Raw genomic sequence first — 56973 nt, forward strand, 5'->3', positions numbered from 1 at the left:
AGACCGCGGATCTCGTTGAGGTTTCGCTGGTGGCCGAGCAGCGCAGCGTGTGTGTGCACAACCCCCTTGGGAGCGCCAGTGGTGCCAGACGTATAAACGATGGCCAGCACATCCGAGCCATCGACATCGTCTTCCACGGCGCTCAGCAGCGCTTCGTCGACCCGATCAGCGAGGCGGTAAACCCGGCCGATGTCGCGCACGCCGCACCCGGTCCCAGAGCCGTGGTCCACCGCGACGTGGCGCAAGTGCGGCGCAGCAGCGCTGAACAACCGATGCTCTGAGGCCAGGTCGCAGTCCACCAAAATTTCGCCAAGCTGCCGCAGGTAGTCGTGTGAGCGATATGCCGCAGCGGCCAACAGCATCTCGACGTCGCTGTCGATCAACATCTCGTGCATTTCACGCGCAGTGGCAAGCGTCGTGAACGGGACGACGACCGCGCCGATGCGCGCCGCCGCGAGCATGCCGACGACGAACGCCGCACCGTTGGGATAGAGCAGCCCCACATGGGTGCCTTTGCCGGCACCCAACGCGATCAGCCCCCGGGCCAGTTGGGCCGACCGGACATCGGCCTCGTGGTAACTGATGCGTTCGCTATCGCAGACCAATAGCGGGTGACCGGCGCGCGAGCGGGCTTGCTCTCGCAGGACTTGCGGAACCGTCAGCGACTCAGTGGACATGTTCACGGTGCACGGCCGGAACGGCCTCACTGAAGAACCGCCGGATCTCGGTCAAGTCGGGCTTGCCCGATGGTGTTCTTGGGATCGCGTCGACGATCGCGATCTCAGTGGGAACTTCATAGCGCGCCAGCCTGTCTCGCAGGAAGTCCATTAATTGCCCGACACCCGCCGACCCGGGTTCGCGCAGTTCGACCATGGCGACCGGTGTCTCGCCAAGGCGCTCGTCGCGCCTGCCGACGACGGCAGCGCCCGCCACCGCCGGATGGCTCTCCAGCGCTGTGCGCACATCGTCGGGCATCACCTTGAAGCCGCCACGGATGATCGCCTGATCGGCGCGTCCCAGGATCCACAGGAAGCCGTCTTCGTCAATGCGCGCCATGTCGGCGGTGCGCATCCACTCCGAAGACGGGCCGAGTTGTCCGGGTTTGACCTCCAGCAATCCGACTTCGTTAGGTCCGAGCACCGTGCCGTCGCCGTCGACCACGCGCAGCTGAGTTCCCAGACTGGCACGCCCTACACTGCCTCGTTTGGTATGCCAGTACCTGTGGTAATCGGCCAGCGTCCAGCCGGCCACGCCGCCACCGAATTCGGTTGCGGCATAGGAGGTCAGCACGGGGATACCGAATTTCTCGGTGAAGGCATCAGCATCTTCGGCCGACAGCGGCGCGGTGCCGGAGGTCACGGCGCGGATACTTGCCAGGTCCTCACGATGTAGATCCGAGTGCAACACCATCCGTAACGCCGTCGGCACCAGCGACACGGTTCGGGGCCGGTGCTTGCGTACTGCCTCGGCCCATGGTGCGAGTTCGAATTTCTCCAGCAGCACAAAAGGTCTCGCCTCGGCGATGCACTGCAACACCCGGAACACGCCGCCAATATGCACCAATGGGGAATTGACGATCGCCACGCCGCGCCGGATTTCGGTGGGCGCTGAGCACCGCTCGGGTTCACGGCCCATCACGCTGCGCGCCAGCATGTCGTAAGTGACGTCGACCCGTTTGGGTGGTCCGGTTGTTCCACTGGTCAACATCCAGACAGCGACACCGGGCCGGCTGACAACACCCTGGGATTTACCCACCCTCACCACTGGCTCCGCCTCCAGGGCCGCGACCGAGACCGCAGTGATATCTGTGGGCGCGAGGGCGGCTACGTCGTCGGACTGGCCGATGATCATCGGCAGCTCGAGCCTGCCGATCTCGGCTGCAGTGCGTTCGGTGCAACGGGAAGGGTTGAGCACGACGACGCAGCCGCCTACCTGTAACACCCCCAGAAACGCGGCGACTTGCGCTGGCCGGTTGCGCAGCAGCATTCCGACTCCCGGGTGCGCGCTGCCGGTGTGCATCGTCACCAGCTCACCGATCTTGGTCGCCATGCTGCTGATCTGGCCCCAGGACAGCCAGTGGCCGCGGTATTCGATGGCTTGCGCGTCGGGCTGCAGGTTCAGCACATCAGTGATGCGTCGACTCAGCATGTGCGCCATCAGCGGACCCTCGGTTCGGCCACCGGAGCTTGGCCGCGGGCAGCCAATTCGGCCGTGCCAATCGGATTACCCAACCGTGTGTAGATCAAGCCCTGCTCCAATGCCGCCCGGTACGGCTTGTCCAGCGACTCCCAAATCGCCTTGACCGTGCCTTGGGTCGCCGACGGCGGTTTCGCGGCGATCGTGGCTGCGATCTCATGGGCGCGATGCCATAACCGTTCGGCCGGCACCACTTCCGACACCAGGCCGATCCGCAATGCGGTCTCGGCGCTGACGCGTTCATCGTTTCCCATTAGCGCTATTCGCAGCGTCTCTCCCAACCCGACGCGGCGCATCAACCCAATCGGCTCCAACGCACACACGAGACCGGCCGAGACATGTGAGTCGAAAAACCTCGCATCCGCAGAGCAGATGACCACATCAGACTCGTTGAGGAAGTAGAACGCGCCAGCGGTGCACATCCCCTGCACCGCGCACACTACCGGTTTCCACATCTTCTGCCACTTAGGGCTCAGCGCTTCACCGGGATCCTCATGGTTCCAGATATTTTCTGGTTGACCATACGGTGTTTTGATGTCGAGCCCGGCGCTGAATGCCCGAGTACCGGCGGCACGCAGCACGACCGCGTTTACCGAGTCGTCGTGCTTGACGAGGCGCCAAGCCTCGCGCATCTCGTCACACATCGTGCGATTGAAAGCGTTGAGCTGGTCCGGACGGCTCAACGTGATCGTCGCGACGCGGTCGGTCGCGTCGACGTCGAGCAAGATGGTCTTAAAGCTCATCGGCATTGCCAATTCGGTGGTCGTTTTTCGACAAAAGCCTTGGGGCCCTCCTGCGCATCGTCGGTGCGCAGCACGCGTTCCCGGAACGTTTCGGCGAGATTTTCGGCCTCGTGCAGCGGCAGATCCAGGCCCTTGAGGATCGCCAGCCGGGTGCCCCGCACCGCCAGCGGCGCATTGGAGTTGACGGTGTCGGCGATTTCATGGGCCCGTTCCAAAAGCCGGTCATGCTCGACGATCTCGCTTACTAGTCCTAGCTCGTAGGCGCGCTGCGCGCCCATTCGTTCATGCTTGCCCATCAAAGCCATCCGCAATGCGACCGAACGAGGCAGCACCCGTGCCAGGCGCACCACCTCGCGCCCGGCCACCAGACCGATGCTGACGTGTGGATCGAAGAACGTCGCCTTCTCGGACGCGATGACGATGTCACCGGTGGTGACCCAATCCAGCCCGGCGCCGCAACACAGGCCATTGATGGCGGCCAAGACCGGCTTGGCCATCCGCCGAAACGGCGGGGTGCCCTCCTGCGGTGCCTCCCACTGCTCATAGGTGGACAAGTAGGGGCGCTCGTAGATCACCCTGCCGTCACCCGGGATCTCCTTGACGTCAGCGCCGGTGCAAAACGCTCGGCCGGTGCCGGTGACGATAAGCAGCCATACCCGGTCGTCGTTTTCTGCCGTGTCATAGGCTGCCCGCAGCTCGCGGATCATGTGCGGACTGAGCGCGTTGAGCGCGTCGGGGCGGTTCAGTGTGATCGTCGCAGTGTGTCCGTCGACGTCATATTTGATGGTGTCGAACGACATGCGGTTTCCTTCGTCAGCTGGCACAGGTCACCGGCCACGAAACCGAGGCGGGCGATTTTCCCTGAAAGCGGCCAAGCCTTCCTTGAAGTCGGCGGTGCGGCAGGACAATTCCAGATTGAACAACTCTTGTGTCATGGATTGGCTCAACGTCGCATGCTGGCCGTAGTAGATGGCCTGCTTGGTCAGACCGATCGCGACTGTGGGCCCGGACGCCAGTCGTGACAACACATCTTCGGTTAAGGAGTCGAGCTCCGAAGGATTGACCGTCCGGTAGATCAATCCCCAGTCCGCGGCATGGGTTGCGCTGACTTTTTCGCCCAGCAACAGCATTTCCTTGGCCCGGGTCAGGCCCACTAGCCGAGGCAGCAGCCAGCTGGCGCCCGAATCCGGGCTAAAACCGCGCGCCACGAACGGCTCCCAGAACGTGGTGTCGGTAGTAGCCAGGGTGAAGTCGGCGGCCAGGGCCAGATTGCACCCGAGACCGGCGGCCCAGCCCCGCACGCTGCACACCACCGGCAACTGGATGGTGTAGACCAATTCGATCAGCCGATGTGCCAGGTGCGGGATTCGGCGCACCAGGGCCCCGGCGCGGGGACGCTGCTGAGCGTCGCTGTTGGCAGCTACCCAGTCGGCGCCCGCGCAAAAGTCGCTTCCGGCGCCGGTGATGTGAACCGCGCGAAGCGAATCGTCGGTCGCCGCCTCGGTCAATAGGCCGATGAACGACTCAACCATGTTATGGCTCAACGAATTACGCTGGCCAGGGCGGTCGAGTGTGAGCCGCAAGATGTCACCATCCCGGTGCGCTGTCACCGAGCCGTCGGCTGCCGCGGAGTGGGCGTTTTCGCTCACCGTTGATCCCGCCCTCCTCCCAGCCTCTACCGTTAGCCATACAGTAGCAGCTACGATTGCTACGCTGTATAAGTTAGCAAGGAAAGGCTGGCGGCGGAACAGCTAGCCGTTGGGAAAGAGGATCCATGGCCTTCGGCGAGCGACCGTTGTCGCAGACCGTTGCCGCCGCCGCGGCGATTCGGCGCCTGGCCTCGCTGCTGCTTGCGCTCGAACATCCCCATCCCACCGTTGAGGCCATGCTCACGAAGTTCGCCGAATGGGAGCGTGAGCTGGCCGCAGCGGCCCCTCCGGATAGCTCGCCGCGAATCGGTCCGGACGACGACGGCGTGCGCCGGGTGTATCTCGATCACTCGGCTGACATCGGATCCTTCAACCCGTGCTTTCCGGAGTACCTTTTCGACCACCTCGGCGCCGAAACGGCTCGCGGCCGGGTCACCTTCCCGTTGGTGTACGAGGGTCCGCCGGGGTTAGTCCACGGCGGGTTTCTGGGTGTCTTTTTCGACTGCGTGATCCAACATCACAACTGCGCCGCCAATCTCTCGGGCAAGACCCGTTCGCTGCAGCTGACGTTTCGCCGGCCGACGCCGATCCTCACCGAGTTGCATTTCGACATCGTGCGCAACGAAATCGACCGGGGCATCCAATCGACGGCCCGGCTGCTGCACGAGGGCGAGGTGCTGGCCATCGGGGAGAGCAACACGTTGGCATTGCCGCCTGACAAGCTGACCGGACACCGATTCGGCCGGCGACGACCCGAGACGACTTGACATGGTGGGGCATCGCATTCGTCAACCACGGGTGGCAGAAATCGTCGCGGCGCGGCTGCGGGACGACATCTTGTCGGGACGCCTCAGGGAAGGCGACGTCTTGCCGTCGCAGGAAAGCCTGTTCGCAGAGTTCGGTGTGAGTCCCCCGGCCGTGCGGGAGGCGATCCACATTCTGGAGACCGACGGACTGATCTCGGTGCGCCGGGGCAACGTCGGCGGAGCGGTAGTCCATCTGCCATCCGCCGAGCGCACCGCCCACATGATCAGCATGGTGCTGCAGACGCGGTCGGCGACGCCCGCCGACGTCAGTGAGGCGCTGATGCACCTCGAGCCGATTTGCGCGGGAATGTGCGCTGCCCGCGCAGACCGGATGACCGAAGTGGTGCCCTATCTCCAGGCTGAAATCGACGCTCAGGTAGAGCAATTCGACGACGTGGCACGGTATGTACCCAATGCGCGGCGGTTCCATGAAACGCTGGTATCGCGCTGTGGCAACGAGGCAATGATCTTGCTGATCGGCTCGCTGGAGCTGATCTGGTCTGCCCATGAGTCTTCGGTCTGGAACGGCGAGGGCCACCCCGCGCCGATGGGGCGCAACACCCGCCGGGCGGCGCTGCGCGACCATCAGCGGTTGCTCGACGCTATTTGTGACGGCAATGCCGCGCGAGCGGTGCGGGTAGCGCAGGATCACCTCGCCGCCGCACGCCGCAACACGCTTGCCTTCGGCACCGACAAGACCATCGAGGCCAAGCTGATCGGCAACACCGGCTTGGACTTCGGCCTCCAGTACAACGGGCGACCCGGGAGCAGGAAGGAGTCCGGTAGATGACCGCATCGGGCACCTCGGACGATCGTGTCCTTTTCGACATCGATGCCGACAAGCGGATCGCGACCATCACATTGAACAACCCCAAGCAACGCAACTCCTACGACGCTGCCATGCGTGACGGGATCGCGCGGTACCTCGATCGCATCGCCCAAGACGACGACATCACGGTGGTGCTGTTACGCGGAGCGGGCGGCGTGTTCAGCGCCGGCGCCGACATGAACAACGCTTACGGCTGGTATGGCGCCGGCAGCGCCAAGTCAGCAAAAAGCCGTCCCAGTCAACGACGTCGGCTTTCGGTGGACCGCAGGTCATTTGGCTTCTACCACAATTTCATGGGCTTCCCGAAAATCACGGTCGGGGAGATCAGCGGCTATGCCCTGGGGGGCGGTTTCGAGATGGCGCTGATGACCGACATTTCCGTGATCGCACGCGATACCAAGATCGGAATGCCTGCGACACGCTTCCTCGGCCCGGCGCTCGGCAGCTTGCATATGTTTTTCCATCGGTTGGGACCGGTTTTGGCTCGGCGTCTGCTGCTGACCGGTGACATCATCGAGGCCGGCACCATCGAGCATTTGGGAATCTTCACCGACACATGCGATCCCGGCGTCGTCACCGCGCGTGCCCGCTACTGGGCGGAGAAGGCCGCGAAAATGCCGGCCGACGGCATCGTCATCGCCAAGGAGGCCTTCCGGCTGGTCGAACAAACACAGGCTTACCAGGGCGAGGAAGTCGCCAGCTATTTGTTCCACGCCTTCGGGACCAACTTGCAGTTTGCGCCGGGCGAATTCAATTTCGTCAAGGCGCGAGCCCAATACGGCACCAAGGAGGCGTTCCGGCTGCGCGACGAACACTTCCACGTGCCGGAACCATAGGTGCGTGTTACCGAGACGCCTTGGTCCGCCCTCGCGGCGCCGCCGGTTTGCGCGCCCGCGCGGGGGATGACTTTGCTGTCTTCCGTTGGCGCGGCCGCTGTTTCGAACGGTTCTCCATTAGCCGGGCCGCGTGGTCGAGGATGCATTCCAGACCGTATTCGAAATTGGTCTCGTCGGCGGCGCCGAGGTGGTGGCCCTTGGCGGTCATTTGAGCAAGCAGCGGCGTTGTTTCCGGGTCGATGACCATGGCGTCCTCGATGGTGCGTGCCGAACCGTTCTCAGCCTCCTGATTCTTTTGGTGCAGCCGATGCAACACCACCGATCCCCGCACATGCACCGACACCGCGGAGTAGGTGTCGAACGCTTCGTCGGGCGACAAGCCCGCCTCGACCAGGCCAGCGATTGCCTTTTCGATCTCCTGAACCCCCAGCCGCGCCGCTTTAGGACTCAGCGCGGAGCGGATCAGAATCAGATCGCACAATATCGGGTTACCGATGAACGTTTTGCGCATCGAGCGGGCATGGTTTCGCAAAGTCTCCCGCCAGTCGCTGGCCTCGACATACGGGGTGGCGAACACGTATCTGCGCAGCGCGCGGTCGGTCATCGCGTTGAGCAGGTCGTCCTTCTTGCGAAAGTACCAGTAGATGCTTGTGACGCCGACGCCCAGATGCTTTCCGAGCAGCGGCATGCTCAGGTTGTCTATCGACACCTGCTCGGCGAGCTCGAACGCGCCTGTGATGATGTCGTCGGGATTGATGGATCCGCGTTCGCGTCGCTGACGCTTGTCGGCGGTCGCTTGCTTAGCCACTGCGGGCACCTCCATCAAGATCAATGCTGCTGACGCAGTCCCGAGCTGTGGGCCGGTGGAATCGAATCTACCGGCAGTTGCCGTCTGAACTGCCGCGACGCGGGCGTGTCGCCATTTCCCTCTGCTACTGTAATGCCTATCGTAGGGTTTTTGGTAGGTGCCCTGGCGGACGAGCAGCGACTGGGTAGCGGTGATGGATCTAGGGCTGAAAGACGCGGCCGCGGCGGTGGTCGGCGGCGCGCGCGGCATGGGGCTGGCCACCGCGCGATGTCTGGCGGCCGACGGGGCCCGAGTGGCCGTCATCGCCCGATCCCGGGCCGACCTTGATCACGCGGCCGAGGAACTGCGTGGGCTTGGCAGCGCGGATGCTGTGGGATTGGTCGCCGATGTCCGTGACGCCGGGCAGGTCGACAAGGTGTTCGCCGAACTCGGCGACCGGTGGGGCGGCGAACTCAACGTGCTCGTCAACGCGGTCGGGCCGAGCACGGTGGGCAGCTTCGAGGATCTCACCGACGACCAGTGGCGGCAGGCTTTCGACGACGGCGTGATGGGGATGGTGCATTGCGTTCGTTCCGCGCTGCCGCTGTTGCGCACGGCCGCCTGGGCGCGGATCGTCAACTTCTCGGCGCATTCGACCCAGCGGCAAAGCGTCGTGTTGCCCGCCTACACCGCCGCCAAAGCAGCCCTGACGAGCATTTCGAAAAACTTGTCGTTGCTGCTGGCCAAGGACGAGATTCTGGTCAACGTCGTCTCCCCGGGCAGCATTGCCTCGGAGTCCCTGGTCGGTTGGGCCAAGTCGGTTGGCGTCGACGGGGACGACCCTTACCAGTTGATGGACGCCATTGCCAAGCATTTCGGGCATCCGGCCCACTTGCCGCGCGCCGGACTTCCGGACGAAATCGGGCCGGTGGTCGCGTTTTTGGCGTCGCGGCGTAACTCCTACATGACCGGAGCCAATGTCAATGTCGACGGCGGCTCCGATTTCACCTGACGACGGGGGGGCGTGATGGCAACGGCTAGCCAAGCACGGACGTGGGCCCGCAACGCGCTGCGGGGGATCGGCGACTCGCTTTACACGCCCTTCTGTGGTCCCGACGGTGACGACATCGACTGGGCCGCCTACCGCACGCTGGTGCGGTACTGCGTCGGCGATCTTGGGCACCCGATGTTGTGGTGCACGAGCGGCATCGCTGAGTTCTGGTCTTTGACGCTCGCCGAGCGAAAGCGGCTGCTGGAGGTGGCGATCGAGGAAGCGCGGAGCCTCAATCACGATGTGGTCGTGCAAGCCTGCACCGCAGCCATGTCGGCGAAGGACTGTTTAGACCTTACGCTGCACGCCCAGCAGGTCGGCGCCGACATCGCCTACATCCAGACGCCGATGATGGAAGTCCACGGCGGTGACGGCGTGCTGCGGTTCTTCCGCTACATCGCCGAGCGCACCGATATCGCGTTGGGCATGTTTAATTCGCCGTCGTCCGGCTACGTGTTGACGCCGGCCGAAGGCGCACGGATCTACCACGAGGTGCCCGCCGTCTGCGCGACCAAGGAAGGCGCGTTCCGGCCTGCGGCGAGCTGGCAGTTGCACGAGATGGCGCCGGGGCTGGTGATCTGGGAGTGCGACAAGACGGTGTATCGCGCGGGCTGGCTGCGGGCGGGAATCGTCTGCCCCGCACAATTGGGCACCGCGGGGTATCTGTATGAAACGCCGCAGCGCCGGTTGCTCACCGACTACTGGGAGCTGATCGTCAACGACAAGCTCGTCGAGGCGATGGATTACGGGCGCGACTCAGGTTTGGACCAATTCGACGTCGACCTCGGTTCGTGGTTCACCTGCTATCCGGGGCGGCCCGATTACTTCACCCACTGGGGCGGTGCCTTCAAGTACGCGGCGTCGCTGCTGGGTCTACCGGTGGGAGCCTATCCCCACTCGCGGCCTCCTCAAGCCGAATTGCCTGTGGCGGCTAAGGAACAGATCAAGAATGCCTACTGTCGCCTGGGGCTTATCGCGCAGTAGGCGACGCGGTTGCGGAATGCTGTACCGATAGATATACAGTATGGGTACAAAGACGCTGGTGTCAGCGGCCGGGGATTGAGGAGACGCTGCGATGAGCACCGCCGACGACGTCGCTGCTGCGGCCGGCGCCCCCGCCGACCAAGACGACGCGGTGCGCTACGAGCTGACCGACAGCGGTGTCGCGGTGCTGACCCTGAATCGGCCGCAGCGGCTCAACACGTGGGGAGCCGATATCGCCGGGCCCTTCTATTCGAGCCTTGAACGTGCCGACGACGATCCGGCTGTCCGGGTGCTCGTGGTGACCGGCAGCGGCAAGGCGTTTTGCGCGGGTGCCCAGCTGGGCTCGATGGAAACGGTTGGCAAGTCGCTGGAGAACACCGACGAGCGGACCCTCAGCGAGTTGGTCGGTGAACGGCAACCCCATTTCCTGACCACTCTGCGCAAGCCTGTGATCGCGGCCGTCAACGGTTCATGTGTGGGCATCGGGTTGACGCTGGCCTTGATGTGTGATGTGCGGTTCGCCGCCGCCGGGGCGAAGTTCGCCGCATCGTTCGCGCGCCGGGGCCTCATTGCGGAGTACGGTGTCTCGTGGATCCTTCCGCGGTTGACCGGCTGGGGCGTCGCACTCGACCTGTTGTTGAGCGGGCGCGCGTTTCTCGCCGAGGAAGCGGCCGAGTTGGGCTTGGTCAAGGAGGTGGTCCAGCCCGAAGCGTTGATGACGCGCACTCTGGAATACGCCGAGGACATCGCGCGACACTGCTCGCCGGCTTCGATGGCCGTCATCAAGCGGCAGGCCTATGGCGACGCCACGCGAGACGTCGACGACGCGACCGCGCGCGCCGAGGCTTTGCTCCACGCGTCACTGTTGCGGCCCGACGTCATCGAGGGCATCACAAGCTTCTTCGAAAAACGAGCGCCTAACTTCCCGGGGCTGGGCTCATCGGAGCGATCAGCGGGGCAACAGCGTGCGGTACCGAAAGGATGACCATGACGAGCTTGGGCTACAAGCCGATTGACGTCGACAACCATTACTACGAGCCACTGGATGCGTTCACTCGCCATCTGGACAAGAAGTTCAAGCACCGCGGTGTTCAGATGCTCACCGACGGCAGGCACACGTATGCCGTCATCGGCGAGCGGGTCAACCACTTCATCCCCAATCCCACCTTCGACCCGATCATCGTGCCAGGCTGCCTGGACCTGCTGTTCCGCGGCGAGGTTCCCGAGGGCGTCGACCCAGCCTCGCTGATGAAGGTCGAACGGCTCGCGGATCATCCGGAGTACCAAAACCGCGACGCCCGCATCGCGGTCATGGATAGCCAGGGCATCGAAACCGTGTTCATGTTGCCGACGTTCGCGTGCGGTGTCGAAGAAGCGCTCAAACATGACATCGAGGCGACGATGGCGTCGGTGCACGCATTCAACCTGTGGCTCGACGAGGACTGGGGCTTCGACCGGCCCGACCACCGGATCATCGCCGCGCCGATTATCTCGTTGGCCGACCCCGAAAAAGCTGTCGACGAAGTGGAATTCGTGTTGGCGCGCGGTGCCAAGCTGGTGCTGGTGCGGCCGGCCCCGGTGCCGGGTGTGGTCAAACCGCGGTCGTTGGGCGATCCGGTCCACGATCCGGTGTGGGCCCGGCTGGCCGAGGCGGGCGTGCCAGTGGGCTTTCATCTCAGCGACAGCGGCTATCTGCAGATCGCCGCGATGTGGGGCGGCAAGTCGACCTTCGAGGGGTTCGGTGCCAAGGACCCGTTGGACGTGGTGCTGCTCGATGATCGCGCGATTCATGACACGATGGCCTCGATGATCGTGCACGGCGTGTTCACCCGCCACCCCAAACTGCGGGTGGCCAGCATCGAGAACGGGTCATACTTCGTATACCGGCTGATTAAGCGGCTCAAGAAGGCGGCCAACAATTATCCGCACCATTTCCGTGAGGATCCCTTGGAACAGTTGCGCAACAACGTGTGGATCGCCCCCTACTACGAGGACGACCTTGCGGCACTGGCCGAGGTCATCGGCGTCGAGCGAATACTGTTCGGGTCGGACTGGCCGCACGGCGAGGGACTGGCGAATCCGGTGGCGTTTACCGGAGAGCTGACCGGGTTCAGCGAGACAGAGGTGCGGAAGATCATGCGGGACAACGCATTAGATCTCCTCGGTGTCAAGGTGGCCTCGGCGGCATAGCGACATGCCCGAATGGACAATCGGCGCGGTGCTCGATGTTATCGCGGATGTCGTTCCGGATCGGCCGATGACAACGTGCGGTGAGCGCCGCAGCACCTTCGCCGAAACGGCATTACGCACCAGTCGATTTGCAAGTTTTCTGCAGCACAGCGGGTTCGGTGTTCATCGGCCGCGGGAGAGACTCAACCGTTGGGAATGCGGCCAAGATCGGGTCGCGCTGATCATGTACAACGATCTCTACCCCGACATGGTGATAGGGTGCTTGAAGGCCCGTGCTGTCCCGGTCAACGTCAACTATCACTACTCGCCTCGCGAGGTACGCGAGCTACTGGAATATGTGCGTCCGCGGGGCATCGTGTATCACCGGTCGCTGGGCGAGCGGCTCGCTGAAGCGCTGCTTTCCGTCGGCGCTGAAGTGCTGGTGTCGATCGACGACGGCAGCAGCGTCGCCCAACTGCCGGGAGCGGTTGCGTTGGACGAGGCGCTGTCTTCTGCAGCTGCCGTCCAAGTTGCGGGTTCACCCGACGACTTGATCATGATGTGCACCGGAGGCACGACGGGACGCCCCAAGGGTGTGCTGTGGCGTCAAAGCGACATGTACGTGGCCGCGATGGCGGGTGCCGATCACGCCAGTGTCGACGAGATTCGTCAGAAGGTGCGCGGCGGCGGCCAGCCCTGGTTTGCCGTTTCGCCCCTGATGCATGCGGCCGGGATGTGGACCGCGTTCGCGGCAATCCTCAATGGGCTCAGCGTCATTCTCTACGACAACCGAACCAAGCTCGATCCGCGATCGGTGTGGGAAACCGCGGCGCGGGAAAAAGTTGGCATGCTGACGATGGTTGGCGATGCATATGCCGGTCCCTTGGTGGCCGAACTGCGACGGGGGTGCTACGACCTGTCGGCGCTATATGCCATCGGCACCGGCGGCGCGGCCACCAACCACAAGTACAAGCAGGCGCTGATGGAGTGCCTGCCGCACGTCACGGTCATCGACGGGTATGGCTCATCCGAATCCGGTAACGCGGCATTCGGGCACAGCCGACACGGAACCATCAGCGAAACTTTCGAACTCAGGGACGGGGTAGCTGTAGTGTCCGCTGACCGTAGCCGGTTTCTGCGTCCCGGCGAGCAAGAAATCGGCTGGGTGGCTCGAACCGGCCGGATTCCACTCGGGTACTACAACGATCCGGAAACCACCGAGCGGACGTTCCCGGAAATCGACGGCCAGCGTGTAGTGATACCCGGAGACCGGGGAACCATCTTGGACGACGGCACACTCCGATTATTCGGTCGCGATTCCCAGGTCGTGAATACCGGCGGAGAAAAGGTTTTCGTCGAAGAGGTCGAGGAGGTGCTGCGGGCACACCCCGGTGTGGCCGACGCGCTCGTGGTCGGGCGGCCAAGCCAGCGCTGGGGCGAAGAAGTCGTGGCCCTCGTCGCGGTGCAGCCCGGTCATGACCACCTCGGCCGCGACGGGCTGCACGACTACTGCGGCTCACAGCTGGCGCATTTCAAAGTGCCCAAGGAGTTCATCTTCGTCGCACAAATCGAGCGCCTGGGCAACGGCAAGCCCAACTATCGATGGGCTAAACAGGCAGCGGCACAACATGTTTTGCAGGGATCGTGATGGCGTATAAAGCGATCGATTGCCTGGTCAACGTTCACTTCGGCGAAGCCGAGAAGCAGCCGAGCTGGATGCTCAAGGTCAGAGACGACTACTTCAAGGGCCCCGAATCGATGTTCGCGCCGGTCGATCTGACCGAGTTGCTCGACGAAATGGACGAGCAGAACGTGCAGCAAGCGATCCTGATGGACTCGCTGACAAACCCGTCGGCTACTGCACGCAAATTCGTTGAGGCCAAGCCGGATCGGTTTGCCCTGGCGATGGGTGGTGTGAACCTGCTGCGCCCCGTGCCGTCGCTGCGGGCGTTGAGTGCGGTCGTTGAAGACTTGCCGGTCGCCTATGCCGTTGTAGGGCCGAGCTTCTGGGGTGACGGACAGTATCCGCCCAGCGACGCCGTCTACTACCCGCTCTACGCAAAGTGCGCCGAATTAGAACTGCCGCTGTGTATCAACACCGGAATCCCGGGCCCGCCGATTCCCGGTGAGGTGCAACACCCGATGCATCTTGACCGGGTGTGCGTCCGGTTTCCGGAACTTCGGCTGTGCATGATTCACGGCGCGGACCCGTGGTGGGAGGTCGCGATCCGCCTGCTTCTCAAATACGACAACTTGCGTTTGATGACATCGGCATGGTCGCCCAAGCGGTTGCCGCAAAGCCTGTTGCACTACATGCGAACTCGCGGAGCCGATAAGATCATCTTCGCGTCGGATTGGCCGGTGCTGAGGATGCGCCGGGTAGTTCCCGAGGCGTGCGCCCTGGAGCTGCCGGTCGAGGTGCTTAAAAACTATCTATACAACAACGCGCGGCGATTCTTTTTCGACCGGGAACGGGAGCAGTGACCATGGACCGCTTCGAGCTACGCAGGTTGGACTACAGCCTGACCGAGGATCATACCGCGCTGCAGAACGCGTACAGGCAGTTCTTCAAGGCTCACTGCCCGATTGAAACCGTCCGCGCCGCTGAGCCTTCCGGATTCGACAAAAACCTGTGGGAGCGGTTGTGCGCGATGGGTGCAACGACGATGGCGGTGCCGGAGTCCTGGGGCGGCGACGGAGCGACGCTGGTCGACCTGACGCTGGTGGCCGAGGAGATCGGCCGTTCGCTCGCCCCGGTCCCGTGGATCGACCATGTCTGCGCTGCTCGCCTGCTCGCCCGCCTGGGCGCAGTAGAGGCCGACGTTGTCAGCGGAAAGCAGCTTGCCGCGCTGGATGTTCAGGTCGAAAGTGGCACGGGTGCACGGCTGATCCCGAGCGGTTCGATCGCCGACCAGATCGTCGTCCGCGACCGCGAGTCGGTGGTCCAGCTGACGTTCGCCACCCGACCGGCCAAGGTCGACAACATCGGCCGCTTGCCCATGGCCTGGGTCGACCCGGCCGCCGCCGACACCCGCACCGTTCTGGCCGACGGGCCGGATGGGGCGAGGCATTACCGACGCGCGCTTGACGAGTGGCGGCTGCTGACCGCAGCGGCTTTGGTCGGTTTGGTCGAAGAGACCATGACCATCGCCGCGGAGTTCGCCAAGACCCGCTACACACTGGGAGTGCCGATCTCGACGCTGCAGGCGATCTCGCATCCGCTGGCCAACATGGCGATTACCGTGCAGAGTGGTCGCAATCTCAGCCATCGCGCCGCCTGGTTTCTCGACAACGAGCCCGACGAGCGCGGCGAGCTGGCGGCGTCGGCGTTGGTGTTCATGTCCGAAGAGGCCGCCAAGGCCGCCACCATGGCCGTGCACATCCAAGGAGGTCTCGGGGTTTCTGCGGAAGCGGCCGCGACGGCGTATCTGGTGCGCGCTCGGGGCTGGCCATTAGCCGGCGGTGACCCGGCAGCGAGTGCGAAGCAGATTGCGCACATCGTTGCAGCGCGTGAAGCACAAGACTAGGAGCAAGCGATGGACTTCTCGAAAGTCGAACTGTCTGAAGAGGACAAGGCTTTCCTCGACGAGGTGCGCAAGTTCCTAGCCACGCATGTCACCGAGGAGGTCTGGCGCCGCGACCGCGAAACCGGCGACAACTTCGATGAAGGCGTTCACTTGGCGATGGGTGCCGCGGGATATCTGGAAGCCGAGTGGAAGCCGGAACACGAAGGCGGGTTCAGCCGCGTGCGCCGGCGCATCTGGGAACTGGAAAAGCGCCGCTTTCATGTGCCATGGGTAACGTGGGGCACGACCGCGATGGTGGCCCGCTCAGTGGCGAAATTCGGCTCGCAGGAACTCCAGGACGAGGTGCTGCCAGGCGTGTTCAGTGGCCACATCCGAATGTGCCTGGGCTACACCGAACCCGAAGGCGGCTCCGACGTCGCCACCTGTAAAACCCGTGCCGTGCGCGATGGCGATGATTGGATTATCAACGGCTCCAAAATGTTCACCACCGGCGCGCACAACTGCCAATACGCCTTCTTGATCACTAATACCGATCCCGACGCACCGAAACACAAAAGCCTGACCATGTTTCTGGTGCCGCTGAACTCGCCTGGTATCGAGGTTCAGGGCATCCGAACCATTGATGGCGACCGCACCAACATCGTCTACTACACCGACGTCCGCGTCGCCGACAAGTACCGATTGGGCGACGTCAATGGTGGCTGGACTGTGCTACGTGAGCCACTCAACGTCGAACACGGCGCGGTCCCGCCCGCGCGGGACGGCCTACAAGACACGTCGATCATGATGCACCAGGCCGGGTTTCTCGCCGAGGCGGTCGACAAAGCCGCGGCGCGGGCGGCGCAGCCAGGTCCGGATGGCCGTCGGCCTGTCGACGACAACTCGGTGGCGTACCGGTTGGGCCGCAGTGTGGCCCGGCTGGAGGCGGCGCTGTCCACGCCCAGCATCTTCGGCCGCGTCGCGATCGCTCAAACCATGCGTGACATCTCGCCGGACTTAATGGACGTACTCGGGTCGGCTGCGGCGTTGCCGTACGGGACCGACGGGGCGGCCGACGACGGGGCTGCCGAGTACTGCTACCGCTTCGCGCCGCTGGTCGGGATCTACGGCGGCACACTGGAAGTGTTCCGCAACATGATTGCCCAGCACGTCCTGGGGTTGGGCAAGCCCGCGTATGCGCCGCGAACGTGAAACTGTTGCGAGCGTCGACGGCTCAGACTCAAGGGGTCGTTGCAACAGTTTCACGTTCGGCGAGATCACGTGCTCAGGATCGTCGCGGCGGCGGTGCCGGGCGCGCCGTACACCTGAGCAAACCCAACCCGCGGCGTCCCGGGCACTTGACGGTCGCCCGCTTCGCCGCGCAATTGACGTACCAGCTCATGTACCTGCCGCAGCCCGGAGGCCCCGATCGGCTCACCGTTGGCGATGAGCCCGCCGTCGGTGTTGACCGGCATCGGCCCGCTGATCTCGGTGGCGCCGTCGGCGACCAGCTTCTGCTGCTCGCAGCGCCTTTCCGCCGTCCGGCACGGCTGTACGCCGACGCAATGCTATGGAGGGCGCGCCGTCGAACACGCCGCCGACTCAACCGGCGCAGCGGTTAGCCCCCGCTGACCGCCTGCTCGCGGGCCCAGCGATAGTCAGCCTTGCCGGATGGGCTGCGCTCAATCACCGGGCGGAACACAATCGCCTTGGGCAGCTTGTAGCGGGCGATGGAACCGGCCGCATGCTCGATCAATTCGCGCTCGTCGGCTTGAGCACCTTCGGCTAGCGCGACGATGGCGACCACTTCCTGGCCCCACCGCTCGCTGGGCCGCCCCGCCACCACCACGTCGGCCACGGCGGGATGAGACGCGATCGCGGTTTCGACCTCCTCCGCGAAAACCTTTTCGCCGCCGGAGTTGATGCACACCGAGTCGCGGCCCAGCAACTCGATGGAGCCGTCCGCCAGATGGCGTGCCCGGTCACCGGGTATTGCGTAGCGCACGCCGTCGATGACGGGAAACGTCGTACCGGTCTTGGTGGCGTCGCCGTTGTAGCCCAGCGGCACGTAACCGCGCTGCGCGAGCCAGCCGATGCCGTCGTGGCCCGGTTCGAATACGCGGCTGAGGTCGTCGGCGATCACGCAGGTGTCCGGGCCGGGGCTGAATGTGCCGGTCGACACGGTCCCGGTCATCGACAGGTGACTCATCTGTGCGCCGGACTCCGAGGAGCCGACACCGTCGACCACGACGAGGCCCGGACGGGCTTGTATCAGCCGCTCTTTGACATACGGGGTCAGCAGGGCTCCGCCATTCGCCACCACCGCCAGCGACGACACGTCCGCGTTGCCCTTCTCGATGGCCGCTGCGAGCGGTCGAGCCATCGCGTCGCCGACCACGGTTACAGCCGCCACCCGCTCACGCTCGATAGTCCGCACGACGTCGTCGGCATCCAAGTGATCCACAACCGTGGGGAAGACAATCGACTGCCCTGTTGTCATCGCGGTCATCACGCTCCACTGGGCCGCGCCGTGGATGAGCGGCGGCAGGATCATCAATTTGGTTCCAGGTCCGGCGGTCGCGCGGGCGACGAGTTCGTCGTACGAGCCCACCGGTTGGCCGCTGATCAGGTCCCGTCCGCCGAATGAGGTCATGAAGATGTCGTGCTGGCGCCACAGCACACCTTTGGGCATTCCAGTGGTGCCGCCGGTGTAGAGCACGTACAGGTCATCCGGGGAAGGTTGCACCGGCGGCGGTCCCGGTGGGCCGGATCTGACGATGGTCTCGTAGTCGACCGCTCCGTAGATGAGGTCATTGCCCGAGTCGTCGGCGATTTGAATCAAGACACGCAGGTGGGGGAGATCCGGCAGCACTTCGGCCACCCGCGGGGCGAACGCGGCGTGGTAGAGCAGCGCGCTGGCGCCCGCGTCGGCCAGCAGATACTGCAGTTCACTTTTGACGTAACGGAAGTTGACGTTGAACGGCGCGACCCGTGCCCGGAAGGCGCCGAGCAGCCCCTCTACAAATTCGGTTCCGTTGTAGGCGTAGATGCCAATCAGGTCCTGGCCCACCTGGTGGCCAGCCAGCGTCGATCGTTCGGTGTGACAGCCCAGTCCACGGGAATGCAGGTAGGACGCGAGCCGGTTGGAGCGATCGACGACTTGGGCATACGTGTAGCGGCGCTGGCCGTGGATGACCAGTTCCCGATCGGGAAACGCGGCGCTGACGGCGTCGGCCACGGCGGGAACTGTGAATTGTGTTGTGGGCTCGGGCATCGGGCCTCTCATGGCTGGTGCGGCAGCAATCGGATCATCAGGCCATCGGCCTTGCTCAGCAGGGTACCGTCAAGGATCCTCCCGAACGCTGCTACCGATACTAAGGACGTTACGGTATAGATTTCAGCTCGAAGAGAGGTTACCGGGTGGCTGACGACCTTGACGCGATCCACCAGTTAAAGGCGCGCTACTGCCGCTTCCTCGACACTAAGAACGTTGAGGCTTGGCGGGGCGTGTTCACCACCGATGTCGTGGTGACGCTGGATATGGCCGTCTCTACCGGCGGAGCGGATCCGATGACGGCCCCGCCGGTGGAAGGCGTCGAAAACTTCGTTCCCACCGTGATGGCCGGGCTCGAGGGCGTGGCCACGATGCACCACTGCCATACCCCTGAGATCGTTTTCATCTCGCCCACGACCGCGTCGGGCACCTGGGCGATGGAAGACGTGCTGATCTTCGGTGACGGTCGTGAGATGCATGGCGCCGGTCACTACCACGAGACGTACGAAAAGCAGGAGGGCGTGTGGCTGATCAAAACCCTGCACCTGACTCGCACCGTGCTGCGGATGCTGCGCAGTCAGCCAGCGTGAATACCATTCGCGTGCGGCGTCCGGGGCAACTGGCCGCCGCTCGGATTTGAGCTCTCCTAGAAGATGACGAAAATGGCAGTAGCTGCACGTGCTCTCGACATCACCCGCGAATTGGCGCTGGTGCTGCCCCGCGCGGTATCCGGAATCAGCGAGTCAACCGACTGGCTCCCTATTTCTCCCCGCGGCGTACGCCAGTTCGGCGAAGTTTTACTTGACGAGCTCGTGCTGACCGGCTTTTCGGTGCTGGCGGGTGACGTGGCAGCGACAGCACCACCGCTGAGCGCATGCACGGCCGCGGCCGAGGAACTGTCGACGCTGGGCATCGAGGATGCGCATGCTGACCCACAACCGTTGCGAGTGCGTAACATCCGCCGGCGACGCATCGGCACCCTGACCTACGAGCGCCTGACGTTCGAACACGAACCCGCGCTGCCCGGCACACTCCGAGCTGCGGGTCTGGGCGGTCCAGCGAGGGCGGTAGTACACCTGTGCCGGCACCGTGACGGACCACGGCCGTGGCTGGTGTGGATTCATGGCGCGGGGCAGGGTCGCCCGGACGACCTATTGATGTCCCGGGCCGGTCGCATACAACACAAGCTGGGCGTCAACGTCGCGGTACCAGTGCAGCCCGGCCACGGCAGCCGTCGTCGGCAATGGCCGCCCTATCCCAGCATCGATCCGCTGATCAACGTGGCAGGCATGATGCGTTCGGTGTCGGAGGTCCGCGCCGTCGTGCGATGGCTGCAGCCGCACTCGACTACTGTTGTGGTATCGGGTGTTTCGATGGGCTCCCCGGTCGCAGCCTTGGTTGCGCATTTGGAGAAGCGGATTGGCGGCGTCGCGCTCTACACGCCGATCCTGGGTCTCAATGCGATGATCGCGCGCCACCTGGAACGCCGGGGTCCGTCACGGCATGGTCTGCGCGAGTTGTTGAGCTCACCGGTGGTGGCGGCGCTGACCTCGGTGATCGACCCGCTGAGAGTCGAGCCGGTGCCGCCGCCACAGCGACGGCTCATCGTGGGCGCCTGGCACGACCGGATGGCGATGCGCGAACCCGCGCTTGCGCTGCAGCAGCGGTGGGGCGGCCAATTTCACTGGTACGACGGCAGTCATGTCGGCCACGTGTTCTCCCGGCGGGTGCAGGCCGTGTCGGAGCGGTTCCTGCGCAAGGTCATCGACGAAGTGGGGGCGGGCGGTTGAACGCTAGCGTTCTTGACGAACTGGGCTACTACCTGCTGGCCGGAGCGGGCGGCGACGGCCCCGCAACGTTGATGGACGAGGCCCGCCGTGGTGAGGAGCTGGGCTTCGGCACCGCGTTCATCTCCGAACGGTGGAACGTCAAAGAAGCGTCGTCGCTCGTCGGCGCGGCGTGCGCGGTGACCAACCGGATGCAGATCGCCACCGCAGCAACCAATCACAACACGCGCCATCCGCTTATCACCGCGTCCTGGGCCACCACCATGCACCGGCTTTCCGGCGGACGCTTCACGCTGGGCATCGGTCGCGGTGTCGCGGCGATGTACGCGGCTTTCGGCATTCCGGCGGTGACGACCGCGCAGATGGAGGAATTTGCGGCAGTTATGCGCCGGTTGTGGCGCGGCGAGGTGATCCTCAACCACGACGGCCCGATCGGCACGTACCCGGTACTGGCGCTCGACCCCGACTTCAACGAAGACATCCGGCTGGCGCTCGTCGCATTCGGGCCTAAGTCTCTTGCATTGGGCGGCAAGGTTTTTGACGACGTTATTCTGCATACCTTTTTCACGCCGGAAACTGTCGAGCGATGCGTCAGGATCGTCAAAGAGGCGGCCGAGCGAGCTGGCCGCGACCCGGCCAGTGTGCGGGTGTGGTCGTGTTTTGCCACGGTCGGCGATCACCTTCCCGAGGAGTTGCGACTGAAGAAGACGGTGGCTCGCCTGGCCACCTACCTCCAGGGCTACGGCGATCTTCTGGTCCGCACCAATGGCTGGGATCACGCTGTGCTGCAGCGGTTTCGGGAAGATCCGGTCGTGACCTCGATTGGCGGCGCGATCGACCAGAAGGCCACCGCTCAGCAGATCGAGCACATTGCGACGTTGATCCCCGAAAAGTGGCTGGAGCCGTCGGCCACCGGGTCGGCCGAACAATGCGTGCAGCGCATCCGCAACGAGTTCGACTACGGCGCGGACGCGGTGATCATGCACGGCGCAACACCTGACGAGCTTGAGCCGATCGTCGCCGCGTACCGGGCGAGCAGGCGCAAAAGCACCCATTTCGGCACGAAATAGGGCGATTTTGGGCCTGCTCGCCACCCCTACGGCATGATCGCGGTCCGGGCGACGGGCTCGGCGACGGCCTGGCGGGCGTGCAGGCCGCGCTGCAACGAAGCCAGCAGCGCGTCACGGGTCTCACGCGGATCGATGAGCTCGTCGAAACCCATGTGCTCGGCCGACCGATACGATGCCTGCAACTCGGCTTTCCGCAGCTTCGCCGAGAGATCTTCACCGGCGTGCGAGGCGCGGCTCAACGCCGCAGCACTCATCGCGCCCATCGTCGCGCCTGGATAGGCGAACGTGGCAACTTGGTTGTCGAACCCGATCAACGACATGACCATGGAGCCGAACCCGTAGGCCTTGCGTAGCGTGACATGCAGTTTCAGCGTGGTCGCCGCGGTCTGTGCGGCGAACATCCGTGCGCCGCTGCGCAGTACCCCGGCACGCTCCGACCGACTGCCCGGCAGCATCCCAGGGTTGTCGGCCAGAAAAAACGATCGGCAGGTGGAATGAGTCGGCCACCATGATGAAATGCGCTGCTTTGTCGGCGGCGTCGGCATCGATCGAGCCGGGCCAGCACCTTGGGCTGGTTGGCGACTACCGCCACCGGGTGTCCGCCCAGATGGGCCAAAGCACAGATGATCGCCGGGCCAAATGCGGGCTGAACCTCAAACCAGTCAGGCCGGTCGAATACAACGTCGAGCACGGCGCGCATGTCGTAGACGCGGCGGTTGTCGCGCGACACAATGTCGAGCAGCTCAGGTGTCGGCCGGGGTTCTGCGGCCTGGTCGCTGGGCAACGACGGCGGATACGACCATGCGCTGGATGGGAAATACGACAGGTACCGCCGGATCGCGTCCAGCACCGCTTCGTCGTCGGCGGCGACGTTGTGCACCACTCCGCTGGCCAGCGCAACGTCCGGCCCGCCGAGATCCTCTTTGGAAATGTCTTCTCCCGTCGACTCTTTGACGACCGGCGGTCCGGCGGTGAAGATCGCGCCCTGTCGGCTCATGATCCGAAAGTCGCACACCGGCGCGACGAGCGCCCCGTGGCCCGCCGAAGGCCCGAGCACCGCAGCGACGGTCGGCACCCGTCCCGAACAGCGGGCCTGGGCTAGCAGGTCGGTCGGCGTGCGCCCGTAGTGTGCACCGGTTGGTCGGAAGCCGGCGCCTTCCAGCAACATGACGAGGGGGATTTTGTCGCGCAGCGCCAACTCGGCGATGCGGTAGCGCTTGGAGTTGCTGCCGGGCGCGATGGTGCCGGCCACGGTGGTGAAGTCCTCCGCGCCCACCATCACCGGGGAACCGTTGATGCACCCGGAGCCGACCACGATCGCGTCGGCTGCGACGTCGCCGCCCACGAGCGTGCCGAGCTCGCGAAATGTGCCCGGGTCCAGGAGCCGTTCGACGCGCGCGCGGGCGTCGAGCTTGCCCTGACTGCGGTGCTTGGCCAGCCGCTCAAGCCCGCCCATCCCGCGCGCTTGCTGACGGCGGCGGCCGAGGTCGTCGAGCGTCTCCTGCCAGTCGCGGGATTTGGTCATGCTCTTGTCCTATCTCGTCGCAGGGCGATCGTCCGAATCGAGCCTACGTACTGAACTGCTTACTGTAGTGTCGGCGACAGGATGGGTGGCCTTCGGTGGACGGAGTGGCCTCGTGATCCGATTGACGACTGAAGAGGCGTGGGACGTCGTCGCGGGCTCGCATACCGGGATTCTGACTACGCTGCGCCGTGACGGTATGCCGATCACGCTGCCGGTGTGGTTTGTGATCGACGACCGCACGATCGCGATGATGACGCCGGCCCGCACCAAGAAGATCGCGCGGGTTCGACATGACCCGCGGGCGTCGTTTCTGGTCGAGTCGGGGGAACGCTGGACCGACCTGCGCGGCGTCCATTTCACCGGTCGTGTGGAGATTGTCGACGATGGCGAGGTGACGGGCAGGATCAACGACGCGCTCACCGCCAAGTACGCGGCATTTCGCCCACACCTCGACACCCTTCCGGCGGCCACCCGGTCCTATTACGCGAAGCAGGTTTTTCTTCGTTTCGTCCCTGATCCGCGCATCTTGACGTGGGATAACTCGCGCATCGCCACGGGGCGGAAACGTTGACCCTACCGAACGGCTTACTGTAGCTTACTTAACATGAGTCGTGGATGCTGTGCGCGACCGGGAAACGTCCGCGGATGAGCGCCACGGCTAGGTCAGGCCTCAAGGTCGATGGCGGCGTTTCCAGTCAGCTCGCTCGCGTGCCCCAGGCAGCCGCGGCGCTGGAGCGGCAGGGCTATGACGGTTGCTGGACAGCCGAAGTCGACCACGACCCGTTCCTGCCACTGGTCTTGGCCGCCGAGCACACCTCGAACATCGAGCTCGGAACGAGCATTGCGGTGGCCTTCGCCCGAAACCCGATGACCGTTGCCAACATTGGCTGGGACCTCCAGGCGTACTCGCGGGGGCGATTCATTCTCGGCCTGGGTTCGCAGATTCAGGCGCACATCGAGAAGCGGTTCAGCATGCCGTGGAGTCATCCGGTGCGCCGCATGCGTGAATTCATCGTCGCGCTGCGGGCAATCTGGTCCGCGTGGCGCGACGGCACGCCGCTGCGCTTCGAGGGTGAGTTCTACACCCACAAACTGATGACCCCCATGTTCACCCCCGAGCCGCAACCCCACGGATTTCCCAAGGTGTTCGTTGCCGCGGTTGGCGAAGCGATGACCGAGATGTGCGGCGAAGTCGCTGACGGCATGCTGGCCCATGCGTTCACCACAAGGCGGTATCTCGACGAGGTGACGATGCCGGCTTTGCAACGCGGAATGCAGCGTTGTGGTCGCGACCGCTCCGACTTTCAGCTCGCCTGCCCAGTGTTCGTGGTGACCGGGGCGAGCGACGCTGAGCTGGAGGCCGCCGCTGCCGGCACTCGCAAACAAATCGCCTTCTACGGATCGACACCCGCGTACCGCAAGGTTCTCGAACTGCACGGCTGGGGCCATCTGCAAACCGGGCTGCATGAGCTGTCGCTGCGCGGCCAGTGGGACGCCATGGGCTCGCTGATCGACGACGAGATGCTGAACGCTTTCGCGGTGGTAGCCGAGCTTGACCAGCTCGCCGCCAAGATCAGAGACCGATGCGACGGCGTCGTCGACCGGGTCATGCCGAGCTTGCCGGCCCGCTTGTCCGAGACTGCTGTTTGCGGCGTTCTGGAGGAGCTGCGGGGCCAAACCCAGGCAGTGAGGAGTAGCCCATGAGTACACGGACGATGGACGAGGCCGCAAAGCTGCTGGCCGACCCGCTGGCGTATACCGACGAGCCGAAATTGCATGCGGCGCTGGCTCATCTGCGTGCCAACGCCCCGGTGTCGTGGGTGGATGTGCCGGGCTACCGGCCGTTTTGGGCGGTTACCAGACACGCCGACATCATGGATATCGAGCGCGACAACGTGCTGTTCACCAACTGGCCGCGACCGGTGCTGACCACCGCGGAAGGCGATGAGATGCAGGCCAACGTCGGGGTGCGCACGTTGATCCACATGGACGACCCGCAGCATCGTGTGGTGCGCGCGATCGGCGCCGATTGGTTTCGCCCGAAGGCCATGCGAGCGCTGAAGGTCCGCGTCGACGAGCTGGCCAAGATCTATGTCGACAAAATGATTGAGGTCGGCCCCGAGTGTGACTTCGTCCAGGAGGTCGCGGTCAACTATCCGCTGTACGTGATCATGTCGCTGCTGGGCATCCCAGAGGCCGACTTCCCGCGGATGCTCAAACTGACACAGGAGTTATTCGGCAGCGACGACACCGAGTTCAAGCGCGGCACCACCAACGAGGATCAGCTGCCCGCTCTGCTCGACATGTTCCAGTATTTCAACGGCGTCACCGCGTCGCGACGCGAACACCCGACCGAGGACCTCGCATCGGCAATCGCCAACGCCCGCGTCGACGGTGAGCCGTTGTCGGACATCGACACCGTGTCGTACTACCTGATCGTCGCCACCGCGGGCCACGACACCACCAGTGCCACCATTTCGGGCGGTCTGCAGGCTCTGATCGAGAACCCTGACCAGCTCGACCGGCTGCGCGACGACCTGTCACTTATGCCGCTGGCCACCGAGGAGATGATCCGCTGGGTCACCCCCGTCAAGGAGTTCATGCGCACTGCCGCCGAGGACACCATGGTGCGCGGCGTGCCGATCGCTGCCGGGGAGTCGGTGCTGCTGTCCTACGTGTCGGCCAACCGCGACGAGGACGTGTTCGACGACCCGTTCCGGTTTGACGTGGGACGTGATCCCAACAAGCACTTGGCCTTCGGCTACGGCGTGCACTTCTGCCTAGGTGCCGCGCTGGCCCGCATGGAGGTCAGCAGCTTTTTCACCGAACTGCTGCCCCGCCTGAAATCCGTAGAGCTAGCCGGAGATCCGCAATTAATTGCCACGACGTTCGTCGGCGGGCTCAAACACTTGCCAGTCCGCTACTCGTTCAAGTGAGCTCCCAGCTTAGCTACGTGTCTGCCCCGGCCTCGCGACGCTTCAGTGTGTCCTCAACCCGGTCGAGAAAGGCGTCGACCTGGTCTTCGTTGTAGCCGCGTTTTCCGATGGGAGGCTTGGACAAAGCCACGTTGCGAACGTCGTCGGGAGTAAGAGGGCCAAGCCCCGTCACTTCGGGGTGCCACCTGCTGCCATCCTGTTCGATGGGTGGTGCTTCATGAGCCCAACCGCGCGTCGATTGACGCATCTTCTTGCCGAACAACGACATGGCACTCTCCCGGCAGACGCGAACTAAGGAACAACCAGAGCGTACGCACGCCACCGCAACGACGGCCGCACGATTATCGTGGATTGTCATGCCCAGGAAGACGCGTGTGCACCAGGTCGGCATCGGTGCCCTGGAAGCCGACGCACCGCTCGCATCGATCGGACCGTCCGTATGAGCGCCATCGTGACCGGCGGTGCCTCGGGGATCGGGCGTGAAGTCGCCGCGCTGCTGCGCCGTGCCGGCCACGACGTCGTCGTGTGGGATCGGAGCGGGGGTGACATCAACTGCGATATCAGCGATCCCGAGGCGGTGTCAGCGGCGATGGCGGCGACCGTGCGCGAGCACGGTGTGCCCGCACGTATGGTGGCGTGCGCTGGGATCGGCGCGTCGGGCCTGCTCTTGGAACTCTCGCCGGACGAGTGGCATCGGGTGTTGGCGGTCAACCTCACCGGCACGTGGCTGACGATGCGGGCCGCCGCGCAGGCCATGGTCGAGGCCGGATCCGGCGGGTCGATCGTCGCAGTCTCCAGCATCAGCGGCACGGTGGCCGACCGGGACATGGGTGCCTACTGTGTGTCCAAGGCCGGGATAGACATGCTGGTCAAGGTCGCGGCGGTGGAGTGGGGTCGCTACGGCATTCGGGTCAATGCGGTCGGCCCGGGGGTCACCCGGACTCCAATGTTGGGTGAGCCGGAACGACTGCCCGGCTGGGTGGAGGATCTGCAGCAACGGACCGCGCTGGGCCGCCTTGGTGAACCCGCCGACGTCGCTGGGGCGATCCTCGGTGTGCTCGAATTACCTTGGGTGACCGGCCAAGTCGTCCACGCTGACGGCGGCCTGGCGTTGCACAGCCCGATCGACCCATATGGCCAGACGCAGCGACTGGTCGCTATGAAGGATCAGGTCAACCGATCCCGAAATCGATGACGCCGCGGATGATCTCACCATTCAGCAGGTCGGCGTAGGCGTCGTTGATGTCGTCGAGCCGATAGCGCTTGGTGATCATCTCGTCGAGTTGCAACTGGCCTGTCTGGTAGAGCTTCGCCAGACGGGCGATGTCGGCCTTTGGGTTACACGATCCAAACACCGTGCCCGCCAGCGTCTTGTTCATCAGAATGAAGTCCTGCAGGTTGAGGTTGACCGAGCGTGTCAGCTGGGATGTCATGCCAGTCAGCACGCAGGTGCCGCCTTTGCGGGTGAGCTCGAGTGCGTCGCGGACGTCGTTCGGGGTGATCAGTGACGGCGAGACCACCACAGCGTCAGCCATTACCCCATAGGTCAGCCCACGCACCAGATCGAGTGCGTCGGCGGTTGTGGCCACGGCGTGAGTGGCGCCGAATTGACACGCCGACTTCTGTTTGAACTCCACCGGGTCGACCGCAACGATCTGCGCGGCACCGTTGATCCGCGCGCCCTGGATTGCGCCGGTGCCGATGCCCCCGGCGCCGACCACGACGACCGTGTCGCCGCCGCGCACACCGGCGCGATTAGCCGCGGACCCGTAGCCGGTGGGGATCGCACATGACAGCAGCGCGCTGGGCAACAGCGGCAAATCCGGTTCGATCTTTACCAGTGAATTCGCGGACACCACGGTGTGTTCAGCGAATGCGCCGATCTTGGAGAGGTGCCCCAACGGTTTTCCGTCGGTGGTGTGATGGCGAAACGTCCCGTCGGTCGGCATTCCGGGAGTCAAGGTGCCGATCCCCGCGTCACAGATGTATTCCATGCCGGACGCGCACCAGCGGCATTGCCCGCATACGGCGACGAATGACATCACCACGTGATCACCCGGCATGAAATCGGTGACACCGTCGCCGACTTCACGCACGATTCCCGAGCCTTCGTGGCCGCCGATGGTCGGGAACATCGTCGGCAGGCCGAGCGATCGCAGCACCTCGTTGGGGGCCGACAGGTCGCCCTTGAGGATGTGGTCGTCGGAATGGCACAACCCAGCGGCAGCCATCTCGACTAATACTTCTCCGGCACGCGGTGGATCGAGCTGAAATTCCTCGACCGACCAGGGCCCGCCGACATCGTGCAGGATTGCAGCCCGGCTTTTCATGCTGCAGGCGTGAAGGTCACCGGAAGCTTGTTCGGCGACCGGAAGGTGAGCCCGACGATCCTGGCGTCCTCGTCCGGAACCAACGCCAGATTGGCGACGCGGTCGAGCAAGCTGTTCAGCATCACCCGGGTTTCCAGTCGAGCAAGGTGCATGCCGAGACACATGTGGATCCCGCCGGCGAACGCGATGTGCGCCTGCCGGGGGCGCCTGATGTCGAACACGTTGGGGTCTCTCCAGCGGCTTTCGTCGCGGTTGGCCGAACCCATGCACAAGTCGACTTGAGCACCGGAAGGAATTGTCTTTCCGCGTATTTCGACGTCCCGAGTGGTTGTGCGCACGACGGTGGTAAGCGGTGTTTCGTAGCGCAAGCCCTCTTCGATAGCAGCGGGAATCAGTGACCGGTCCTGGTAAACCATTGCCAATTGCTCGGGGTGGGTCAGCAGCAGGTAGAGCAGGTTACCCGACGACCGGTAGGTAGTTTCCAGGCCGGCCGGCAACAACAGCCGCAAGAACGAAATGATCGCCTCGTCGGTCAGCTTCTCGCCGTCGATTTCGGCGCTGACCAGATCACCGATGATGTCGTCGGTGATTTTGCGGCGTCTCTGCTCCACCTGCTCAAGGAAATAGTCGTGCAGCTCGATGGAAGCTTTGAGTCCCGCTTCGATATCGACCGGAATGGAGATCAGGTCCAACGACAAGCGCCGGAACAACGCGAGATCCTCGCGCGGCAGCCCGAGCAGACTTGCGATGATGCGGGTCGGGAATTCGAATGTCAGCGCTTTCACCAGGTCGGCGGTGCCGTCGTTCTTGATCTCGTCGACCAGCTGATCGCAGACCGGCGCGATGACCGACGGCTCCCAGCGCTCAAGGGCGGTCGCCCGGAACGCTTTCGCCACCAAGTTGCGGTGATCGTGATGCTCTTTGCCGCCCATCGCCAAGATTGTGTGGCCCATCACCAGTCCGATGGTCTGGTCGTATGCGTGGGAACTGAAGGTCTGGTCGTCGCGGAATGCTTGGAACACGCTGTCGTAATCGAAGAGGACCCACTCGTCGTCGGGCACCAGTTCCGGCGGCACCTTCGAATGGTCCATCAGTGCGCCGTGCCACACGGGCTCGGTGCGTCTTTTGTATTCGAAGAACGGGTAGGGGCTGGTTTCGCCAGTGGTGTCGAGCGTGACGGATTGATCGTGCGGGTCGGTGCTGATCGTCATCAGCATGCCTCCTGAGCACTGGGTAAGAGCGATTCCCGCGGCCAGCCGGAACCGCCCTCGCGCTGGTCAGCGGATCGTCGGGATGAACCTCACTATCATAGTATAAATAGCAACTAAGCCCAAAGGTTTGTGGTGTTTTACGGTAATCGGAACGGTATCGGCGTTGACATTCTTCGGCGGCTCCCGCATGGCGGGGCGCCGTATCGACGCAACTCCGGTAGCTCTTACGGTATTGCTGATTGCTACGATCGGAAGCGCCAGCCGATCCCCGGCCAAACCCGACGGCGGACGTCGATCTGAAGGAAGGCCTGCCCACACTATGACTGCGGTCGAGTCGCCCGAAAAGGCGCTCTTCGCCTCGACTACCGAGGCGTTTCTTCAGCGGGAAGCACCACTGACTTACGTGCGCGACCTGCATGCTGCGGGTGTGTCCTTCGACCGTGACTGGTGGCGGCGCGCCGCTGAGTTGGGTTGGACTAGTCTGCTCGTGCCCGAGGAGTTGGGCGGCGGCGCCGTCTCCGGCAGCGGTATCGCCGATCTGGCCGTGGTCGCCGAACTGATCGGCAAGACGGTGGCGCCCGGACCGTTGTATCCGGTCAGCACTGTGCTGTGCGCACTGGTCGAGTGCGGCGAGCACGATACGCACGCCGCCACCATCGAGTCGCTGATGTCCGGTGACGCGGTGGCGTCGTGGGCCGTCTATGAGCCGGGTCGGGGCTGGGCTCCGCTGGAGCCGTCGGTGACGGCGACGCCGCACAACGGGGGCTACCGCATCGACGGTGTCAAAGACCGCGTGGAAGCTGGCGCCCAGAGCGACTTGCTGTTGGTGGTGGCGCGCTGCGACGGCGAGATCCGCCAGTTCCTCGTGCCGACGACCGCGCCCGGGGTGCGCATCGAACCGCAGCCGTCGGTCGATCTGGTCAAGCAATACGCGCGTGTGCAGTTCGACGGCGTAGATGTGCAGCGCTCCGCGGTGGTCGGCAAGCCCGGCGAAACCACCGCGTTGATCGAACGGCAGAGCCAGATCGCTCAGGTGCTGCAGTGCGCCGAGGTGGTCGGAATCCTGCAGACCGTGTTCGGCTTCACGGTCCAGTGGGCATTCGACCGGCACACGTTCGGGCGCCCTCTCGCGTCCTACCAGGCACTCAAACACCGGTTCGCCGACATGAAGACCTGGCTGGAAGCATGCCGCGCGACCACAACCGCCGCGGTGGCCGGCGTTGCGGCCCGCTCACCGGACGCGGCGTGGTTGGCCAGCGTCGCAAAATCCTATGTCGGAGAGAAAGCCCCGGCGATCGTGCAGGATTGCGTGCAGATGCACGGCGGCATCGGCGTCACCTGGGAACACGACCTGCATCTGTACCTGCGGCGAGTTGTGTTGTACCGCTCTATGTTCGGCACCCCCGAGGAGCACAATCTGCGGGTGTATGCGTGGAAGGAAGCGTTGCAATGACCGACAACGGGTCGGCCCCGGTCGGCGAATCGGTCGAGCAGTTCCGCGCCCGCGCCCGGGCGTGGCTTGCCGCTAACATGCCGCGGATCGATCCTGCCTCACCGCCGGTGGCCAACCGCGATGACGAACGCGCCTGGCGGCGGGCTCGCGAACTGCAAAAACGGCTCTACGAAGGCGGATTCGCCGGTATCTGCTTCCCGCGTGAATACGGTGGCCTGGGCTTGGATTACGAGTACCAGAAGGCTTTCGACGAAGAGAGCCTCAACTACGAGATGCCGCTGATCCTCAACACGCCGACGTTCACCATCTGTTGTGCGACTTTGCTCGACACCGGCAGCGAGGAGCAGAAGAGGCAACACATCGGCGCGGCTTTGCGCGGCGAGGAGGTGCTGGTGCAGCTGTTGTCGGAGCCCAGTGGCGGATCGGATCTGGCCGGCGTGCTTACCCGGGCCGAGCGGCGCGGCGACCGGTGGGTGATCAACGGCGCAAAGACATGGAGCACCAGTGCGTTTGCCGCCGATTACGGATTGTGCCTGGCTCGCACCGATTGGGATGTGCCCAAGCACGAGGGGCTGACCATGTTCTTGGTGCCGATCGATCATCCGGGAATCACGTTGCGGCGCATTACTCAACTCAACGGCTCCACCGAGTTCTGCGAGGAGTTCCTCGACAACGTCGACGTCGGTGACGACGCCGTCGTCGGCGAGGTGAACAACGGCTGGACCGTGGCGTCACGACAGCTCTACCATGAACGTCGCGCGGTCGGCCAAAGTTCGGAGTTCGCCAGCGGGGCTGGAAGCGAAGGGGGACGCTCGACGCCGGTGGATTTCGTCGCTTTGGCTCGCAAGACCGGTCAGGGCGACAATGAACGTGTGCAGGAAATGGCCGGCCGGGTATTGGTGCATCGCGCGGTCAGCGACCAGCTCTCCGAGCATGTGTACCGCAGTGTGCGCGACGGTAGTTTGCCGCCGGCGGCCGGAACCTTGATTCGGCTGTTCCACGCCGACACCGTCACGTTGGACATGGACACCGCGCTGGCCATTGCGGGCACCGCAGGAGTTGTGGGCGCCGAGGGGGACGGCTTAGAGCATGGCCTGCGGTACCTGTCGCGGCAGACGGTTGCCATCGGCGGCGGCACCACCGAGATGGCCCGCAACGTGATCGGGGAGCGGGTGTTGGGCTTTCCGCGGGAATACGCCGCCGATCGCGGTGTGCCGTTCAAGCAGGTGCGCCACGGCAAGGCGTAGCGCGAGCAGACGCAAAGTCCCCCAAAACCCTTGTTTTTTGCGGGACTTTGCGTCTGCTCGCCGTTACAGGATCGCGCCGCTGTCTTTGGCCTTGGCGATGTCGTCCCAGTCATAGCCAAGCTCCAACAGGACTTCCTCGGTGTGCTGGCCATGCTCGGGTGCTCGCGTCGGCGGTGGCGGCGTCTCGTCGAATTGCACTGGTGCTGCGACCATTTGGTACTCGACACCACGGTCGTCGGCATTAGTGATGAGGTAACCATTGGGCTTCGCCTGCGGGTCGTGAAGCACTTCTCGGGGCGTGGCCAGCGGCGCCCACACGCCGGGCTCCTCAGCCAACGCTTCCCGCCAGTGCGCCAAATCGTGCTCGGCGAATTTGGCAGAGATGATGGCGGTGGCCTCAGCGGCGTTGGTAATCAGATTCGACGACGGCACGAAGCGTTCGTCGGTGGCCAGTTCCGGTAGACCGATCCGCTGACAGAAACCGGCCCAAAACTTGTCAGGCTGCAGGAAAACCAACTGGATCCACCGACCATCCTTGGTTTTGTACCTGTTGACGAGCGGGTTAATGGCCAACCCCGGAGCCGCACCGGGTATTCCGTCGACATCGAAAAGGTCGGCGACCGAAATCGAGGGCGCGATGCTCCACATGGCCTGGGCCAGCAGCGATGAGTCCACAATCGTCGGCTCGCCGGTCCGTTGCCGGTGGAACAGTGCGCCGCAGATGCCGCCGGCCAACGTGATTCCCGCCTGCAGGTCACCGAAGGCCGGGCCCTGAACGGCGGGATGCTCGGTTCCAAACGGTGTGAGCGTGTAGGCCACGCCACCACGAGCCAGGTAGGTGGCGGCGTCGAATCCGCCTCGGTCACGGTCCGGGCCGCGTACCCCCAGTCCGGTTCCGCGCGCGATGATGATGTTCGGATTGAAGCGCCGAATGTCTTCGACCGTCAGGCGGACCCGCTCCAATGCCGCCGGCAGCCAGTTGGTGAGCAGCACGTCGGCCTGAGCGAGGAGCTGGCCGAAGATCTCGCGACCGGTGTCGGTCTTCAGATCCAGTGCGATGCTGCGTTTGCCGCGATTGCTCAACTCGAGGATGAAGTCGGTGTCGGCGCGTGCGGCTTGGCGGGTGAAACCCCCGATGACGAGCGATCTTCCGGGGTCGCCGCTGGTGACACTTTCCACTTTGATGACGTCGGCGCCCCAATCTGCCAACGCGACGCCGGCGGCCGGCACATAGGTCCACGACGCCAGCTCCACGACCCGGACACCACTGAGTATGCCTGACATCTGACCATCCTTCGCTCAGGTCGATTCACTGCTAGGTCAATCTCGGGCAACCGCTGCCAGGCACATCGCAGCGGGTGTCTTTTCTATTTTAGGTAATCTAGCTACCATAGGTCTGGCCGGAGGCGACTTTGCGCGCGAGCAGCTTTTCGAAAGAGATGCGATGGGGTCGAACGTTCGTCTCGTCCACTTGGCTGATCGCGGAGCCGCGGCCCCGTTATGCCAGCGGGAATGGGCGCCAATGATGTTGTGCCCTAATGCAGGTGTGCGGTTTCTCAGAAAGGACCGGCCATGGGCAAGGTGACGGGCAAGGTGGCGCTGATCAGCGGGGCCGCGCGCGGACAGGGCCGTTCGCATGCGCGGATGCTCGCCGCGGAGGGCGCCGACATCATCGCGGTGGACCTGTGCGCCGACATCGAAACCAACGAGTATCCACTGGCACGGCCGGAGGATCTCGACGAGACGGCGAGGCTCGTCGAGAAGGAAGGGCAGCGTGCGTTCGCGGCGATTGCCGACGTCCGTGACCGCGCGGCCCTGGCCGAGGCGATCGATCGCGGCGTCGCCGAGTTCGGCCGCTCGACATCGTGGTAGCCAACGCCGGCATCTGCCCGCTGACCGCGGGCCTGCCGCCGCAGGCGTTCGCCGATGCCGTCGACGTGGACCTTGTCGGCGTGATCAACCTCGTGCATGCCAGCCTCAAACACCTGCAGGAAGGCGCGTCGGTCATTGTGATCGGGTCGGTGGCGGCGTTCATGGCCTCGATGAACACCGGCGGCATCGACGGCGGCCCCGGCGGGGCCGGGTACGCCTTCGCGAAACAGGTTGTCGCGCATTACGTCAACGACTTCGCGCTGCAGCTGGCTCCCAAGTTCATCCGGATGAACGCGATCCACCCGACCAACTGCAACACCGACATGCTGCACAGCCCGCCGATGTATCGGGCTTTTCGGCCCGACCTGGCGAACCCGACCCGCGAAGACGCCGAGCTGTCGTTTCCGGTGATCCAGGCGATGCCGATCCCCTATGTCGAACCCGAGGACATCAGCGAGGCCGTGGTGTTTCTCGCCAGCGACGCCGCCCGCTATATCACCGGCCAGCAACTGCGTGTCGATGCTGGCGGCTTCCTGAAAGTCAAGCCCTGGTCGGGGGTGTGATGGAGCCGTCGGCGTCGGTGGAGGTGCCGCCAGACACCCAGCGCCGCATCTATGCGTTGATGGTGCTGATGAAGGCGGCCGACGACCGGCTATCCAAGGGCATCGCCACTGGCGAGTTCATGTGCGTGTACTGGCCGTCGCGCGGACAGGAGGCCGTCGCGGCCGCGATGGCTGTCTCGCTACGTGAAGACGACCAGTTGGTCACGACCTACCGCGGACTGCACGACCTGATCGGCAAGGGCGTCCCGCTGGAGGAGATCTACGGCGAGATGATGGGCCGCACCGTGGGCGCCAGCCGCGGCAAGGGCGGCACCATGCACATCGCCAATCCCGGCAGGGGTGTCATGCTTTCGACCGGGATCGTCGGCGCGGGACCGCCTGTGGGTGTCGGGCTGGCGATGGCCGCCAAGCGCAAGGGGCTCGACCGGGTCACCGCGGTCAGCTTCGGCGACGGCGCCACCAACACCGGCTCGTTCCACGAAGCAGCCAACATGGCCGCGCTGTGGGACCTTCCGCTGGTGTTTGTGTGCCAGAACAACCGCTACGCCGAGATGACGCCGACTGAACACACCATGAAACTCGAGCATGTCGCCGATCGGGCCGCCGGCTACGCGATGCCGGGGGTTCGCGTAGACGGCAACGACCCGCTGGCGGTGAAATCGGCGCTCGATGAAGCGCTGTACCGGGCCCGAAGCGGCTGCGGACCAACGTTTCTCGAGTGCGTAACGTTCCGATTCCGCGGCCACTACTTCGGCGATCGGATGCCGTATATACCCAAAGAGCAGCTTGCGGCGGCGATGGCGGCTGATCCGGTGCCGCGGTTCCGCGGCCGTCTCACCGAGGCGGGTGTGTGCGACGAGGAGGAGCTCGACCGCATCGAGCGCGGGGCCGCCGACACCGTCGAAGCAGCGTTGCGAACCGTCATGAGTGCTTCGGCGCCGGGGATCGAGGAACTCGAGCGCGACGTGTACGCCCACCCGATCACGTCCCCGAAATGAGCGAGTCGGCCATGGACGAAAAAGAGATGACGATGCGTGAGGCACTCAACCTCGCGTTGGACCAAGCGATGCAGGCCGACGAGCGAGTGTTCTTGCTGGGCGAGGACATCGCCGACCCTGGCGCCACCGGCCCGACCGCGGGGCTGTCGACGAAATACGGCCCCGACCGCGTGCTGGACACGCCGATCTCGGAGGCCGCGATTGTCGGGGCGGCGATCGGCGCCGCGATCGACGGCCTGCTGCCGGTGGCCGAGATCATGATCATGGATTTCATCGGCCTTGCCGCCGACCAGTTGATCAACAACGCTGCCAAGCTGCGATTCATGACCGGCGGACGCACCGCGGCGCCGATCACCGTACGCACCCAGGTGTATGGCGGACTGGCCACCGGGGCGACGCACTCCCAAAGCCTGGAAGCGTGGTTCATGCACGTTCCGGGGCTGAAGGTGATCGTTCCGTCCACTCCACGCGACGGCAAAGGCCTGCTGACGTCGGCGATCTTCGACGAGGATCCCTGCCTGTTCGTCGAGACCATCCGGCTGCAAACCCAGCGCGGCTTAGTCCCGATCGATCCTGGGTTTCGCATGCCTCTCGGCCGGGCCGAGATCAAGCGAACCGGCACGGACGTGACTCTGATCAGCTACGGGCGCAGTGTGCTGGACGCACTTGCTGCCGCGACCAGCCTGCAGGAGCAGGGTGTTAGCGCCGAAGTGGTCGATTTGCGCACCCTGGTGCCGCTCGACGTCGAGACCATTTGTGAGTCCGCGCGCCGCACTCGTCGAGTCGTGGTTGTTCACGACGTGGTCCAATTCGCCGGGCCCGGAGCAGAAATCGCTGCGATCCTGCAATGCGAATTGTTCGGCGAGCTTGCCGCGCCCATCCAGCGGGTGGGCGCCAGGTTCGTCCCGATCCCGGCAGCGCCGGCGCTGGAGGCCCAGGTTTACCCGTCGCCGGCGCGGATCGTCACTGCAGCCCAACAAACGTTGCGATCGGTGAGCACGCATGGGTGACTTCGTGATTCGCATCCCGCGGGTCTCGGTCGCCGTGTCCGAGGCCGAACTCGTCGAGCTGCTCGTCGACAACGGCGAACGTGTCGAGGAAGGCACGCCGATCTACGTCATCGCTACTGAAAAGGCCGAACAGGAGATCGAGGCGGGTGCGTCAGGCATCGTTGTGTGGACCGCGGAAGCCGGTGCCAGTTACGACATCGGCACTGAGATCGGCGTGATCAAAACAGAGGAGAAGGTATGGACCTGAAAGAGACTCGTGAGCGCACCATCTACGAAAAAGACGGCGCGATCGCGCGTGTCACGCTTAATTGGCCCGAAAAGGCCAACGCTCAAGACCAGAAGCTTGTCGAGGAGATGGACGCCGCGCTCGCCGACGCCGACCGTGATTACGACATCAAGGTCCTGATCGTCAAGGCCAACGGTAACGGCTTTTGTTCCGGACACGCGATCGGCAACAACGCCGTCGACTACCCGGAGTTCGTGGAGGGTTTCAAACATACTGGCACACCGTGGAAGCCGCAGAGCGACCTGTTCGTCAAGCCGGTGCTGAACTTGTGGGAGTTCTCCAAGCCGACGATCGCGCAGGTGCACGGCTACTGCGTCGGCGGCGGCACCCACTACGGGCTGACCACCGACATCGTCATTGCTGCCGACGATGCCTACTTTCAGTACCCGCCCTTGCAGGGTTTCGGCATGCCATCGGGCGAATGCTCGATCGAGCCTTGGGTTTTCATGAACTGGCGGCGCGCGGCCTACTACCTGTACCTGGCGGAGGTGATCGATGCTCACAAGGCGCTGGCCATCGGCTTGGTCAACGAAGTGGTGCCGCGAGACGAACTCGAAGCGCGTGTCGAGGCCATAGCCCGTCATATCGCCCAGGCTCCGCTGACGACGCTCTTGGCGACCAAGGCCAACCTTAAGCGGGCGTGGGAATTGATGGGCATGCGGGTGCATTGGCAGAGCTCCAACGACCTGGTTGCGCTGGCATCACTGAGCGCCGACGTGCAGGCGCTCGTTCAGCAGGTGCTCAAGGGCAAGATCAAACCCGCGGAGATGGCCCGCCGCCAAGCTGCGGCGTCTGAGGCAGCGAAATCCCCACAACCCTGAGGCTGTTCGGTGAACATTGCCGACCACGCCAGCCGTGCGCCGCAGTCCACGGCGCTGATCGTCGCGGACGGCAAGCAGATGTCGTACGGCGAACTGTATCTCCGCAGCCAGCGCGTCGCCGCGGTGTTGCACGAGGCGGGTCTGCGTCGCGGCGACGGCGTCGCGCTCGTGCTCGGCAACTGCCCCGAGTTCCTCGAGATCACTTGGGGGTGTCAACTTTCCGGTCTCTACTACACGCCGATCAACACGCACCTCACGTTTGACGAAGTGGCCTACATCGTCTGCGACTGCGAGGCACGCGCGTTATTCGTCGACTCGTCTTTTGCCCAGTTTGGGTCGCGAATCCTCGACGCCTGTCCTCGATTAGACGTCCTGGTCAGCGTCGGTGAGCGGCGGACAGGCTGGCGCTGCTACGAGGACGCCCTGGTGGCCGCCGGCGACGCGCCCCCGCTGTCAGACGGCAGCGAGATGCTGTACTCCTCCGGCACCACCGGGCGGCCCAAGGCGGTGCGCCGTGCGCTGCCCACACAGGGTGGCTCGTGGGCCCAGGCGGTAATGGAATTGGCGTTGCGCCACCGCTACGGTATGGACGCTTCCAGCGTGTATCTGTCGCCAGCGCCGCTGTATCACGCCGCCGGGGTGAACTACACAATGGCGGTCAACCGCGTCGGCGCCGCGTCGGTGATCATCGAGAAGTTCGACGCCGAGCACGTGCTTCGGCTCATCGAGAGTTACCGAGTCACGCATGCCCAGTTCGTGCCGACGATGTTCGTTCGGATGCTCAAGCTGCCCGAGCCGGTACGGCGACGATACGACGTTTCCAGCCTCCTGTGCGTCTTGCATGCCGCCGCCCCGTGCCCAGTTGAGGTGAAGCAGGCGATGATGAAGTGGTACGGACCCATCATTTACGAATACTACGGCGGGACCGAGGGTTTCGCAGGCAGCACGATCGGGCCAGAGGAGTGGCTGGCCCACCCCGGCTCGGTTGGCAAGCCGCTGTCCCCGGTGCACATTGTCGGCAAGGACGGGCGCGAGCTTCCCGCCGGTGCGCCGGGCGAGATCTACTTCGAAGGCGGACCCGACTTCGAGTACTTTAAGGATCCGGACAAGACCGCGTCGATTCGCAACGAACACGGTTGGCGCACATTGGGCGACGTGGGTTACGTCGATGAGGACGGCTACCTGTATCTCACAGATCGCTCGACCTTCATGATTGTCTCGGGTGGGGTGAACATCTACCCACAAGAGGCGGAGAACCTGCTGGTGATGCATCCCAAAGTGGTCGACGCGGCGGTATTCGGCGTCCCCAACGACGAATTCGGGGAAGAGGTCAAGGCTGTGGTGCAACCGGCCGACGGCGTCATGGCCGGACCCGGCCTTGAAGCCGAGCTCATCGCATACTGCCGAGACCACCTCGCTGCTTACAAGTGCCCGCGCACAGTCGACTTCGACCCGCAGCTGCCCCGCGACCCCAACGGCAAGCTTTACAAGAGGCGCATCCGCGACCGCTACTGGCAGGGAAAGACTTCGCGGATCGTCTGAGATGAATGAGGGATAGCCATGGTGACAACTAGTGACTGGACGCCGCTGCCGGTTCCGTGGGCAGTGCAGACGCCGGACCGAATTCCCAAGCAGCGGTATTACGACCCCGAGTTCTACGCGCTGGAAACCGAGCTGCTCTGGCCTCGTGTGTGGCAAATGGCGTGCCGGCTCGAGGAAATCCCTAAACCCGGCGACTTCGTCGAGTACGAGATCCTCGACGAATCGATCATCGTCGTGCGCCTCGACAGCCAAACGGTGCGCGCCTACCACAACGCATGTCGCCACCGCGGGGTAAAGATCGTGGAGGGCAACGGATCTCGTCGCAGTTTCGTCTGTCCATTCCACGGCTGGTGCTGGGGGCTCAATGGGGACAACACGTTTGTGCCGCGTGCGGAGGTCTTCGCTGAGCACAACCTGCGCCCCCAGGATCTGAACCTGGTCCCGGTGCGCTGCGAGCTGTGGGGCGGATGCGCGTGGATCAACCTCGACGACGACGCCCCCGCGTTACGTGACTGCCTGGAACCGTTCGCCTCTGTCTACGACGCCTGGAAGGTGGAGTCGCTGCGCACCGAGTGGTGGCAGTCGTGTCTGCTGCCGGTGAACTGGAAGGTGGCGACCGCGGCGTTCATGGAGGGCTACCACGTCCCGCAGACCCATCCCCAGCTGCTGCCCACTTCGAGCAACGGCTCGTCGTCAGGACGGGACCTGATCCAGAAGAGCCTGTACTTCATGCGCACGCTCGGTGAGGGCATGGGCGGCATGACCCACGAAAACGACATCCGCATCGCCGAGGGCCTGCAAAACATCGAATTGCCGGCCGACCCGAGCGCGGCAATGGCTACCTGGCGTAGCACGCTCAACGAGGCGGTCGTCGCTTGGCATCGGGCCCGGGGCTGCGAGATGCCCGATCTCAACGAACTCGACCGTCGCGGCATCACCGACGCGATCGGGTTCTGCTTTCCGCACTATTTCCTGCTGCCCACCTACAGCAGCGCCTCGTCATACCGGATTCGTCCGCTCGGGCCCGAGCAGACGCTGTTCGAGATCTGGTCGCTCACCCGAATCCCGCCGGACCGAGTGACCGGAAAGCCGACCCCGCCGCAACCAATGGCACCCGACGACCCGCGCTGGCCGCCGATTCCCGCGCAGGACTTTTCCAATCTGCCGCGGCAGCAGAAAGGACTGCACTCGCGCGGGTTCGAATATATGCGGCTGTCCAACCAGATCGAAGGACTGATCTCAAACTTCGAACGCGTCATCGACGGTTTTCTGGCCAGCCTCCCGTACGACACCCTGGTGCCAGCGATCCAGAAGACCAACACCACGATCGACGTGCCGATCGCGGACTTGGCGCTGCGATGACAGTCCGCTGGGATCGGTCCGTCGACCTGCTCATCACCGGAAGCGGTGGAGGAGGCATGGTCGCCGCGTTGACGGCGCTCGACTCCGGGCTGCAGCCGTTGGTTGTGGAAAAGCAAGGCCTCGTGGGTGGTTCGACGGGGCTCTCCGGGGGTATCGTCTGGCTGCCGAACAATCCGCTGATGCGGGCCGGGGGTATCGCGGACTCGCCCGAGGACGGGCTTGCTTACCTCGCCGACGTGGTCGGCGACATCGGTGTGGCGTCCTCGCCGGCGCGACGCGAAGTGTTTTTGACCGCCGGCTATGAGATGATGAACTTCCTGCTGCGTAAAGGTATTCGACTCGAACGGTGCGCGGGCTGGAGTGACTACTACCCGAACCACAAGGGCGGCAACGAGGCCGGCCGTGCGGTCGAGGGAATCCCATTCGACGCGGCTCGACTGGGTGAATGGAGCGACAAGGTTCAGCCGCCGCTGGCCCGCAACTACGGCTTTGTGGTGAAGACCAACGAACTGCGCTCCGTCCAGTACTTCAACCGTGCGCCGGGTGCGTTTGCCGTTGCGTTGCGGGTGTTCCTACGCACGCTTGCGGCGCGCACCCGCCGCCGCGACATACTGACCAACGGAGCATCGCTGATTGCACAGATGCTCAAGGTGCTGATCGACCTGAGCGACGGCGAGCCCCCGGTGTGGACGAACACCGCGATGGAAGACCTGGTAGTCGAGGGCGGCCGGGTCGTTGGCGTCCGTGTCATGCGCGACGGCTGCGCGCTAAACGTCGCGGCACGTAAGGGAGTTCTGTTGGCTGCCGGTGGATTTAGCCACAACGCCGACATGCGACGCCGATACAGCGGTGATCAGCCGAACGACGGGAAGTGGTCGATCGCCAACGCCGGCGACACCGGCGAGGTGCTGCAGGCCGCTATGCGTCTGGGCGCAAGGACCGATCTGTTGGACGAGGCGTGGTGGCTGCCTTCGGTTTTCATTGCCGACGGCGGTGCGGTGGCAGGGTCGTTGGGCGTAGGTCGGCAGCGTCCGGGCGCCATCTACGTCGATGCGACGGGCCGACGGTTCTGCAACGAGTCGAACTCCTATGTCGAAGTGGGCAAGGCGATGTACGCCAACAAGGCGGTGCCGTGCTGGATGGTTTTCGACCACGGTTACGTGCGCCGGTATGTGGCGGGCGCCAATCCCCTGAAACGGCGCTTGCCCGCCGAACTGATCGAACGCGGTGCCGTCAAACGCGGCGACACCCTCGATGACTTGGCCCGCCAAATCGAAGTCCCCGCAGATGGATTGGCGCACACCGTCGAGCGGTTCAACCGGTTCGCGGCCAAGGGACTCGACCCCGACTTTGGCCGCGGCCAGTCGGCGTACAACGACTGTCTGGGCGATCCCGGGTATCGCCCGAACGCTTCGATCGGCCCGCTGGACCGAGCACCGTACTACGCGGTTCAGGTCTATCCGGCTGACGTCGGCACCTGCGGAGGTGTGGTCACCAACGAGCACGCGCAGGTTCTCGACGAGCAAGACCGGGTGATCGCCGGTCTTTACGCGACCGGTAATACCACCGCGACCGTGATGGGCCGAACCTATCCGGGCGCCGGCGCGAGCATCGCCAATTCGATGGTGTTCGGCTACGTCGCGGCCCGACACGCCGCTGGACGCCGGGTCGCCGGTGAGATGAGCCGTTGACCGGGCGAGCAGACGCAAAATCCCCCAATTTCGCAACGAAATTGGGGATTTTGCGTCTGCTCCCCCTACTGCTCCCCCTACTGATCGCCCTGCTGGCTGTCGTCGCGGGCGACGAAATCCCGAGGCTTCAGGCCCGATCGCAGCAGCTCGGCTCGCCGGGCCTGAACGTCCGACGCCGCGCCGACCATGTTCGTCAATATGTGGCTGACCTGCAGGTGCACACGCATGCCCATCAATTCCCAGGCCCGCTTCACGTTGTTCTTGACGGCCATCAACGTCGTCAACGGAATTTGGGCGATCCGGCGGGCCATGTCCTCGACCGTGTCCTCGAGATCGTCTCGCGGCACTACCTTGTTAAGCAGGCCCCACTCAAGCGCCTGCTGAGCAGACAGCGTGGGCGCCAACAAAAGCCAATCCATGACCCGGTGCCAGTTCATCATCAGCCACGGCTCGATCATGGTGTGCCCGCCCGGCTCGCCGAGGCTTTGGGCAAGCGGCATCTGGAAATAGGCGTCCTCGGATGCCACGCAGAAATCGGTCAGCAGGCCCAAATAGATGCCACCGCCCATGCAATACCCGTGGATCTGCGAGATCGTGGGTTTGGGAAACTCCCACAGATACAGCGTCGGCCACAAAAACAGATCAGCGGTGCCCTTGTATAGCTCCTCGAAGGTCGTGCCGAACTCAGGGTAGGGGTTCTCGTCGGGACCCCACCGGGCCACATGTCCGCCACAGAAGCCCTCGCCATTGGCCTTGAGGATCACGACTTTGATCTCGCCGTCGCGGTCTGCCTGGTGCAGGCAATCGTCGACTTCGCGCACCAGGGTCGAGTCTTTGGTGTTGGCCTTGTCGACGCGGTTGAGGATTATCCGGGCGATCGGCGGATCCCGTTGGTAGATGACCGCGTTGAGGGTGCGCTGCTCCATGCCGGTGACGATATTGGCGAGCAGACGCAGACTCGCACTGTTTCAGCACAAAACGTGCGATTCTGCGTCTGCTCGGCGGTGTTAGGCGCTGACTTGTTTGGCCGGCTGCGAGACCTTCATCAACTTCATCAGGTTGCCGCCCATGATCTTCTCTACGTCTTCTTGATCCAGGCCGGAGAGCTCGTCGACGAAGGTCAGCGGGTCAGCCAATCCCTCAGGGTGCGGCCAGTCCGAGCCGAACACCACCCGGTCAGACCCCACCATCTTGACGATGTCGACGAAGTTGTCCTCCCAGAACGGGCTGATGTAGATGCAGCGCTTGAACGCCTCGATCGGGTCTTCGGCGAACGCGTTCGGCATCTTCTTGTAGACGCCTTTCAGGCCCTTGAACAAATGCGGCACCCACTCCGCGCCGTTTTCGATCGACAGGATCCGCAGCTCCGGGTTGCGTGACAGCGCGCCGTGGCAAACCAACGCACCCATCGCGTCCTCGATCGGCCGATGACCCATCGCCAGGCTCCGGAATGCAGTGGGCTTAAACGGCAGGAACTCGTCGCCGGGCTCCCAGGCGTTGAGGAAGTCGGCGTAGCCGCTGTCGGAGGCGTGCATCGACACCGGGATGCCGGCTTTGATGCAGGCCTGCCAGAACGGGTCGAACTCCTCGAAACCGAACGAGCGGCTGCCGCGGTAGCCGGGCACCGGCGCCGGGCGGACCAGCACGGTGCGCGCACCGCGCTCCAGGCACCATTCGAGTTCTTCGAGAGCGCGGTCGACGATCGGCAACGTGATCACGGGGGTCGCGAAGATGCGCTCCTTGTAGTTGAACGACCAGGTTTCATACATCCACTGATTGAGCGCGTGGATGACGTCGTGCGTCAGCTCCGGGTCGTCCTTCATCCGCTCTTCGACCAGGCTGGCCAGGGTGGGGAACATCAGCGCATAGTCGACGCCGAGCTCGTCCATCACCTCCAGCCGCGGCCCTGGCTCGCGGAAGGCGGGGATCGCCTTCATCGGCTCGCCCATGATCTCGCGGTAGCTCTTGCCCCCGCTGCCGTGGCGGAAGTATTCCTCCTGCGCTCCCGGGCGGGCCACCACCTCGAAGGTCGGGTTGGGGATGTAGTCGCTGATGTGGCCGCGCACCACGATCTTGGTGCGGCCGCGCACCTGCACGTAGTCGATCACGTGCTTGCGGTGGTCCGGCAGGAACTTGGTCAGCGCCTCCTGGGTTTCGTACATGTGGTTGTCGGCGTCGAACACCGGAAACGGCAGTTCGCGGGACGGCATGGCGACCTCCTTGTAGTGGGTCTTACATGGTCACGGGCAGGTCTGGTAATGACGTTACCACTCGGCGCGGCGTGACGTAATAGGTACCCGGAATATTCATCAGGGCTCCTTGTCGTCGCGTTCGATGACGGCAAAGTTCACTGTGGCCGTGGCCGCGAGCTCGTCGTCGACGCTGCGGAAGATGTCGACCTGCGTGACGAGGGAACGCCGACCGGCCCGCAGGATCCGCGGAACCGCTCGAGCAAAGCCCTCGCGGACCGGCCGCAGATAGCGAACGAAAAGGTCGGCGGTGGTGAAGCGGGTGCCCGGCGGCAAATGCCGAAGCCCGAGCTGGCCCGCGGCCACGTCGGCCAACGTGGCGATCAGTCCGCCCTGCAGCGCACCCGAGGTGTTGACCACTTGTGGACGCACCGGTATCTCCATGGCGTCGTCGGGGTGGGCGGCGTCTCGGATGCCGATCTGAGCAAACAGCTCGGACAGTGACGGCGACGCCGACTCGGTGTCACCTTGGCCCGCGCCTAAGGCGCGCATGCAAAAGTCGTAGAGTTGGCCGGCGTCGATCGGGATCCCGTTCAATTCGGCGCCCAGCCAGTGCAGCCGAAGCGCGCCCAGCAAGGTCTGCATGACGATGGCCGATGCGGCTCCCACGTCGAGGCCGGGCCGAAATACTCCTTCGATGATGCCGCGGTCGACGATGTCGCGGATGAGTTGGTGCAGCGGCGAGAGAACGCGGGCGTAGTCGCGGGGCCGGGTCTCGGCCAGCTGCTGGTTGTACAGGGTCAAGGCCCGGTTGAGGCTGTCCTGGGTGCTCGATTCCGGTTGTGCGCTGATGCGGTCGATCACCAGCTTGAGCGCGGCGCTGGCGTCCATCCCGGTGGTTTCGGTGCGCCAGGCCTGCGCCGACTGAGCCATGGTCCTGTCGAACAGCGCCAGCAATAGGTCGTCCTTGCTGCTGAAATGCTGGTAGAACGCGCGCAGCGACGTCTTGGCACGCGCGACGATTTCTTGCACGGTGAAGTCGGTGCGTCCGGTTTCCCCCAGGATCGTGACCGCAGTCTTGATGAAGCGTTCTCCGCGGGTTATTTCGGCTTCGTCCGGGGCGGCCATCGGTGTGTCTCCTCATTGGTGTCCGCGTCTGACGGCTGCTTTGAGAATGAGGTTACCGCGTTGGCCACGGTGCGTGTGCAGCAGATGTCGGCACCAGCGGAACGCCCTGCTTATCCACCCCTGGCTTGGACCATCGTGGATCGGTTGACCTTTGTCGCCGCAGTTCGGGGGATCTGGTCGACGAACTCGACGGTCTTGGGCACTTTGTAGCCAGCAAGTCGGCTCTTGGCGTAGTCGATCACCTGCTGCTCGGTCAGCGCAGCCGAATCGGCTGGCTGGACCACGGCGTGGACTCGGCGTCCCCACTGCGGGTCGGAGAGTCCGATGACCACGACGTCGGCGATGTCGGGGTGCTCGGCAAGGGCGCACTCCACCTCTGCCGGGAAAACATTCGCGCCGCCCGTGATGATCATGTCGGCGCGACGGTCGGCGATGTAGAGATAGCCGTCTGCGTCCAAATGGCCGATATCCCCGGCAGAACGAAATCCGTCCGGGGTCGACGGTAGGGGCGGTGCGCCGCCCAGATAGCGGTACCCGGCGCTCATCGGCGCGCGCAGATAGACCTCGCCTTGCTGTCCGGGGCCAAGCTGTTTGCCCCGTTCGTCGAGGATGCGGATCTCGGTGCCCCGGAATCCGCGGCCCACGCTGCCCGGATGCGCCAGCCACTCGTCGCCGCGCAGCGCGGTGAGCCCGAGATTCTCCGTCATCCCGTAGGCCATCAAGATCCGCTCAGGGCTGAGCAGCTCGAACCACGTGTGCAGCAGCGCGGGCGGCATCACCGCGGCGCCCTGCAAAATCCATGCGACGCTGGAGAAATCGCGTCGGCGGATATCGGGCAGTGCGGCGATGCGTGCCAGCATCGTTGGCGTGGCGGTGAAGTTAGTGACCCGGTATCGTTCGATCGAGTCGACAACTGTTGCGGCGTCAAACTTTTCCAGGACCACCAGGCGGTCACCGCCCAGCAGGTTATTGAGCGGGGCGAAGCCGTTGGTGTGATACATCGGGCCGGGCACCAGAATCGTCTGCGGCTGAGGCACCGCCATCCAGTGGGCCATGAACGGCACGCTGTGCTCGGGCGTCCACAGCGCCCGCGCCAGGTTGAGAATCACCTTGGGCAGGCCGGTCGAGCCGCTGCTGCATATCCCGTTGACCATGGGGGAGACCACATCCGGTAGCGGGCGGTCGGATTCCCGGGCCGCGCGCGACGCCAGCACCGAGCTGTGCTGCTCGTCGACGAGGACGACGGGGTCGATCACCTTGAGCACTCGCGAACGCTCCCAGTCGGGCAGATCCCAGCGCATCGGAACGGGGACGGCCCCAATCTTCCAACACCCCAGCGCAGCCAAGACCAATTCCTCTGAATTCGGGATCGCCAGCGCCACAAGCGAACCCATCTCCGCACCAGCCGCGGCCAGGGCTCGGCCCCACTGATTGGCGCGAGCGTCGAGTTCACCGAAGCTCATGGCGTGTGTGCGGCCGTCGGGCGCTACCGTGACCACAGCCCGCTCGTCGACGGATTGCTCCGCGAGTTGGCGCAGCCGGGTCCCGAACGGAATCCCGTCATGCTCCTGGCCGGGGGCAACCCCGGCGGCGATCGGGCCGACGCTCACGGTGTGGCCACCGGTTGGTTGAACAGCGTTTCCAGCCGCCCGTCGCGCACGTCCGGTACCAGCCGCAAAGCGAGTTCCTCGGCGCCTGCTGGCAGCCGGATCAGCGGTTGGGTGTGGCGGTCGATGACGCTGACGTCGGATTCGTCGCAGAAACCCAGCGCACCGAGCAGCTGGTGCGACGTGCGCAGCACGTGGCGTGCGGTTTCGACGGCCTTGAGCCGAAGAACCAGGGTATCCGCCGAAAAAGCCTGAGGTCGCGCTGATTCCGATCGCCACGCGGTGTACTTGGCCAGTTCCTCAAGCCCGCGTACCGCCACGGCCGCTTCCGCGACGGCGAACCGGACGGCCTGAAAGTCCGCCAGGGGTTTGCCGAACTGGATGCGGGTGTTGACGTGTTCGGTGACGATCTGCAGTGACCGCTGCACCGCGCCGAGAATCCGCCACGACCCCAGCAGCAGGTGCAGCGAGACGTGGGCGGCCGGCACCGTCCCATCCGGTGGGCTCAGCGTGACCGGCACCAGAAACGGCCCCAGCTTGGCATTGGTCCTCGATGACAGCTGCACGCGGTAGCGGTTGGCGTCGAGGTCGGCGGCGACCCAGTCGCCCGGCAGGTCTCCGTGGTCGATGCGCGGGCCCTTGGGATTCACCAGAGCCAGCCGCGCGCCGTCGATCGAAAGCAGTTCTTCGACAAGCGGATAGGGCAGCGCGGAAGCGCCGGCGGCCTGGCACAGCACCGCGCCGGCAAGCAGGTCGTCCAACGAGGAGCGGACATCGAGGTCGAACGCGCCGAGGTCGACCAGCGCGCGCCGAGCCTCTTGGCGGACGTCGTCGTCGGTCTCGGCCCGCAACGCGGCCTGCGGCCCGCCCAGTCGCGCGAGCCGTTTGGCAGCGACTGCGGCGAACTCGGAAATATCTTTTGGCAGCGTGGTATTCACCGATGCTCTCCCAAGACGTCGCGGGCCACGAGCATTTTCTGCACCTCGATGGTTCCCGATGCCACGGTCGCCGCTTGCGCGTAGCGCCAGTGGTCTTCGACCGCACCATGCAAAACCGCCGAGTAGCCGCTGTCCAGCGCAACCGGACCCAGGGCATCGAACAGCAGCTCGGCGACCTGTTGATCGCAGGTGGTGGCCGCGATGCGGGCCGCGCTGGCGGCCGCCCCAGCCGACGGGTCATCTTGCAGCGACACCGCTCGGTAGGCCAGCAGCCTGGCAACCCGCAAATCGACCAACGCCCGCACCCAGCGGCTACGGATCGATTCGGGCAGGGCGTCCCAGTCATCGCCGAGCTCAGTGCGCATCCGCTCCAGCAGCGACTCACACCGCGCGTAGCGGGCGATGCCGACGCGCTCGAATGCCAGCGCTTCGCGCATCACCCGCCAGCCGTCGCCGACCTCGCCGAGCACATCTTCGGGAAACGCCTGCACCCCGTCGAGGAACATCTCGTTGAGGTGATGCGGGCCAAGCATCGACCGGATCGGCCGCACCGTGATCCCCGGTCGGTCCATCGGAATGAGAAACAGCGTAAGCCGCCGTGATTTGGGTGCATCCGGGTCGGTGCACGCGGCCAGCACACACCATGAGGCCATCTGCGCATACGACGTCCACACCTTTTGACCGGTGATGCGCCACCCGTCGCCGTCGGGAACCGCGCGGGTACGCAGCGATGCCAGGTCGGTTCCCGCTTCCGGTTCGGAAAACCCTTGGCACCAGATCACTTCGCCGGACGCGATCGCCGACAGATGTTGCGCTTTCTGTTCCGGGGTGCCATAGCGCATCACCGCCGGGCCGACCCAGTTGATCCCCATGTACTGTGCGCCGCGCGGTTCATGATGGGCCCACATCTCTTCCCGCAGCACGGTCTGCTGCCAGATCGATCCTCCTGCGCCGCCGTGCTCTTTCGGCCAGGCCAGTGCGAGCAGGCCTTCGGAAGCCAGAAGTTTGCAGAAGGACTCGGTGGTGGCAAGGTCTTCCGGGTCGTCGGTGCACGCGCCCAGGAAGCCTTCCGGGATATGGGTGGCTATCAGCTGCCGCAATCGTTTTCGCAATTCGCCGGCGTCGGCGCCGAGGTCGTAGTCCATTGTCGTCATCCCTTCGGCAGTCCGAGCAGCCGCTCGCCGATGATGTTGCGCTGGATCTCCGACGTGCCGCCGTAGATGGTCGCGGCCAGCGCGTCCTGACGTTCGAACAGCAAGTCTGGGTCGCAGCTGGACTGTGGGCCAGCCGCAGTCGCGTTGAGTTCCCAAACACGTTGCAGCGTAACCGATCCTAGCAGCTTAAGGATGTCTGCTTCCGGGCTGGGCCGGCCATTGAGTTCGTCGTGCAGTGCCCGGTATCCGGTGGCCCGCAGCGCTTCGGCGTCGGCGAGCAGCGTGCCCAGTTCGGCGTAGAGGTCCTCGCCGTCCGGCACGAGCGGGCGGGTTTGGCGAATCGAGTCGAGGCCGCGCTGGATTTCCACCCAGTTCATGATCCAGATCATCTGGCGTTCGTGGTGCAGTGACGACAAGGCGACGTGCCAGCCGCCGTCCAGCGGACCCAGCAGGTTGGCCACCGGCACCTCGACGTCGTCGAGAAACATCTCGCAGAACGTCTCGTCGGAGATCGACGCCATCCGAATGGGTTTGACGGTCACTCCGGGCGACTGCAGGTCAAGGATCAGGCAGGAAATGCCGCGATGTTTGGGTGCGGCCGGATCGGTGCGGGCGTACAGCGTGCACCACCGCGAGAGATGTGCTTGCGTGGTCCAGATCTTGCGGCCGTTGACCCGGAACACGTCACCGTGACGCTCGGCGCGGGTGCGCAAGCCGGCGAAGTCCGACCCGGCTTCGGGCTCGGACATGCCCAGTGCCCACCATTCGTCGCCGCGCAGCAGCGGTACGAGCAGCCGGTCGATCTGCTCTGTGGTACCGAACTGGCGGATCGCGGGAGCAACGACGTTGGGCCCGGCGATGTTGGGCAGTTTGGGGGCCGAGCGCATCGCCGCCTCGAGCCGGATTTCCATCGCCTCCCGCAAACCCAGCGATCGTCCGCCGTGCTCGCGCGGCCAGGTCGGCTGCAGCCATCCGGCCTCGAAGGCGGCGCGCTGGTAGTCGCGGCGCAGCGTGAGGTCCCAACGGTAATCCCGGTAGCGCTCGTAGTAGTCACGCGGCAAGAAGTCGGTCAGCCAGGCGGCGAACTCGCTGACTATTTCCGGTGTCGCGGTCGTTGTCACGTTGTGCTCCTGGCGAACCGGCGGCCGACTGCGTGGTAAAGCGCACGACTATCGCCCAGCGCCGCCGCGCGTTGCCATGCGTGCCGCAGGTACAGATGAATGTCGTGCTCCCAGGTCTGCGCGATTGCGCCGTGCACCTGTACCGCGGTGCGTGCACAGCTCAGTGCCGCGTCGCCGCCGCCGCCTTGGCCAGCGCCGCGGCGGTCCAGCCATCGGCGGCGGTGGTGGAGGGATCGTCGAGGCGTGCCGCCGCCAAATAGGTCAGGCTGCGGGCACGCTCCACACTGACGTAGTTGTCGGCCAGCGCGTGCTTGACCCCTTGAAAGGCGCCGATCGGCTTGCCGAATTGCTGGCGCGACTTCGCATGCTCGACTGAACGCGCCAGCGCGGCACTGGCTACGCCGACGAGGTCGGCAGCCGCCGCGAGAAGCGCTGGCGCTAAAGCCGTTTCGAGGTCGACCGGGGCCCTAATCACCGGCTCGAGGTCGATCGTGACGTCGGCCAGCGGCTGGGCGGGATCGGTGCAGTCGGTCGGCTGCGTGCTGATGCCGCAGCCGTTGCGCGCGACCGCGGCCACCACGCCATCGCCGGCGGCGGCCAAGGTGACGATCAACTCGGCGCGCGAAACATCTGCCACCGCGACGGCACGTCCTCGCAGCCGCCCACTCTGCAGTGTCATCGGCACGCCGGGCAGCCGCTGTCCCGGCGGGTGCACAGCGAGCGTAGCCACGACGCCGCCGGCGATTTCAGTCAACGGTCCCTCGCCTGCCGGACCGCACGCCCCCAACACGCCCGCCGCCAGACCGACGCTGCTGAGCAGCGGAACCGGAGCAATCGCGGCACCGCATTGCTCCAACACCACAACGCGCTCGACGATGCCGAAATCCCCGCCGGGCGTAGCGAGCTCCGTCCAGCCCAAGTCGACGATGGTCTTCCACAGCGTGCACCAGTACTCGGGATCGGTCAAAGCCTGGCGGGCGACGTCGGGCGGGCACTCGGTGCGCAGAATGTCGCGCACGCTGTCGCGCAGCGCGAGTTGCTCAGCAGTCAGCCCGACATCCATACAGCCCCTAACATCATAAAAATAGTAAACTAGCGATACGGGCGTCAATCTGTGTGGCGTGCCGCCGCGCGTCGGCGAGCCTCGGTCGGCACGATCGGCGGCCGAGCGAAGGGGCCGCGCCGCACCGCCTGCAGCCGGATTTCCGGCAGGTCCACCGACGGGTCCACGGTGTCTAGCCACGCGACGGCCTCGGCGACATCGGAGACCTGGATCGCGTGCATCTCGAACGGAACGTCTTGCAGCATCTCGGTTTCCACCGGTCCCGGCGTCACAATATGGACCGCGATGCCGTCGCGGTCGACCTCCAGCGCCAGCGCGCGGGCGAATGCGTTCATACCGGCCTTCGACGCCGAGTAGGCGGTGCGCGCCATCATCGGCTCGTGCGCCGCGGAGGACGAAATGAATACCAGCCGCGAGCCTGCCTGCATTCGGGGCAGGACCGCCGACGTCACCACGAAGCAGGAATCCAGGTTGGCGGATATGATCGCCCGCCACTGCTCGACTGTCTGCTTGCGCGCGTAGGTTCCGCCCAGGACTCCCGCCGCATGCACGACGAGATCGATGGTCTCCAATGTGGCTATCGCGCTGGGAAATGCCACGGGATCGGACGCGTCGGCCACGAGGTAGCGGGCACCGATCTCGTCGGCCGCGGCCCGCAACGGTTCCTCGCGGCGTGCGCAGAGCACCACGTCGTAGCCGAGGTCGCACAGCTTTCGTGCGCATGCCTTGCCGATTCCACCGCTGCCGCCGGTGACCAATGCGGTTCTCACGGGTTGGCTTCGTTGCACCGGGGTCTTCGAGCTACAGGCGGCGGGCATCCCGCGGCCGGGACAGGGCCTGCGGCGACAGCGCATAGATCCGCTGATCGGGCCGACCGGCCAACACATGGGTCTGGGTGTCGGCGAGGTGGCGGGCCGCGATGCGCCGCGCGCGGTCGACGTCGCCCGCCTCGATCATCTCGGTCAGCTTGATGTGCGTGTTGAGCACCGCGCGACGATTGGCCAGCGACGGGTAGGTGCCGCGGGCCGCGCTCTCGTCGGCCCACTGCTGCTCGTGGCTGGTCCACAGCGTTTCCAGCGTGCCGACCACTGCGATGATGGTCTTGTTTCCGCACCCACGGACGAGCGCGTCGTGGAATTGGCGGCCGATTTCGGTGAATTGACGACCGTCGTCGAGATGCGCGGCCATTGCATCGTTGATCTGCTTGAGCTCGGGTACGAGCGTGTCGGCCCGGTCAGGTCGCTGGGCGGCCAGCGCCGCGCACGCGGGTTCGAGTTCCCGCAGTGCGGCACCCAGATCGGCGACCCCGACGTATTCGCTTTGCAGCAGCAGCCCGAGCATGTAGGCGGCACTGGTCTTCGCCGGCGCGTGTACGACGGCACCACCCCGGTTGCCGCGCCGAACCGACACCAGCCCCTCGGTCTCCAAGATCCGCAACGCTTCCCGCAGGGACACGAGGCTCACATTGAATTGCTCGACAAGCACTTCTTGGCGCGGCAATAGATCACCGTCGGCCAGTTCGCCGTCGATGATCTGGCGCCGCAACTCGTCTGCGACGATCTCGGCGATCCGTGGCGCAGACAACCGACGGCGCGCCTCCGGGCCGACTCCCAGCGTGGTCATCCGATCCTCGCAGCGTTTACACTGAAAAAAGACGGGCGCGGTCTGCACTGACCGCGCATAAATTTCTATCTTAGCAGTAATGGCACAATAGCCAGGGTGAGCGAGGCGCTGGACGGCCGACCGACACCGCTTGACGACTTGCGGGTCCTCGAGATCAGCGACCGGATCGCCGGTAGCTACTGCGGGAAGCTTCTGGTCGATGCCGGCGCGGAAGTGCGGAAAATCGAACCGCCACAAGGTGATCCGCTGCGCAGTTTCACCGCTAGCCGGTCGGCGGTGCCAGAAACTGCGGACGCACCACTGTTCAGCTACCTCAACGCCGGGAAACGCAGCCTGAGGACCTCGCCGGATTCCGAGCGATGCCGCGCCGAACTCGCCGCCGCCGACATCGTGGTGGTCACTGCCACCCGGTCACAAGCAGCGCAGCTCGGCATCAATCCCCAGCAGTTGCTGGCGGACTCGCCGCAGGTTGTCGTCGTGACGATCTCCGACTTCGGCTGGGCGGGCCCCTACGCCGAGCGCGCCGCAAGCGAGTTCACGCTGCAGGCCTGGGCTGGTTCGACCGGTTTTCGCGGCGACCCTGCCGGACCGCCCATCGCGATCGGCGGCGACTTGGGGGAATACATGGGCGGCGCGCTCGCCGCATTCGGCGCGTTGGCAGTGCGCCGCCGTGTCGAGCGCGGCGGTGCGGGTGAGCACCTCGACATGTCCATGCTCGAAGCGATCACGCTGATGCAAAGCAGCGAATGGCTGCACTCACAGCTGCTGCGGGTGCCGCCGGTCACCCGCACCATCGAAGTGCCCTCCATCGAGCCGGCCAAGGACGGCTACGTCGGGATCACCATGGTTACCGGTCAACAGTGGCTCGACTTCGCCGCGATGGTCGACTGCCCGCAATTGACCGAGATCCCGCAGCTGCGTTTCCAGATCGGCCGGTGGGAATACCGCGACCTCATTCGTGAGCTCATCGGTCCCTGGTTGGCCGAACGCACCGTCGAGGAGATCGTCGAACTCGGGCAGTTGTTCCGCTTGCCGATCGCGCCGCTGGGCAACGGCTCGACGATCCGCGAGATGGCCTACATGCGCGAGCGCGGCGTCTTCGTGAGCAACCCCGCCGGCTTCCACCAGCCGCGACCGCCGTGGCTTATGTCGCGGTGCCGGCCGGCGCCGTTGCGTCGTGCACCCACCCTCGGGGAAGCCGACGACGAGGCACCCTGGCAACCAAGGAAATTCGCGGGTAACGCCTCGGATCGCCGGTTGCCGCTGGAAGGTGTCCGCGTTGTCGATCTGACCGCGTTTTGGGCCGGCCCGGCCGCGACCCACCTGCTGGCCGCGTTCGGCGCGGACGTGGTCAAGGTGGAGTCGATCCAGCGTCCCGACGGCATCCGCTATTCGGGGGGCATGCGCACCGACGTCGAGGACTGGTGGGAATACGGCTGGGTTTTCCACGCCATGAACACCAACAAGCGTTCGGTGACACTGGATTTGGGATCTGATGACGGCAAGCGGCTGTTCATGACATTGGTGGCCGGCGCCGACGCGGTGATCGAGAACTTTTCGCCGCGGGTAATGGACCACTTCGGGTTGACCGCAGACACCCTGCTAGCGGTCAACCCCAAGCTGGTAGTGGCCCGCATGCCCGCATTCGGTCTGGACGGTCCGTGGCGCGACCGTGTCGGGTTTGCCCCGACCATGGAGCAGATCGCCGGGCTCGCCTGGGTGACCGGCTTGCCGGACGGTCCGCCCGTCGCACCACGAGGAGCGTGCGATCCGCTGGCGGGGGTACACGCCGCGTTCGCGGTGCTGGCCGCGCTGCACTACGCCTACGACACTGGGCTGGGCCAGCTGGTCGAATTGCCGATGATCGAGACGGTGCTCAACGCCACCGCCATCCAGCCGATGGAATTCGAGGTCTTCGGGGTGACGCTGAGCCGTCAAGGCAACCGCGGGCATGGGCAGGCCTTGCAGAACCTCTATCGGTGCGCCGGGGATGACGACTGGATCGCCGTCACCGTGGCTACCGATAACCAGTGGCGCGCGCTGGTCGAGTTGATGGGCCGACCGTCGTGGTGCGATGACCCGGCGCTGGCGACCGTGGCCGGGCGGCGCGCGCGCGCCGACGACATCGATCGCCGGCTACAGGACTGGTTCGCCAGCCAGGATCTGGGTCTCGCGGTGGAACGCTTGGCCGAGGGGGGCATTCCTGCCGCGCCCGTCGTGTCGCCATCGTTGGTGACGGAGAACGTGCAATTACGCGACCGCGGATTCTTCGAATTGCTCGAGCACCCGCGCACCGGGCCAGGGTGGTATCCGCGTCCGCCGTTCGCGCCGCTGGCCGGCCGGATCCGGTGGTTGCTGCGCCCGCCGCCCACCCTCGGGGAGCACAATGAAGAGGTGCTGAGCGATCAGTGCGGGCTTAGCAAGGCAGATCTGGAGCGGCTGACAGCGAGCGGGGTGATCGGAACCCGACCCAAGGGCGCTTGAGACAAGGAGGTTTCGATGCGGGTGGTTGTGGACGAAACATTGTGTGAAGCCAACGGATTCTGCGAATCACTGGCCCCGGACATTTTCCGGCTTGGCGACGCCGAAGTGGTGCAGATCGCTGACGGTCCGGTCCCGCAGGACCGCGAGATCGACGTCCGCGCCGCCGTCGACCAGTGCCCGAAGGCGGCGCTACGGATCGTCGACTGAGGACTAGCGAGCGGTGAGCGAGATCGCCATCTCGTCGTAGATCTGCATATTGGTGACCAAGTTGGGGTGGGCCACCTTGGGTGGTCCAACGGCGATGTTGTCGCAGCGCAACAGCAGCTCGTCGAGCACAGCGCGCAGCTCCGCGCGCGCCAGCATGGCGCCCAGGCAATGGTGCGGCCCACCACCGCCGAATGCCACGTGCGGGTTGGGCTGACGGCCGATGTCGAACCTGAACGGGTCGTCGAACACCTCTTCGTCGCGGTTTGCCGAGCGCAGCATCGACACCACCCGGTCGCCCTTGGGGATGTGCTGGCCGTCCATTTCGACGTCGACCTTGGCGGTGCGGGTCCAGTATGCCACCGGGGTCGCCCAGCGCAGCACCTCTTCAACCGCGGAGGGACGCAACGCCTCCTCGTCGCGGTAGCGCTCGATCTGTTCGGGATTCGCGACGAACGCCTGAAGACCGGACGCGAGGGCGTTCTTGGTGGTATCGCTGCCAGCGAAGGCCAGCACGAAGAAGAAAATCTCGAGCTCATTAGTCGGTAGGCGGAACTTTTCACCGTCGTCGCCGGTGATCTCGGCGGTGGCCAGCGTGCTCCAGATGTCGTCGGCGGGCTCGCGCCGCTTCTGGGCAGTGAGCTCCAGCGCATACCCGAAAACGGTGGAGTAGAGTTCGGCTTCGTCTTGTTCGCTGAGCCGGCCTTGTGGTGCGCGCGCAGTCAGGATGCGGTCGAAGGCGGTGAAGATCCGCGGCCGATCGCGCTCCGGGATACCGATGATGTCGCCGATGACACTCATGGGTAGCTGGTCGGCGACGTCGGTGATCCAGTCGCCGCCACCTTGACTGATGAGGTGGTCGATCATCCGCTTGGCACGCGCCCGGATGCCGTCCTCCAGCTTGGCGATCGCCCGCGGGTTGAACGCA

49 protein-coding genes and 5 pseudogenes (2 of these 54 only partly in view) are annotated in these 56973 nt (G+C 64.7%); 30 read left to right on the forward strand and 24 right to left on the reverse strand.

The genetic code is table 11. From position 1 onward, the window contains the following. The 5 genes in view from MYXE_RS08095 to MYXE_RS08115 are tightly spaced (at most 27 nt apart) and all read right to left on the reverse strand, a layout consistent with a single transcriptional unit that may run on beyond the window. Nucleotides 1-677 carry the 5' end (the start) of a class I adenylate-forming enzyme family protein gene (locus MYXE_RS08095; protein ID WP_039890160.1) on the reverse strand. It extends 928 nt beyond the left edge of the window, so the window shows 677 of its 1605 coding nt (coding positions 1-677); it begins with the start codon at nucleotides 675-677; the stop codon falls past the left edge of the window. Beyond that, on the reverse strand, nucleotides 667-2157 hold the full coding sequence (locus tag MYXE_RS08100; RefSeq protein ID WP_085195459.1) for a class I adenylate-forming enzyme family protein: 1491 nt from the start codon (nucleotides 2155-2157) through the stop codon (nucleotides 667-669). Before MYXE_RS08100 ends, MYXE_RS08095 begins: the two co-directional genes overlap by 11 nt. Next, nucleotides 2157-2945, reverse strand: a complete 789-nt coding sequence (locus MYXE_RS08105) for an enoyl-CoA hydratase/isomerase family protein (RefSeq protein WP_085195461.1) — start codon at nucleotides 2943-2945, stop codon at nucleotides 2157-2159. The genes MYXE_RS08100 and MYXE_RS08105 overlap by 1 nt, the downstream gene beginning before the upstream one ends. Further along, nucleotides 2936-3739 (reverse strand): enoyl-CoA hydratase/isomerase family protein, encoded by an 804-nt coding sequence (locus MYXE_RS08110; RefSeq protein WP_003920916.1) that lies wholly within the window; start codon nucleotides 3737-3739, stop codon nucleotides 2936-2938. The genes MYXE_RS08105 and MYXE_RS08110 overlap by 10 nt, the downstream gene beginning before the upstream one ends. A 27-nt stretch (nucleotides 3740-3766) precedes the next feature. Next, nucleotides 3767-4588 (reverse strand): enoyl-CoA hydratase/isomerase family protein, encoded by an 822-nt coding sequence (locus tag MYXE_RS08115; RefSeq protein ID WP_003920917.1) that lies wholly within the window; start codon nucleotides 4586-4588, stop codon nucleotides 3767-3769. A gap of 125 nt (nucleotides 4589-4713) precedes the next feature. Here MYXE_RS08115 and MYXE_RS08120 point away from each other — a divergent pair, with 125 nt between their 5' ends. From MYXE_RS08120 to MYXE_RS08130, 3 genes are read left to right on the forward strand one after another with little or no spacing between them, the layout of a single operon-like run. Then, entirely contained in the window at nucleotides 4714-5355 is a 642-nt protein-coding gene (locus tag MYXE_RS08120; protein WP_003920918.1) for a hotdog family protein, read from the forward strand. Between the two features lies 1 nt (nucleotide 5356). Beyond that, on the forward strand, nucleotides 5357-6184 hold the full coding sequence (locus MYXE_RS08125) for a FadR/GntR family transcriptional regulator (protein ID WP_081485335.1): 828 nt from the start codon (nucleotides 5357-5359) through the stop codon (nucleotides 6182-6184). After that, nucleotides 6181-7059 carry an enoyl-CoA hydratase/isomerase family protein gene (locus MYXE_RS08130; RefSeq protein ID WP_003920920.1) on the forward strand — a complete coding sequence of 293 codons (879 nt, stop codon included), beginning with the start codon at nucleotides 6181-6183 and terminating at the stop codon, nucleotides 7057-7059. The genes MYXE_RS08125 and MYXE_RS08130 overlap by 4 nt, the downstream gene beginning before the upstream one ends. A 7-nt stretch (nucleotides 7060-7066) precedes the next feature. Here MYXE_RS08130 and MYXE_RS08135 read toward each other — a convergent pair whose 3' ends face one another. Beyond that, nucleotides 7067-7882, reverse strand: coding sequence for a TetR/AcrR family transcriptional regulator (locus MYXE_RS08135; protein WP_085195463.1), 816 nt, complete (start codon nucleotides 7880-7882; stop codon nucleotides 7067-7069). 178 nt (nucleotides 7883-8060) lie between these two features. On the opposite strand from MYXE_RS08135, the gene MYXE_RS08140 reads away from it, so the two are divergent. From MYXE_RS08140 to MYXE_RS08175, 8 genes are all read left to right on the forward strand, one after another. Beyond that, nucleotides 8061-8858: an SDR family NAD(P)-dependent oxidoreductase gene (locus MYXE_RS08140; protein ID WP_085195465.1), complete on the forward strand. Its 798-nt coding sequence runs from the start codon at nucleotides 8061-8063 to the stop codon at nucleotides 8856-8858. A 15-nt stretch (nucleotides 8859-8873) separates the two neighbouring features. Further along, nucleotides 8874-9881: a dihydrodipicolinate synthase family protein gene (locus MYXE_RS08145; protein WP_085195526.1), complete on the forward strand. Its 1008-nt coding sequence runs from the start codon at nucleotides 8874-8876 to the stop codon at nucleotides 9879-9881. Between the two features lie 91 nt (nucleotides 9882-9972). Further along, a complete protein-coding gene (locus MYXE_RS08150; protein WP_085195467.1) occupies nucleotides 9973-10866 on the forward strand; it encodes an enoyl-CoA hydratase in 894 nt (297 codons plus the stop codon). A gap of 2 nt (nucleotides 10867-10868) precedes the next feature. Continuing rightward, nucleotides 10869-12071 (forward strand): amidohydrolase family protein, encoded by a 1203-nt coding sequence (locus MYXE_RS08155; protein ID WP_085195527.1) that lies wholly within the window; start codon nucleotides 10869-10871, stop codon nucleotides 12069-12071. A 4-nt stretch (nucleotides 12072-12075) separates the two neighbouring features. Then, nucleotides 12076-13698 (forward strand): acyl-CoA synthetase, encoded by a 1623-nt coding sequence (locus MYXE_RS08160; RefSeq protein ID WP_085195469.1) that lies wholly within the window; start codon nucleotides 12076-12078, stop codon nucleotides 13696-13698. Next, nucleotides 13698-14534, forward strand: a complete 837-nt coding sequence (locus tag MYXE_RS08165; RefSeq protein ID WP_085195471.1) for an amidohydrolase family protein — start codon at nucleotides 13698-13700, stop codon at nucleotides 14532-14534. Before MYXE_RS08160 ends, MYXE_RS08165 begins: the two co-directional genes overlap by 1 nt. A 2-nt stretch (nucleotides 14535-14536) precedes the next feature. Then, nucleotides 14537-15577, forward strand: coding sequence for an acyl-CoA dehydrogenase family protein (locus MYXE_RS08170; RefSeq protein ID WP_003920928.1), 1041 nt, complete (start codon nucleotides 14537-14539; stop codon nucleotides 15575-15577). A gap of 9 nt (nucleotides 15578-15586) precedes the next feature. Next, on the forward strand, nucleotides 15587-16768 hold the full coding sequence (locus MYXE_RS08175; RefSeq protein WP_085195473.1) for an acyl-CoA dehydrogenase family protein: 1182 nt from the start codon (nucleotides 15587-15589) through the stop codon (nucleotides 16766-16768). A gap of 65 nt (nucleotides 16769-16833) precedes the next feature. Here MYXE_RS08175 and MYXE_RS08180 read toward each other — a convergent pair. Continuing rightward, nucleotides 16834-17079: pseudogene (locus MYXE_RS08180) on the reverse strand (thiolase C-terminal domain-containing protein); the annotation flags it as partial. Nucleotides 17080-17174: 95 nt separating this feature from the next. Further along, nucleotides 17175-18830 carry an acyl-CoA synthetase gene (locus tag MYXE_RS08185; protein ID WP_085195476.1) on the reverse strand — a complete coding sequence of 552 codons (1656 nt, stop codon included), beginning with the start codon at nucleotides 18828-18830 and terminating at the stop codon, nucleotides 17175-17177. A gap of 146 nt (nucleotides 18831-18976) precedes the next feature. On the opposite strand from MYXE_RS08185, the gene MYXE_RS08190 reads away from it, so the two are divergent. The 3 genes from MYXE_RS08190 (at nucleotide 18977) to MYXE_RS08200 (ending at nucleotide 21687) form a co-directional block, all read left to right on the forward strand. Continuing rightward, complete coding sequence (locus MYXE_RS08190) at nucleotides 18977-19420, forward strand: nuclear transport factor 2 family protein (protein ID WP_085195478.1); 444 nt, start codon at nucleotides 18977-18979, stop codon at nucleotides 19418-19420. Nucleotides 19421-19492: 72 nt separating this feature from the next. Continuing rightward, entirely contained in the window at nucleotides 19493-20620 is a 1128-nt protein-coding gene (locus tag MYXE_RS08195) for an alpha/beta hydrolase family protein (protein ID WP_415624463.1), read from the forward strand. Next, nucleotides 20617-21687: a TIGR03857 family LLM class F420-dependent oxidoreductase gene (locus MYXE_RS08200; RefSeq protein WP_003920934.1), complete on the forward strand. Its 1071-nt coding sequence runs from the start codon at nucleotides 20617-20619 to the stop codon at nucleotides 21685-21687. The genes MYXE_RS08195 and MYXE_RS08200 overlap by 4 nt, the downstream gene beginning before the upstream one ends. Before the next feature lie 26 nt (nucleotides 21688-21713). On the opposite strand, the pseudogene MYXE_RS08205 reads toward MYXE_RS08200, so the two are convergent. Continuing rightward, a pseudogene (locus MYXE_RS08205) lies at nucleotides 21714-23212 on the reverse strand (acyl-CoA carboxylase subunit beta). 112 nt (nucleotides 23213-23324) lie between these two features. On the opposite strand from MYXE_RS08205, the gene MYXE_RS08210 reads away from it, so the two are divergent. The 3 genes from MYXE_RS08210 (at nucleotide 23325) to MYXE_RS08220 (ending at nucleotide 26148) form a co-directional block, all read left to right on the forward strand. Next, nucleotides 23325-23783, forward strand: a complete 459-nt coding sequence (locus MYXE_RS08210; RefSeq protein ID WP_003920936.1) for a pyridoxamine 5'-phosphate oxidase family protein — start codon at nucleotides 23325-23327, stop codon at nucleotides 23781-23783. A 74-nt stretch (nucleotides 23784-23857) separates the two neighbouring features. Then, the gene (locus MYXE_RS08215) at nucleotides 23858-24916 is read left to right on the forward strand and encodes an LLM class F420-dependent oxidoreductase (RefSeq protein ID WP_085195482.1); all 1059 of its coding nucleotides are present in this window, start codon (nucleotides 23858-23860) and stop codon (nucleotides 24914-24916) included. A gap of 11 nt (nucleotides 24917-24927) precedes the next feature. Further along, the gene (locus tag MYXE_RS08220; RefSeq protein ID WP_039890164.1) at nucleotides 24928-26148 is read left to right on the forward strand and encodes a cytochrome P450; all 1221 of its coding nucleotides are present in this window, start codon (nucleotides 24928-24930) and stop codon (nucleotides 26146-26148) included. Nucleotides 26149-26185: 37 nt separating this feature from the next. Here the strand turns inward: MYXE_RS08220 and MYXE_RS24335 are convergent. Beyond that, a pseudogene (locus MYXE_RS24335) lies at nucleotides 26186-26320 on the reverse strand (DivIVA domain-containing protein); the annotation flags it as partial. A 267-nt stretch (nucleotides 26321-26587) separates the two neighbouring features. Here MYXE_RS24335 and MYXE_RS08230 point away from each other — a divergent pair. Continuing rightward, nucleotides 26588-27343, forward strand: a complete 756-nt coding sequence (locus tag MYXE_RS08230; protein WP_085195484.1) for an SDR family NAD(P)-dependent oxidoreductase — start codon at nucleotides 26588-26590, stop codon at nucleotides 27341-27343. Here the strand turns inward: MYXE_RS08230 and MYXE_RS08235 are convergent. Together MYXE_RS08235 and MYXE_RS08240 are read right to left on the reverse strand one after the other, a co-directional pair. Then, nucleotides 27321-28478 carry a Zn-dependent alcohol dehydrogenase gene (locus MYXE_RS08235; protein ID WP_003920941.1) on the reverse strand — a complete coding sequence of 386 codons (1158 nt, stop codon included), beginning with the start codon at nucleotides 28476-28478 and terminating at the stop codon, nucleotides 27321-27323. The genes MYXE_RS08230 and MYXE_RS08235 overlap by 23 nt on opposite strands. Beyond that, nucleotides 28475-29689, reverse strand: a complete 1215-nt coding sequence (locus MYXE_RS08240) for a cytochrome P450 (RefSeq protein WP_039890207.1) — start codon at nucleotides 29687-29689, stop codon at nucleotides 28475-28477. Before MYXE_RS08240 ends, MYXE_RS08235 begins: the two co-directional genes overlap by 4 nt. Before the next feature lie 319 nt (nucleotides 29690-30008). Here MYXE_RS08240 and MYXE_RS08245 point away from each other — a divergent pair, with 319 nt between their 5' ends. Together MYXE_RS08245 and MYXE_RS08250 are read left to right on the forward strand one after the other, a co-directional pair. Next, nucleotides 30009-31142: an acyl-CoA dehydrogenase family protein gene (locus tag MYXE_RS08245; RefSeq protein WP_003920943.1), complete on the forward strand. Its 1134-nt coding sequence runs from the start codon at nucleotides 30009-30011 to the stop codon at nucleotides 31140-31142. Beyond that, the gene (locus MYXE_RS08250) at nucleotides 31139-32389 is read left to right on the forward strand and encodes an acyl-CoA dehydrogenase family protein (protein WP_003920944.1); all 1251 of its coding nucleotides are present in this window, start codon (nucleotides 31139-31141) and stop codon (nucleotides 32387-32389) included. The genes MYXE_RS08245 and MYXE_RS08250 overlap by 4 nt, the downstream gene beginning before the upstream one ends. Nucleotides 32390-32452: 63 nt before the next feature. Here the strand turns inward: MYXE_RS08250 and MYXE_RS08255 are convergent, their stop codons facing one another. Continuing rightward, nucleotides 32453-33673, reverse strand: coding sequence for a CaiB/BaiF CoA transferase family protein (locus MYXE_RS08255; RefSeq protein ID WP_085195486.1), 1221 nt, complete (start codon nucleotides 33671-33673; stop codon nucleotides 32453-32455). Between the two features lie 288 nt (nucleotides 33674-33961). On the opposite strand from MYXE_RS08255, the pseudogene MYXE_RS08260 reads away from it, so the two are divergent. From MYXE_RS08260 to MYXE_RS08295, 8 genes and pseudogenes are all read left to right on the forward strand, one after another. After that, nucleotides 33962-34824 (forward strand): annotated as a pseudogene (locus MYXE_RS08260) (mycofactocin-coupled SDR family oxidoreductase). Further along, a complete protein-coding gene (locus tag MYXE_RS08265; protein WP_003920947.1) occupies nucleotides 34824-35822 on the forward strand; it encodes a thiamine pyrophosphate-dependent dehydrogenase E1 component subunit alpha in 999 nt (332 codons plus the stop codon). Before MYXE_RS08260 ends, MYXE_RS08265 begins: the two are co-directional and overlap by 1 nt. An 11-nt stretch (nucleotides 35823-35833) precedes the next feature. Continuing rightward, the gene (locus tag MYXE_RS08270; protein ID WP_085195528.1) at nucleotides 35834-36832 is read left to right on the forward strand and encodes an alpha-ketoacid dehydrogenase subunit beta; all 999 of its coding nucleotides are present in this window, start codon (nucleotides 35834-35836) and stop codon (nucleotides 36830-36832) included. Further along, on the forward strand, nucleotides 36825-37079 hold the full coding sequence (locus tag MYXE_RS08275; RefSeq protein WP_003920949.1) for a lipoyl domain-containing protein: 255 nt from the start codon (nucleotides 36825-36827) through the stop codon (nucleotides 37077-37079). The genes MYXE_RS08270 and MYXE_RS08275 overlap by 8 nt, the downstream gene beginning before the upstream one ends. Continuing rightward, the gene (locus MYXE_RS08280) at nucleotides 37070-37939 is read left to right on the forward strand and encodes an enoyl-CoA hydratase-related protein (RefSeq protein WP_003920950.1); all 870 of its coding nucleotides are present in this window, start codon (nucleotides 37070-37072) and stop codon (nucleotides 37937-37939) included. The genes MYXE_RS08275 and MYXE_RS08280 overlap by 10 nt, the downstream gene beginning before the upstream one ends. 9 nt (nucleotides 37940-37948) lie before the next feature. After that, complete coding sequence (locus MYXE_RS08285; RefSeq protein ID WP_085195488.1) at nucleotides 37949-39481, forward strand: acyl-CoA synthetase; 1533 nt, start codon at nucleotides 37949-37951, stop codon at nucleotides 39479-39481. A gap of 18 nt (nucleotides 39482-39499) precedes the next feature. Further along, complete coding sequence (locus MYXE_RS08290) at nucleotides 39500-40843, forward strand: aromatic ring-hydroxylating oxygenase subunit alpha (RefSeq protein WP_085195490.1); 1344 nt, start codon at nucleotides 39500-39502, stop codon at nucleotides 40841-40843. Further along, on the forward strand, nucleotides 40840-42534 hold the full coding sequence (locus MYXE_RS08295) for an FAD-binding protein (RefSeq protein ID WP_085195492.1): 1695 nt from the start codon (nucleotides 40840-40842) through the stop codon (nucleotides 42532-42534). Before MYXE_RS08290 ends, MYXE_RS08295 begins: the two co-directional genes overlap by 4 nt. A gap of 77 nt (nucleotides 42535-42611) precedes the next feature. Here MYXE_RS08295 and MYXE_RS08300 read toward each other — a convergent pair whose 3' ends face one another. The 10 genes and pseudogenes from MYXE_RS08300 to MYXE_RS08345 form a co-directional block, all read right to left on the reverse strand. Continuing rightward, nucleotides 42612-43460 carry an enoyl-CoA hydratase-related protein gene (locus tag MYXE_RS08300; protein ID WP_085195494.1) on the reverse strand — a complete coding sequence of 283 codons (849 nt, stop codon included), beginning with the start codon at nucleotides 43458-43460 and terminating at the stop codon, nucleotides 42612-42614. A gap of 81 nt (nucleotides 43461-43541) precedes the next feature. After that, complete coding sequence (locus MYXE_RS08305) at nucleotides 43542-44744, reverse strand: amidohydrolase family protein (protein WP_085195496.1); 1203 nt, start codon at nucleotides 44742-44744, stop codon at nucleotides 43542-43544. A gap of 99 nt (nucleotides 44745-44843) precedes the next feature. Continuing rightward, nucleotides 44844-45851, reverse strand: coding sequence for a hotdog fold thioesterase (locus MYXE_RS08310; protein WP_085195499.1), 1008 nt, complete (start codon nucleotides 45849-45851; stop codon nucleotides 44844-44846). Nucleotides 45852-45961: 110 nt separating this feature from the next. Beyond that, nucleotides 45962-47461, reverse strand: coding sequence for a class I adenylate-forming enzyme family protein (locus MYXE_RS08315; protein ID WP_085195501.1), 1500 nt, complete (start codon nucleotides 47459-47461; stop codon nucleotides 45962-45964). Beyond that, nucleotides 47458-48396, reverse strand: coding sequence for an acyl-CoA dehydrogenase family protein (locus tag MYXE_RS08320; RefSeq protein WP_085195503.1), 939 nt, complete (start codon nucleotides 48394-48396; stop codon nucleotides 47458-47460). The genes MYXE_RS08315 and MYXE_RS08320 overlap by 4 nt, the downstream gene beginning before the upstream one ends. Next, nucleotides 48393-49550 carry an acyl-CoA dehydrogenase family protein gene (locus MYXE_RS08325; RefSeq protein ID WP_172468618.1) on the reverse strand — a complete coding sequence of 386 codons (1158 nt, stop codon included), beginning with the start codon at nucleotides 49548-49550 and terminating at the stop codon, nucleotides 48393-48395. The genes MYXE_RS08320 and MYXE_RS08325 overlap by 4 nt, the downstream gene beginning before the upstream one ends. Beyond that, nucleotides 49547-50647 (reverse strand): acyl-CoA dehydrogenase family protein, encoded by a 1101-nt coding sequence (locus tag MYXE_RS08330; RefSeq protein WP_039890211.1) that lies wholly within the window; start codon nucleotides 50645-50647, stop codon nucleotides 49547-49549. Before MYXE_RS08330 ends, MYXE_RS08325 begins: the two co-directional genes overlap by 4 nt. Before the next feature lie 20 nt (nucleotides 50648-50667). Next, a pseudogene (locus tag MYXE_RS08335) lies at nucleotides 50668-51734 on the reverse strand (acyl-CoA dehydrogenase family protein). A 44-nt stretch (nucleotides 51735-51778) separates the two neighbouring features. Then, on the reverse strand, nucleotides 51779-52504 hold the full coding sequence (locus tag MYXE_RS08340; RefSeq protein ID WP_003920962.1) for an SDR family oxidoreductase: 726 nt from the start codon (nucleotides 52502-52504) through the stop codon (nucleotides 51779-51781). A 31-nt stretch (nucleotides 52505-52535) separates the two neighbouring features. Then, entirely contained in the window at nucleotides 52536-53357 is an 822-nt protein-coding gene (locus MYXE_RS08345) for a FadR/GntR family transcriptional regulator (RefSeq protein WP_003920963.1), read from the reverse strand. A gap of 96 nt (nucleotides 53358-53453) precedes the next feature. Here MYXE_RS08345 and MYXE_RS08350 point away from each other — a divergent pair, with 96 nt between their 5' ends. Further along, nucleotides 53454-55841: a CaiB/BaiF CoA-transferase family protein gene (locus MYXE_RS08350; RefSeq protein WP_172468619.1), complete on the forward strand. Its 2388-nt coding sequence runs from the start codon at nucleotides 53454-53456 to the stop codon at nucleotides 55839-55841. Between the two features lie 15 nt (nucleotides 55842-55856). Continuing rightward, a complete protein-coding gene (locus tag MYXE_RS08355) occupies nucleotides 55857-56048 on the forward strand; it encodes a ferredoxin (RefSeq protein WP_039890166.1) in 192 nt (63 codons plus the stop codon). 3 nt (nucleotides 56049-56051) lie between these two features. Here MYXE_RS08355 and MYXE_RS08360 read toward each other — a convergent pair whose 3' ends face one another. After that, a protein-coding gene (locus tag MYXE_RS08360; RefSeq protein ID WP_085195509.1) for a cytochrome P450 crosses the window boundary here: on the reverse strand, nucleotides 56052-56973 show its 3' portion. The gene runs 317 nt beyond the window's last position; the window shows 922 of its 1239 coding nt (coding positions 318-1239); its start codon lies off the right edge, out of view — the gene reads right to left on this strand; its stop codon occupies nucleotides 56052-56054.

The sequence above is a fragment of the Mycobacterium xenopi genome (assembly GCF_009936235.1).
GTDB classification, from domain to species: domain Bacteria; phylum Actinomycetota; class Actinomycetes; order Mycobacteriales; family Mycobacteriaceae; genus Mycobacterium; species Mycobacterium xenopi.

What these genes read in the sequence shown, in the direction of transcription:
- MYXE_RS08100 (WP_085195459.1), bottom strand. Translation starts at nt 2,157, where the DNA reads ATGGCGCACATGCTGAGTCGACGCATCACTGATGTGCTGAACCTGCAG.
- MYXE_RS08105 (WP_085195461.1), bottom strand. Translation starts at nt 2,945, where the DNA reads ATGCCGATGAGCTTTAAGACCATCTTGCTCGACGTCGACGCGACCGAC.
- MYXE_RS08110 (WP_003920916.1), bottom strand. Translation starts at nt 3,739, where the DNA reads ATGTCGTTCGACACCATCAAATATGACGTCGACGGACACACTGCGACG.
- MYXE_RS08120 (WP_003920918.1), top strand. Translation starts at nt 4,714, where the DNA reads ATGGCCTTCGGCGAGCGACCGTTGTCGCAGACCGTTGCCGCCGCCGCG.
- MYXE_RS08125 (WP_081485335.1), top strand. Translation starts at nt 5,357, where the DNA reads ATGGTGGGGCATCGCATTCGTCAACCACGGGTGGCAGAAATCGTCGCG.
- MYXE_RS08130 (WP_003920920.1), top strand. Translation starts at nt 6,181, where the DNA reads ATGACCGCATCGGGCACCTCGGACGATCGTGTCCTTTTCGACATCGAT.
- MYXE_RS08135 (WP_085195463.1), bottom strand. Translation starts at nt 7,882, where the DNA reads ATGGAGGTGCCCGCAGTGGCTAAGCAAGCGACCGCCGACAAGCGTCAG.
- MYXE_RS08140 (WP_085195465.1), top strand. Translation starts at nt 8,061, where the DNA reads ATGGATCTAGGGCTGAAAGACGCGGCCGCGGCGGTGGTCGGCGGCGCG.
- MYXE_RS08145 (WP_085195526.1), top strand. Translation starts at nt 8,874, where the DNA reads ATGGCAACGGCTAGCCAAGCACGGACGTGGGCCCGCAACGCGCTGCGG.
- MYXE_RS08150 (WP_085195467.1), top strand. Translation starts at nt 9,973, where the DNA reads ATGAGCACCGCCGACGACGTCGCTGCTGCGGCCGGCGCCCCCGCCGAC.
- MYXE_RS08155 (WP_085195527.1), top strand. Translation starts at nt 10,869, where the DNA reads ATGACGAGCTTGGGCTACAAGCCGATTGACGTCGACAACCATTACTAC.
- MYXE_RS08160 (WP_085195469.1), top strand. Translation starts at nt 12,076, where the DNA reads ATGCCCGAATGGACAATCGGCGCGGTGCTCGATGTTATCGCGGATGTC.
- MYXE_RS08165 (WP_085195471.1), top strand. Translation starts at nt 13,698, where the DNA reads ATGGCGTATAAAGCGATCGATTGCCTGGTCAACGTTCACTTCGGCGAA.
- MYXE_RS08170 (WP_003920928.1), top strand. Translation starts at nt 14,537, where the DNA reads ATGGACCGCTTCGAGCTACGCAGGTTGGACTACAGCCTGACCGAGGAT.
- MYXE_RS08175 (WP_085195473.1), top strand. Translation starts at nt 15,587, where the DNA reads ATGGACTTCTCGAAAGTCGAACTGTCTGAAGAGGACAAGGCTTTCCTC.
- MYXE_RS08185 (WP_085195476.1), bottom strand. Translation starts at nt 18,830, where the DNA reads ATGCCCGAGCCCACAACACAATTCACAGTTCCCGCCGTGGCCGACGCC.
- MYXE_RS08195 (WP_415624463.1), top strand. Translation starts at nt 19,493, where the DNA reads ATGGCAGTAGCTGCACGTGCTCTCGACATCACCCGCGAATTGGCGCTG.
- MYXE_RS08215 (WP_085195482.1), top strand. Translation starts at nt 23,858, where the DNA reads ATGAGCGCCACGGCTAGGTCAGGCCTCAAGGTCGATGGCGGCGTTTCC.
- MYXE_RS08220 (WP_039890164.1), top strand. Translation starts at nt 24,928, where the DNA reads ATGGACGAGGCCGCAAAGCTGCTGGCCGACCCGCTGGCGTATACCGAC.
- MYXE_RS08230 (WP_085195484.1), top strand. Translation starts at nt 26,588, where the DNA reads ATGAGCGCCATCGTGACCGGCGGTGCCTCGGGGATCGGGCGTGAAGTC.
- MYXE_RS08235 (WP_003920941.1), bottom strand. Translation starts at nt 28,478, where the DNA reads ATGAAAAGCCGGGCTGCAATCCTGCACGATGTCGGCGGGCCCTGGTCG.
- MYXE_RS08240 (WP_039890207.1), bottom strand. Translation starts at nt 29,689, where the DNA reads ATGACGATCAGCACCGACCCGCACGATCAATCCGTCACGCTCGACACC.
- MYXE_RS08245 (WP_003920943.1), top strand. Translation starts at nt 30,009, where the DNA reads ATGACTGCGGTCGAGTCGCCCGAAAAGGCGCTCTTCGCCTCGACTACC.
- MYXE_RS08250 (WP_003920944.1), top strand. Translation starts at nt 31,139, where the DNA reads ATGACCGACAACGGGTCGGCCCCGGTCGGCGAATCGGTCGAGCAGTTC.
- MYXE_RS08255 (WP_085195486.1), bottom strand. Translation starts at nt 33,673, where the DNA reads ATGTCAGGCATACTCAGTGGTGTCCGGGTCGTGGAGCTGGCGTCGTGG.
- MYXE_RS08265 (WP_003920947.1), top strand. Translation starts at nt 34,824, where the DNA reads ATGGAGCCGTCGGCGTCGGTGGAGGTGCCGCCAGACACCCAGCGCCGC.
- MYXE_RS08270 (WP_085195528.1), top strand. Translation starts at nt 35,834, where the DNA reads ATGGACGAAAAAGAGATGACGATGCGTGAGGCACTCAACCTCGCGTTG.
- MYXE_RS08275 (WP_003920949.1), top strand. Translation starts at nt 36,825, where the DNA reads ATGGGTGACTTCGTGATTCGCATCCCGCGGGTCTCGGTCGCCGTGTCC.
- MYXE_RS08280 (WP_003920950.1), top strand. Translation starts at nt 37,070, where the DNA reads ATGGACCTGAAAGAGACTCGTGAGCGCACCATCTACGAAAAAGACGGC.
- MYXE_RS08290 (WP_085195490.1), top strand. Translation starts at nt 39,500, where the DNA reads ATGGTGACAACTAGTGACTGGACGCCGCTGCCGGTTCCGTGGGCAGTG.
- MYXE_RS08295 (WP_085195492.1), top strand. Translation starts at nt 40,840, where the DNA reads ATGACAGTCCGCTGGGATCGGTCCGTCGACCTGCTCATCACCGGAAGC.
- MYXE_RS08300 (WP_085195494.1), bottom strand. Translation starts at nt 43,460, where the DNA reads ATGGAGCAGCGCACCCTCAACGCGGTCATCTACCAACGGGATCCGCCG.
- MYXE_RS08305 (WP_085195496.1), bottom strand. Translation starts at nt 44,744, where the DNA reads ATGCCGTCCCGCGAACTGCCGTTTCCGGTGTTCGACGCCGACAACCAC.
- MYXE_RS08310 (WP_085195499.1), bottom strand. Translation starts at nt 45,851, where the DNA reads ATGGCCGCCCCGGACGAAGCCGAAATAACCCGCGGAGAACGCTTCATC.
- MYXE_RS08325 (WP_172468618.1), bottom strand. Translation starts at nt 49,550, where the DNA reads ATGACGACAATGGACTACGACCTCGGCGCCGACGCCGGCGAATTGCGA.
- MYXE_RS08345 (WP_003920963.1), bottom strand. Translation starts at nt 53,357, where the DNA reads ATGACCACGCTGGGAGTCGGCCCGGAGGCGCGCCGTCGGTTGTCTGCG.
- MYXE_RS08355 (WP_039890166.1), top strand. Translation starts at nt 55,857, where the DNA reads ATGCGGGTGGTTGTGGACGAAACATTGTGTGAAGCCAACGGATTCTGC.